Annotated in this window: 62 protein-coding genes, 2 pseudogenes and 1 other annotated feature (1 of these 65 running past the window's edge); of the genes and pseudogenes, 21 read left to right on the top strand and 43 right to left on the bottom strand. The window is 39.5% G+C overall.

All coding sequences use genetic code 11. The features are described from left to right. Nucleotides 1–266: 266 nt before the first annotated feature. The 4 genes from LQ203_RS21755 to LQ203_RS21770 all read right to left on the bottom strand — a co-directional run bounded on the left by LQ203_RS21755 (nt 267) and on the right by LQ203_RS21770 (nt 4,162). Nucleotides 267–1,559 (bottom strand): citrate:proton symporter, encoded by a 1,293-nt coding sequence (locus tag LQ203_RS21755; protein WP_230161283.1) that lies wholly within the window; start codon nt 1,557–1,559, stop codon nt 267–269. 112 nt (nt 1,560–1,671) lie between these two features. Beyond that, nucleotides 1,672–1,833 (bottom strand): hypothetical protein, encoded by a 162-nt coding sequence (locus LQ203_RS21760; RefSeq protein WP_230161285.1) that lies wholly within the window; start codon nt 1,831–1,833, stop codon nt 1,672–1,674. A gap of 47 nt (nt 1,834–1,880) precedes the next feature. Next, complete coding sequence (locus LQ203_RS21765) at nt 1,881–2,573, bottom strand: response regulator (RefSeq protein ID WP_230161287.1); 693 nt, start codon at nt 2,571–2,573, stop codon at nt 1,881–1,883. Continuing rightward, nucleotides 2,573–4,162 (bottom strand): sensor histidine kinase, encoded by a 1,590-nt coding sequence (locus LQ203_RS21770; protein ID WP_230161289.1) that lies wholly within the window; start codon nt 4,160–4,162, stop codon nt 2,573–2,575. The genes LQ203_RS21765 and LQ203_RS21770 overlap by 1 nt, the downstream gene beginning before the upstream one ends. Before the next feature lie 457 nt (nt 4,163–4,619). On the opposite strand from LQ203_RS21770, the gene LQ203_RS21775 reads away from it, so the two are divergent. Both LQ203_RS21775 and LQ203_RS21780 read left to right on the top strand, forming a co-directional pair. Then, nucleotides 4,620–5,078, top strand: a complete 459-nt coding sequence (locus LQ203_RS21775) for a XoxI protein (RefSeq protein ID WP_230161291.1) — start codon at nt 4,620–4,622, stop codon at nt 5,076–5,078. A 62-nt stretch (nt 5,079–5,140) separates the two neighbouring features. After that, the gene (locus tag LQ203_RS21780) at nt 5,141–6,085 is read left to right on the top strand and encodes a hypothetical protein (RefSeq protein WP_230161293.1); all 945 of its coding nucleotides are present in this window, start codon (nt 5,141–5,143) and stop codon (nt 6,083–6,085) included. 359 nt (nt 6,086–6,444) lie between these two features. Here LQ203_RS21780 and LQ203_RS21785 read toward each other — a convergent pair whose 3' ends face one another. Next, nucleotides 6,445–6,819, bottom strand: a complete 375-nt coding sequence (locus tag LQ203_RS21785) for a collagen-like protein (RefSeq protein ID WP_230161417.1) — start codon at nt 6,817–6,819, stop codon at nt 6,445–6,447. A 153-nt stretch (nt 6,820–6,972) separates the two neighbouring features. Further along, nucleotides 6,973–7,896 (bottom strand): DNA-3-methyladenine glycosylase, encoded by a 924-nt coding sequence (locus LQ203_RS21790; protein WP_230161295.1) that lies wholly within the window; start codon nt 7,894–7,896, stop codon nt 6,973–6,975. A gap of 253 nt (nt 7,897–8,149) precedes the next feature. Between LQ203_RS21790 and LQ203_RS21795 the strand changes: the two genes are divergently transcribed. Beyond that, nucleotides 8,150–8,746: a bifunctional transcriptional activator/DNA repair enzyme AdaA gene (locus LQ203_RS21795; RefSeq protein WP_230161419.1), complete on the top strand. Its 597-nt coding sequence runs from the start codon at nt 8,150–8,152 to the stop codon at nt 8,744–8,746. Continuing rightward, nucleotides 8,736–9,263 (top strand): methylated-DNA--[protein]-cysteine S-methyltransferase, encoded by a 528-nt coding sequence (locus LQ203_RS21800; RefSeq protein WP_230161297.1) that lies wholly within the window; start codon nt 8,736–8,738, stop codon nt 9,261–9,263. The genes LQ203_RS21795 and LQ203_RS21800 overlap by 11 nt, the downstream gene beginning before the upstream one ends. A 76-nt stretch (nt 9,264–9,339) precedes the next feature. Here LQ203_RS21800 and LQ203_RS21805 read toward each other — a convergent pair whose 3' ends face one another. The 4 genes from LQ203_RS21805 to LQ203_RS21820 all read right to left on the bottom strand — a co-directional run bounded on the left by LQ203_RS21805 (nt 9,340) and on the right by LQ203_RS21820 (nt 11,662). Then, nucleotides 9,340–9,780: a DUF2690 domain-containing protein gene (locus LQ203_RS21805; protein WP_230161421.1), complete on the bottom strand. Its 441-nt coding sequence runs from the start codon at nt 9,778–9,780 to the stop codon at nt 9,340–9,342. 81 nt (nt 9,781–9,861) lie between these two features. Further along, nucleotides 9,862–10,335 carry a DUF2690 domain-containing protein gene (locus LQ203_RS21810; protein ID WP_230161298.1) on the bottom strand — a complete coding sequence of 158 codons (474 nt, stop codon included), beginning with the start codon at nt 10,333–10,335 and terminating at the stop codon, nt 9,862–9,864. A gap of 363 nt (nt 10,336–10,698) precedes the next feature. After that, nucleotides 10,699–11,340 (bottom strand): NUDIX domain-containing protein, encoded by a 642-nt coding sequence (locus LQ203_RS21815; protein WP_230161300.1) that lies wholly within the window; start codon nt 11,338–11,340, stop codon nt 10,699–10,701. Between the two features lie 55 nt (nt 11,341–11,395). After that, nucleotides 11,396–11,662, bottom strand: a complete 267-nt coding sequence (locus tag LQ203_RS21820; RefSeq protein WP_356715085.1) for a transporter suffix domain-containing protein — start codon at nt 11,660–11,662, stop codon at nt 11,396–11,398. A gap of 251 nt (nt 11,663–11,913) precedes the next feature. Between LQ203_RS21820 and LQ203_RS21825 the strand changes: the two genes are divergently transcribed. After that, nucleotides 11,914–12,594 (top strand): copper homeostasis protein CutC, encoded by a 681-nt coding sequence (locus LQ203_RS21825; protein WP_230161302.1) that lies wholly within the window; start codon nt 11,914–11,916, stop codon nt 12,592–12,594. Between the two features lie 73 nt (nt 12,595–12,667). Here LQ203_RS21825 and LQ203_RS21830 read toward each other — a convergent pair whose 3' ends face one another. The 3 genes and pseudogenes from LQ203_RS21830 to LQ203_RS21840 all read right to left on the bottom strand — a co-directional run. After that, nucleotides 12,668–13,078: a UPF0715 family protein gene (locus LQ203_RS21830; protein ID WP_230161304.1), complete on the bottom strand. Its 411-nt coding sequence runs from the start codon at nt 13,076–13,078 to the stop codon at nt 12,668–12,670. 194 nt (nt 13,079–13,272) lie between these two features. Beyond that, entirely contained in the window at nt 13,273–14,010 is a 738-nt protein-coding gene (locus tag LQ203_RS21835; protein ID WP_230161306.1) for a MerR family transcriptional regulator, read from the bottom strand. A gap of 249 nt (nt 14,011–14,259) precedes the next feature. After that, nucleotides 14,260–14,433 (bottom strand): annotated as a pseudogene (locus LQ203_RS21840) (pentapeptide repeat-containing protein); the annotation flags it as partial. A 242-nt stretch (nt 14,434–14,675) separates the two neighbouring features. Here LQ203_RS21840 and LQ203_RS21845 point away from each other — a divergent pair. After that, a complete protein-coding gene (locus LQ203_RS21845) occupies nt 14,676–14,927 on the top strand; it encodes a DUF1256 domain-containing protein (protein WP_230161308.1) in 252 nt (83 codons plus the stop codon). 158 nt (nt 14,928–15,085) lie between these two features. Continuing rightward, complete coding sequence (locus LQ203_RS21850) at nt 15,086–15,958, top strand: DMT family transporter (protein WP_230161310.1); 873 nt, start codon at nt 15,086–15,088, stop codon at nt 15,956–15,958. Nucleotides 15,959–16,162: 204 nt separating this feature from the next. Here LQ203_RS21850 and LQ203_RS21855 read toward each other — a convergent pair whose 3' ends face one another. Then, nucleotides 16,163–16,672, bottom strand: a complete 510-nt coding sequence (locus tag LQ203_RS21855) for a GNAT family protein (protein ID WP_230161312.1) — start codon at nt 16,670–16,672, stop codon at nt 16,163–16,165. A 316-nt stretch (nt 16,673–16,988) separates the two neighbouring features. Here LQ203_RS21855 and LQ203_RS21860 point away from each other — a divergent pair, with 316 nt between their 5' ends. Next, nucleotides 16,989–18,377, top strand: coding sequence for an L-cystine transporter (locus LQ203_RS21860; RefSeq protein WP_230161314.1), 1,389 nt, complete (start codon nt 16,989–16,991; stop codon nt 18,375–18,377). Between the two features lie 372 nt (nt 18,378–18,749). On the opposite strand, the gene LQ203_RS21865 is transcribed toward LQ203_RS21860, so the two are convergent. From LQ203_RS21865 to LQ203_RS21875, 3 genes are all read right to left on the bottom strand, one after another. After that, nucleotides 18,750–19,406: a phosphatase PAP2 family protein gene (locus tag LQ203_RS21865; protein ID WP_230161315.1), complete on the bottom strand. Its 657-nt coding sequence runs from the start codon at nt 19,404–19,406 to the stop codon at nt 18,750–18,752. Nucleotides 19,407–19,695: 289 nt separating this feature from the next. Next, nucleotides 19,696–21,045, bottom strand: a complete 1,350-nt coding sequence (locus LQ203_RS21870; RefSeq protein ID WP_230161317.1) for an amino acid permease — start codon at nt 21,043–21,045, stop codon at nt 19,696–19,698. 59 nt (nt 21,046–21,104) lie between these two features. Further along, nucleotides 21,105–21,340 (bottom strand) — a binding site (T-box leader). 492 nt (nt 21,341–21,832) lie between these two features. Further along, nucleotides 21,833–22,066 carry a hypothetical protein gene (locus LQ203_RS21875; protein WP_230161319.1) on the bottom strand — a complete coding sequence of 78 codons (234 nt, stop codon included), beginning with the start codon at nt 22,064–22,066 and terminating at the stop codon, nt 21,833–21,835. Nucleotides 22,067–22,287: 221 nt separating this feature from the next. Here LQ203_RS21875 and LQ203_RS21880 point away from each other — a divergent pair, with 221 nt between their 5' ends. Beyond that, the gene (locus LQ203_RS21880) at nt 22,288–23,451 is read left to right on the top strand and encodes an MFS transporter (RefSeq protein ID WP_230161321.1); all 1,164 of its coding nucleotides are present in this window, start codon (nt 22,288–22,290) and stop codon (nt 23,449–23,451) included. 59 nt (nt 23,452–23,510) lie between these two features. Here the strand turns inward: LQ203_RS21880 and LQ203_RS21885 are convergent, their stop codons facing one another. From LQ203_RS21885 to LQ203_RS21910, 6 genes are all read right to left on the bottom strand, one after another. After that, nucleotides 23,511–23,813, bottom strand: a complete 303-nt coding sequence (locus tag LQ203_RS21885; RefSeq protein WP_230161322.1) for a hypothetical protein — start codon at nt 23,811–23,813, stop codon at nt 23,511–23,513. Nucleotides 23,814–23,945: 132 nt separating this feature from the next. Continuing rightward, entirely contained in the window at nt 23,946–24,587 is a 642-nt protein-coding gene (locus tag LQ203_RS21890; RefSeq protein WP_057276863.1) for a response regulator transcription factor, read from the bottom strand. Continuing rightward, the gene (locus LQ203_RS21895; RefSeq protein ID WP_230161324.1) at nt 24,580–25,626 is read right to left on the bottom strand and encodes a sensor histidine kinase; all 1,047 of its coding nucleotides are present in this window, start codon (nt 25,624–25,626) and stop codon (nt 24,580–24,582) included. The genes LQ203_RS21890 and LQ203_RS21895 overlap by 8 nt, the downstream gene beginning before the upstream one ends. Then, nucleotides 25,623–26,369 carry a cell wall-active antibiotics response protein LiaF gene (gene liaF, locus LQ203_RS21900; protein WP_230161326.1) on the bottom strand — a complete coding sequence of 249 codons (747 nt, stop codon included), beginning with the start codon at nt 26,367–26,369 and terminating at the stop codon, nt 25,623–25,625. Before liaF ends, LQ203_RS21895 begins: the two co-directional genes overlap by 4 nt. A gap of 148 nt (nt 26,370–26,517) precedes the next feature. Continuing rightward, nucleotides 26,518–27,153 (bottom strand): PspA/IM30 family protein, encoded by a 636-nt coding sequence (locus LQ203_RS21905; RefSeq protein WP_230161328.1) that lies wholly within the window; start codon nt 27,151–27,153, stop codon nt 26,518–26,520. Nucleotides 27,154–27,172: 19 nt separating this feature from the next. Next, the gene (locus LQ203_RS21910; RefSeq protein WP_230161330.1) at nt 27,173–27,520 is read right to left on the bottom strand and encodes a flagellar basal body rod protein; all 348 of its coding nucleotides are present in this window, start codon (nt 27,518–27,520) and stop codon (nt 27,173–27,175) included. Between the two features lie 127 nt (nt 27,521–27,647). Here LQ203_RS21910 and LQ203_RS21915 point away from each other — a divergent pair, with 127 nt between their 5' ends. The 3 genes from LQ203_RS21915 to LQ203_RS21925 are packed head-to-tail and all read left to right on the top strand — an operon-like array spanning nt 27,648 to nt 29,014. After that, on the top strand, nt 27,648–28,280 hold the full coding sequence (locus tag LQ203_RS21915; protein WP_230161332.1) for a hypothetical protein: 633 nt from the start codon (nt 27,648–27,650) through the stop codon (nt 28,278–28,280). 11 nt (nt 28,281–28,291) lie between these two features. Beyond that, nucleotides 28,292–28,666 (top strand): hypothetical protein, encoded by a 375-nt coding sequence (locus LQ203_RS21920; RefSeq protein ID WP_230161333.1) that lies wholly within the window; start codon nt 28,292–28,294, stop codon nt 28,664–28,666. An 18-nt stretch (nt 28,667–28,684) separates the two neighbouring features. Beyond that, the gene (locus LQ203_RS21925) at nt 28,685–29,014 is read left to right on the top strand and encodes a hypothetical protein (RefSeq protein WP_230161335.1); all 330 of its coding nucleotides are present in this window, start codon (nt 28,685–28,687) and stop codon (nt 29,012–29,014) included. A 98-nt stretch (nt 29,015–29,112) separates the two neighbouring features. On the opposite strand, the gene LQ203_RS21930 is transcribed toward LQ203_RS21925, so the two are convergent. Next, entirely contained in the window at nt 29,113–29,727 is a 615-nt protein-coding gene (locus LQ203_RS21930; protein ID WP_230161338.1) for a TetR/AcrR family transcriptional regulator, read from the bottom strand. 173 nt (nt 29,728–29,900) lie between these two features. On the opposite strand from LQ203_RS21930, the gene kynU reads away from it, so the two are divergent. From kynU to LQ203_RS21960, 6 genes are all read left to right on the top strand, one after another. Next, nucleotides 29,901–31,178: a kynureninase gene (kynU, locus tag LQ203_RS21935; protein ID WP_230161340.1), complete on the top strand. Its 1,278-nt coding sequence runs from the start codon at nt 29,901–29,903 to the stop codon at nt 31,176–31,178. A gap of 89 nt (nt 31,179–31,267) precedes the next feature. Then, nucleotides 31,268–32,686, top strand: a complete 1,419-nt coding sequence (locus tag LQ203_RS21940) for an amino acid permease (protein ID WP_230161343.1) — start codon at nt 31,268–31,270, stop codon at nt 32,684–32,686. Between the two features lie 50 nt (nt 32,687–32,736). Further along, a complete protein-coding gene (gene kynA / locus LQ203_RS21945) occupies nt 32,737–33,591 on the top strand; it encodes a tryptophan 2,3-dioxygenase (protein ID WP_230161345.1) in 855 nt (284 codons plus the stop codon). A 35-nt stretch (nt 33,592–33,626) separates the two neighbouring features. After that, nucleotides 33,627–34,253 (top strand): arylformamidase, encoded by a 627-nt coding sequence (gene kynB / locus LQ203_RS21950; RefSeq protein WP_230161347.1) that lies wholly within the window; start codon nt 33,627–33,629, stop codon nt 34,251–34,253. Between the two features lie 178 nt (nt 34,254–34,431). Continuing rightward, complete coding sequence (locus LQ203_RS21955) at nt 34,432–35,064, top strand: LysE family translocator (RefSeq protein ID WP_230161349.1); 633 nt, start codon at nt 34,432–34,434, stop codon at nt 35,062–35,064. A 735-nt stretch (nt 35,065–35,799) separates the two neighbouring features. Continuing rightward, nucleotides 35,800–36,477 (top strand): hypothetical protein, encoded by a 678-nt coding sequence (locus LQ203_RS21960; RefSeq protein ID WP_230161351.1) that lies wholly within the window; start codon nt 35,800–35,802, stop codon nt 36,475–36,477. Between the two features lie 774 nt (nt 36,478–37,251). Here LQ203_RS21960 and LQ203_RS21965 read toward each other — a convergent pair. Then, nucleotides 37,252–38,103, bottom strand: coding sequence for an MBL fold metallo-hydrolase (locus LQ203_RS21965; RefSeq protein WP_230161353.1), 852 nt, complete (start codon nt 38,101–38,103; stop codon nt 37,252–37,254). Between the two features lie 134 nt (nt 38,104–38,237). Then, nucleotides 38,238–39,668 carry a phospholipase D family protein gene (locus tag LQ203_RS21970; protein WP_230161355.1) on the bottom strand — a complete coding sequence of 477 codons (1,431 nt, stop codon included), beginning with the start codon at nt 39,666–39,668 and terminating at the stop codon, nt 38,238–38,240. 249 nt (nt 39,669–39,917) lie between these two features. On the opposite strand from LQ203_RS21970, the gene LQ203_RS21975 reads away from it, so the two are divergent. Next, nucleotides 39,918–40,361, top strand: a complete 444-nt coding sequence (locus LQ203_RS21975) for a hypothetical protein (RefSeq protein WP_230161357.1) — start codon at nt 39,918–39,920, stop codon at nt 40,359–40,361. 263 nt (nt 40,362–40,624) lie between these two features. Here the strand turns inward: LQ203_RS21975 and LQ203_RS27735 are convergent, their stop codons facing one another. Then, nucleotides 40,625–40,699, bottom strand: coding sequence for a putative holin-like toxin (locus LQ203_RS27735; protein ID WP_356715118.1), 75 nt, complete (start codon nt 40,697–40,699; stop codon nt 40,625–40,627). Nucleotides 40,700–40,899: 200 nt separating this feature from the next. After that, complete coding sequence (locus tag LQ203_RS21980; protein WP_230161358.1) at nt 40,900–41,457, bottom strand: peptidoglycan-binding domain-containing protein; 558 nt, start codon at nt 41,455–41,457, stop codon at nt 40,900–40,902. A gap of 426 nt (nt 41,458–41,883) precedes the next feature. Between LQ203_RS21980 and LQ203_RS21985 the strand changes: the two are divergent. Continuing rightward, a pseudogene (locus LQ203_RS21985) lies at nt 41,884–42,024 on the top strand (alpha/beta hydrolase); the annotation flags it as partial. Nucleotides 42,025–42,253: 229 nt separating this feature from the next. Then, on the top strand, nt 42,254–42,883 hold the full coding sequence (locus LQ203_RS21990; RefSeq protein ID WP_230161360.1) for a DUF2238 domain-containing protein: 630 nt from the start codon (nt 42,254–42,256) through the stop codon (nt 42,881–42,883). 172 nt (nt 42,884–43,055) lie between these two features. On the opposite strand, the gene LQ203_RS21995 is transcribed toward LQ203_RS21990, so the two are convergent. From LQ203_RS21995 to gucD, 15 genes are all read right to left on the bottom strand, one after another. Continuing rightward, nucleotides 43,056–43,205, bottom strand: a complete 150-nt coding sequence (locus LQ203_RS21995) for an FbpB family small basic protein (protein ID WP_230161363.1) — start codon at nt 43,203–43,205, stop codon at nt 43,056–43,058. Then, a complete protein-coding gene (locus LQ203_RS22000; protein WP_230161365.1) occupies nt 43,198–43,365 on the bottom strand; it encodes a Fur-regulated basic protein FbpA in 168 nt (55 codons plus the stop codon). Before LQ203_RS22000 ends, LQ203_RS21995 begins: the two co-directional genes overlap by 8 nt. Next, nucleotides 43,286–43,897 (bottom strand): flavodoxin domain-containing protein, encoded by a 612-nt coding sequence (locus LQ203_RS22005; RefSeq protein ID WP_230161367.1) that lies wholly within the window; start codon nt 43,895–43,897, stop codon nt 43,286–43,288. Before LQ203_RS22005 ends, LQ203_RS22000 begins: the two co-directional genes overlap by 80 nt. 198 nt (nt 43,898–44,095) lie before the next feature. Beyond that, the gene (locus LQ203_RS22010; protein ID WP_230161368.1) at nt 44,096–44,698 is read right to left on the bottom strand and encodes a nitroreductase family protein; all 603 of its coding nucleotides are present in this window, start codon (nt 44,696–44,698) and stop codon (nt 44,096–44,098) included. A 47-nt stretch (nt 44,699–44,745) separates the two neighbouring features. Continuing rightward, nucleotides 44,746–45,396, bottom strand: coding sequence for a DsbA family oxidoreductase (locus tag LQ203_RS22015; RefSeq protein WP_230161370.1), 651 nt, complete (start codon nt 45,394–45,396; stop codon nt 44,746–44,748). 295 nt (nt 45,397–45,691) lie between these two features. Next, entirely contained in the window at nt 45,692–48,727 is a 3,036-nt protein-coding gene (locus tag LQ203_RS22020; RefSeq protein WP_230161372.1) for an efflux RND transporter permease subunit, read from the bottom strand. Nucleotides 48,728–49,121: 394 nt separating this feature from the next. Further along, nucleotides 49,122–49,307: a hypothetical protein gene (locus tag LQ203_RS22025; RefSeq protein WP_230161374.1), complete on the bottom strand. Its 186-nt coding sequence runs from the start codon at nt 49,305–49,307 to the stop codon at nt 49,122–49,124. Nucleotides 49,308–49,518: 211 nt separating this feature from the next. Beyond that, nucleotides 49,519–50,217 carry a polysaccharide deacetylase family protein gene (locus LQ203_RS22030; protein ID WP_230161376.1) on the bottom strand — a complete coding sequence of 233 codons (699 nt, stop codon included), beginning with the start codon at nt 50,215–50,217 and terminating at the stop codon, nt 49,519–49,521. 179 nt (nt 50,218–50,396) lie between these two features. Continuing rightward, complete coding sequence (locus tag LQ203_RS22035; RefSeq protein WP_230161378.1) at nt 50,397–50,846, bottom strand: ASCH domain-containing protein; 450 nt, start codon at nt 50,844–50,846, stop codon at nt 50,397–50,399. A 49-nt stretch (nt 50,847–50,895) separates the two neighbouring features. Further along, on the bottom strand, nt 50,896–51,354 hold the full coding sequence (locus tag LQ203_RS22040; RefSeq protein WP_230161380.1) for a VOC family protein: 459 nt from the start codon (nt 51,352–51,354) through the stop codon (nt 50,896–50,898). 126 nt (nt 51,355–51,480) lie between these two features. Continuing rightward, entirely contained in the window at nt 51,481–51,933 is a 453-nt protein-coding gene (locus LQ203_RS22045; RefSeq protein WP_230161382.1) for a GNAT family N-acetyltransferase, read from the bottom strand. A gap of 208 nt (nt 51,934–52,141) precedes the next feature. After that, the gene (gene garD, locus LQ203_RS22050; protein ID WP_290370630.1) at nt 52,142–53,677 is read right to left on the bottom strand and encodes a galactarate dehydratase; all 1,536 of its coding nucleotides are present in this window, start codon (nt 53,675–53,677) and stop codon (nt 52,142–52,144) included. A 163-nt stretch (nt 53,678–53,840) separates the two neighbouring features. Beyond that, complete coding sequence (locus LQ203_RS22055) at nt 53,841–55,160, bottom strand: MFS transporter (protein ID WP_230161427.1); 1,320 nt, start codon at nt 55,158–55,160, stop codon at nt 53,841–53,843. 198 nt (nt 55,161–55,358) lie between these two features. Continuing rightward, nucleotides 55,359–56,708: a glucarate dehydratase family protein gene (locus LQ203_RS22060; protein WP_230161385.1), complete on the bottom strand. Its 1,350-nt coding sequence runs from the start codon at nt 56,706–56,708 to the stop codon at nt 55,359–55,361. An 82-nt stretch (nt 56,709–56,790) separates the two neighbouring features. Continuing rightward, nucleotides 56,791–57,671, bottom strand: the 3' portion of a protein-coding gene (gene gucD / locus LQ203_RS22065) for an alpha-ketoglutaric semialdehyde dehydrogenase GucD (protein WP_230161387.1). 583 nt of this gene lie beyond the right edge of the window; only the last 881 of its 1,464 coding nucleotides appear in the window; its start codon lies off the right edge, out of view — the gene reads right to left on this strand; it ends in the stop codon at nt 56,791–56,793.

Here is a 57,671-nt window from a genome sequence, read left to right on the forward strand (position 1 = left end):
TACCACCTTCGGCAGTAAGGACTTTGTTTTGTTTCGCAAACTCATCCAATGATACCTAGCCTTATATGAAGTTCGTGTTCCTCAGACCGGAGGTTTGCCGCTTGCTTCCTTCAGATTCCACGTCACCGTGGACACCCTTGCATTAAGCTAACCACTACTACTGCCTTCATGGTTCGGGACTTTCACCCTATAGATTGCACCCATGCCGGGCGCACGAAAAGAGTCCCGTTCGTAACGTTACGAACGGGACTCTTAAATGTACTATATTATAGTGGGATGATTCCCAATAGGACGGATACCACTATCATGACAAGCGTCGATCCACATGCCCATTTCAGGAAAGTGCGCTGCAATTCACCGAAATCTTCCCCTACCATTCCAACCAATAGATAGGTAGATGGAACAAGCGGGCTTAATAGATGGACGGGCAACCCTAATAGTGAAGCTCTACCGATCAAGGCAGGATCAATTCCATAAGCGGCTCCCGCTTTAGCAAGTAATGGGAGCACACCATAATAAAATGCGTCATTAGACATGAAGAACGTGAAAGGTGCTGAGATGATGGCTGTGATGACAGCAAAATGTGCACCCATTTGATCTGGAATGTGCTGAATCAAAGAGTTTGCCATGGCATCCACCATTTCCGTACCGGCAAGGATTCCAGTGAAGACACCTGCAGCAAAAATCATCGAAATGACAGATAAAGCATTGTCTGCATAGTTTGCCACACGCTCTTTTTGATCACTGAGTTTCGGATAATTAACCGTAATGGCAATGGCAAAACCTATCATGAACAGGACTGCTGAAGGCATTAGTTCCATAATCAGCGCAACCAGCAGTGTAAGAGTCAATGCGTAATTGAATATTATCAATTTAGGACGCTTAAGATAAGCATCTTCCGTTGCAGCCGCGTGCTGTGCCACAGCACGATAATCGACTTCTATGATCCCAATTCTCTTTCTTTCTTTTTTACCCAGGCAATATGCCATGAACAAGACGAATAGGACTCCACCAATCATCGCAGGAATGACAGGCGTGAAAACATCGGACATTTCAAGTTTTAAAGCGGTCATCACCCGTGCTGTCGGGCCTCCCCAAGGAAGTAGATTCATGACTCCAGATGACGAAACAGCAATACCGGCCAATACTAGCGGTCTCATTCCAATCCGTTTATATAGCGGAAGCATGGCTGAAATCGTTATCATATATGTAGTCGTACCATCTCCATCCAAGGAAATCAGCAAAGCCAGTACTGCCGTGCCGATGGCAATTTTGACTGGATCTCCTTTTACAACCTTAAGGATTGTATTGATGATCGGGTCAAAAACGCCAGCATCGATCAAAATGCCAAAGAAAAGGATCGCAAATAAAATCATGATGCCCGTTGGCGCCACATCTTTGATTCCTTCCAAAGCCATTTCGCCCATTTTACCGCCAAACCCACCAATAAGTGCAAAGGCACTTGGTACTGCAATCAAAGCTATCATGGCTGAAAGTCGCCCTGTCATAATTAAAATCATAAACACTACTATCATCAAGTATCCTAATAAAGCGAGCATATGATCACTCCTTAATTTCTAATTATCTAAATTGTATATGAAATCGCTTTATCTGTAAGCGTTTTCAATTTATTGTGTTTTAAAACTATTTTGTTAATTGTGTTCATTGTGTTCACGGAGGCACTTTCACTCTGATCATTACAGGGGTGAAATGCTGTTTCCAAAACGGAACTACACACTGATTATAGCCATTGATGCCGGCCAGTTGAATAAATGCTTCAAAAGGAACATAGCGGCAAAACTCCGATAACATATTCCCACCGTTATTCTCCATGAAAAAACACCTCCAGTTAGGAAGGTGTTTTACTTAAACGAGACTCTTTATGGAATTTTATAATATCTTCGCTCCGGTCTGCCCACTACCCCGTATACGACTTCCGCTTTACATTTCTTTACGGATATCAAGTATTCCAAATAGCGTCTCGCGGTTGTCCTGGAGGCACCGATTTGTACACTCACTTGCTCTGCAGACAAACCTATATCGCTTGCTTTTAGAACCTCAATCACTTTCGTTAAAGTGATTTCATCGACCCCTTTCGGTAGGATGGGACCATTGTTCTTCGTTTCCGAAGCCGAAGATCCCTTTTTTAAAATAAGATCAACAAAATCCTGATCTATTTCTTGTTTCGATTGCATCAGATGGGCTTTCTTAAGGTACTCTTCGATAACTTGGTTGAAGCGTTTCATTTCCACTGGTTTAATTAAATAATTCTCTACACCGTAGTGAAGCGACTTTTCAAGTTGTTCTTTTTCTGTGGCTGCCGTAATCATGATGATATCCACGTTCGGGAACTTTTGACGGATGTCCGGAAGGAGGTCTGTCCCAAGCTGATCTGGCATATATACATCAAGCAATAGCAAATCAGGGCTTTTTTGCTCCAAGATCCGAAGCGTCTTTTTGGCATTGACTGCTTTTCCGACCACTTCTATTTCATCAAAGTTTTTCAGGAATTTTTCATGGATATCCGCTACACGAAAATCATCCTCTGCGATAACCGCTCTTATCTTCAGCATTATTTTCCTCCTCTCTGTTCTTTAGGGAGATACACGGTGAATATCGTGCTTCCAGTCTCGCTTTGAACTTCGATGATGCCACCCAGCTCTTTTACGACCTGATCGGCATTTGAAAGTCCATATCCACTTGGACTTCCATTGTTCTTCGATGTGAAACCCCGATCAAAAACATAGGCGATATCATCCTCATGTATTCCTTTTCCGTTGTCACTCACTTCAAATACCATATCATTTCCGATATCCGTTGCGAAAAATTTCACGAGCGGCTCATCCGTGCCTGAAACCGCTTCAAGCGCATTATCGATAATATTGCCAAGAATCAATGTAAGTTGTGACAATTTTATATGATCGGGGAGTTTCTCTAAGTAACTTTGTGCGTCGATTTCAAAGATGATTTTCTTTTCCGATGCTTTACCTATCTTACCAAGTAACAGGGCTTGTACCTTTGTATCCTTTATCTGTTCGAATACGACACGGTTCAGGGAATGCAATTCAGATGTTTCACTTTGGATCATATCTATTGCTTCATCATATTCCTCTAACTGTATTAAACCTGATAATACATATAGCTTATTGGTAAATTCATGGGTTTGTGCCCTCAAATCCTCTGAATGCATCTTCACCTCGGATAGTGTGTTGACCATTTCTTCAATTTCCGTTCGATCGCGGAACGAAGCGACAACACCGCTTACCCCTTCATTGTCGAAGATTGGTGTGCAATTAACGATAATGGACTTATCTTTCCATGAAATTTCTTTATCCATTTGTGGTTCACCAGACCTTAAAACTTCGAATAAATATTTCGAAGGAAATAGACCATCCACATTCAAATGGCGAACGGACTCTTTAATATCCAGCAATTTTTTCGCTGGTTGATTCATCGATGTAATCAACCCATTTTGGTCAATGGCCAAAATTCCTTCTTTCACAGAATGCAATACTGCATTTTTTTCTTTATATAAATTAGCAATTTCAAATGGCTCAAGTCCTAAAGTATCTTTACGTATGCTCCTTGCCAGCATATAACTGCCAATGATCGATATCATGATGGCGGATAAAGATACAATCATCTCTTTCGACAGATCCTTGAAAATTTGGGCACGGACATCGTCCACTAAAAAACCGACCGAGACGATTCCAATGATTTTTCCATCCTTATTGAAAATCGGTGACTTCCCCCGAATGGAAAGACCTAGTGATCCTGCAGCTTCGGAAACATAATATTCGCCGCCAGAAAGCGCCCTGCTATTATCTCCGCCTTCCATCCGCTTCCCTATTTCTGAAGCTTGCGGATGGGAATAACGAATGCCCTCTTTATTCCCTACTACAATGAACTCAGCCCCTGTTTCCCTGCGGATCTTTTCGACAATCGGCTGAATAGTGTCAGCAGGATCTTCCGTTTCAAAAGCCTCGATAACTGTAGGCATGAAGCTAATCGTTTTTGAGAGCCCCAAAGCTAGATGGCCTTTATCCTTCGCTATTTGTCTTCCTTCCATATAGGAAAAAGAGGTCGTCAATAAGAGGATCAAAAAAAGGCTCAACGATAAGACTAACCCGAGAATCTTGGTTTCCAGCGATATTTTCCTCATATTCAACAGTCCTCTATATTCATTTTCATACACTTAATTTTATAGGAGTATAATGATTTTACCATTTCTATTAAATATTGAACATTGTGATTATACGGATACCCATTAATCACATAACTTCCTGTTGCAGTCTTTTAAAATTCTGTTTTTACCTTTCTCCTAAAATCATTTTTTCCATCCTTACATTTTTCATTCGAGCTGCAGTCTCATTTTCATAGTCTGTATGTCCTAGTAATGTGTATGAAAAAACGAAAACAAATTTCATAGTTATTAATAGATATTTTATTAGTTAAGGGTTTTGAACTCAAAAGAAGTTTAGAGAGGTAGTTAATATTTACTATTTTTAAAAGTTTTTAATTTCAGTTAATATGCATCATTTTTTTGCATTATTTTATAAACACACAGGTAAATAGTATTGTTTATGGTAACATTTATAATAGAAATGGAGGTGAACATTATGAAGTTAAAAAAATCATTAATAATAACAGTTTTAGGTTTATCAATTATAGGTTCTTCTACGGGGGCAAGTGCTGCAGATGATGATGTGCTGGTAGATTCAGAAGTAACACATTCTAACAAACAAGCAGATAATACTAATTTGATCAGCGGAAGAGCAGCCAAGCCTTCCAACACTTCAAGAATAGATGTATATAAACCACTTTTAGGGAAAACCTATGCAGTTGCTAAATCAAGTTCTACAGTAAAAGAGGATTATATCTATGCAAAAGCAAGAACATTTAACGGTGATGGAGCATTAATCAAATCAAATTCAACAAGCGCTAAAAAAACAACCTATACTAGTGTTAGAGCTGACAACGGAACAGTATACTCTGGTAATGATTGGGCCATTGGGAATCACACGTATAAGCTTAAAGGATATAAAGATATTAATCATGAAACAAAGGCATATTGGTAATAAAAAGGTAAAAAAGAGATATGCCCATAGCATATCTCTTTTAACTAGGAGAAGAATGGATTATGAAAAAATATTACAAAATGGTAGCAATATCTTTATTATCATTAATTGGAACTTACTTCTTATTTAATAGTAATTTTTATTTATCCTCAAATAAAAAATCTAACACTTCAATCACTACCGATAGTGAAAATCGTGAAGTAGGAAATACAATTGCATATGGTATAAAGAATTTGGAAGGTGAACATATAGATAATGGAAGTGCACTTAATAGTAAAAACAAGGAAGTGTCGGTGGTTGTCTCAATAGACCACAATATGGATGAAGACAGAAAATATGCATTACTTGTTTTAGATAATTATAAACAAAAAAAGTTTATAGTAGAAAACAAGAAGCAGGTAGTAAATAAACATTTCTTTAAAATGAAATCCAACAGTTCCATAAACATAAAAGTTTTCGCCTCCATTGATTCCGATTCTAGAGAATTAACTTTTTTACTCGTGAAAAAGCCAGAGTATAAATTGAAAGAAAACGATCTATATAGAGCGGCAGTTCTAGAAGAAGTTTTAAGTATGCGGTATTCAATCAACAAATCTGATATTATGGAGGAAATTAGTGAAGTAAGACCCGATGCTATTATAAGAGATGGTTTAAATGAAAATTTATTTGTCACAAATAGTCAAAAAAAGCTACAATTTATTATTACTGAAAAAGAAGGCAAGAAACTTTTACTCTCCGCTGGAAATGATTCAAATACTGAAATCAGATATGCCATTATAGCTTTCAAGGATTGGGAACAAGTTACTGTTATAGATAACAAAGAAGTATTATATACAACTGTACCTCCAGAAACGAGACACCTTTTTCATTTTAAACTACCCAAAGTTAAACATGAAAGTAACTTCCAATTCATTGCCCTCCCATTTCCTTATGAAGTAAGCCCTATTAATTATGAGAGTCAACAATCATTTGGTTCTTTCAGAGTCGTCATTCAAAATAATGAATAACAGAAAGGATTTAAACCAATTGTCCACTATAATTACTATATTAGGTTTAATAGGTATTTTTGTCATAATTGTTTTTTTAGCCATTGTAAAAACTATGAAAGATAATTTCAAAAGATAGTTGTTTTATCAAAGCAATCGGGAAGTTAGTCCATTACAACTCATGCTCTATTCTACTAGTCGGCAATCCCATGCGTTTCACTTAATAAATTATAGCGTTCAAATGAATACAAAAGATCATTCTTGTTTTTAAAGAATTATCCAATTACACAGTATAAGGGCATGTTTGAACATGCCCTATATATTCGTTCATTTATTAAAGTTTCTTGTATTAATTCGGTAAATTTGTTTTGAGCATTTTTTCAAAAACAGCTAAAAGATCTGATTTGTCTTGTATCGATTCCAAAAATCGTCCAGAACCTGCCATTCCATCTAAAACCTGCAACGGACCGCGGGCCGACAAAAATCGGGTAATACCAAAAACTCGCCCCATTATTCAGCCAGATGAACGTATTCCTGAATAAACAAAACGAAATCGCCCCTGGATCTACAGCAAATGTTGAAGCCTGTTGTTGAGGGATAAACGCTGGCGGGGGAGCTGTTGGTGCTTGCGAATAATTCGGTTGTCCCGGTTGGCCAGGAAATCCAGGTACGCCTGGTATGCCAGGAAATCCAGGTATGCCAGGAAACTGTCGTTCAAGATAAGCTTGATCCTCATAATGATACGTTGGGTACATATACATGGTCATTCACCCCTATATGATTGAATGATATAAGGTATGATATATGGACCTAAGTTGTTTGGGCTGCCAGGAATAATGAAGAATGGCAATATATCTCCGAAAATTAAAATATATCGACGAAATCAACAGTTATATCAAAGAAGCACTTCAGTATAGCAATCTCCATAAATAGAATGTTGCGTATGACTCCCAATCGGCCCACGCTTCCGATCGCTTCAGAATTTCCGCTTTTGTAGGTTTCACTTCCGTCTCCATGACCAGCTTCATTGAATTATGCAGCCCGACGTCATCGATTGGAAAAGCTGCTGGATAACGTAAACACCTCATCAGTACATAATTCGCTGTCCACGGACCAATTCCACGTATTTTGGTCAGCATTTTTTCAGCCACTTTCACATCCTTTGCATTCAACAGCTTTTCTTTCGTAAGTTCTCCTTGCACGATAAGTTGAGCCACTCCAATTAAATATTCGCACTTCTTCACGGTCATTCTCATCTCGGTAAAATCTTCTACCGTTAATTCCGCTATCACCTCAGGTGTTGGAAACAGCCAATATTGCTTTCCTTCATATTCTACAAATTCACCAAATCCCTCAACAAGCCTCCGTTTCAAGGTATAGGCGTAAGTCAAGTTAATCTGCTGTCCAAGAATTCCCCAGGCAATAGCTTCGAATAGATCTGGAATGCCCATGTTTCTTAGACCGAAGAATTGGTTTACTGGCCTTTTCAGTATAGGGTCATTTTCGGCTAGCTCATAAAAAGGCAGCAAATTTGTGTCAAGATCGAACCAGTGGCGAATGTATTGGGAAACAGCGCCTTTAATATGTTTTTCCAATGCTTCATTCCGGCCTGGAAGTCGAACGGACAGCTCCGTTTCGTTCTCAGCACTGATTTCCACTATAAGTGTCTCATTTTCTACAGCCAAGGCGCGATATATCTTTTGATCAACAATTTCGAACAGACATTCGTTGGAGGATCGGGCCAAGTATTTAAGGTTTTCCGAAAAACTAAACTCTTTGGGTGTATGAATTCTCCAATCATTACTTTCTTCTATTGATAATATCTCTTTCATCTTGCGCCTCCTTTGTCTTGCTCTTTTATTCTAATCAAGGAATAATTACGTTATCTTGCTCTTTTACTCATCTCCACTGGATATCAAAAATAAAGAGATTATCGCTTCATCCCGCGTATTTCAATTAACTCCCTAATTTTAACAGATACTTCATGCCTTCCATATGCAAAATAATTACGTTATCTTGCTTTTATATTATTGAAACGGTTGCATATCAACACTTTCTTGTATACTAAAAGGAGAGGTGAATGTGATGATTTCGAAAAAGGCAGACATTCCGAATGATTATTGGAAGGCGATTATAGATTGTGATACAGCGTATGATGATCATTTTTTATATGCAGTGAAAACAACAGGCATCTTTTGCAGGCCTTCCTGTAAATCAAGGGTGCCGAAAAAGGAAAATGTGAAGATTTTCAAAAATGCCATGATGGCTTTGGAAGAGGATTTCCGGCCGTGTAAACGGTGTAAACCCGAAGGATTGATCCTGCCGACAGAGGACTGGATTGAACAAATAACAGAATGGATTGACAAACATTTCAGCGAGCCCCTCACATTGAACAAATTGGCGGATATTTCACACGGCAGCCCCTATCATTTACAAAGATTATTTAAGCGTGTGAAGGGGATATCGCCCACTGAATACATTCAACGCCTTCGTCTTGAAAAAGCAACGAGACTTCTTGAAAGCTCCGAACAGCCTGTAGCAGAAATAGGATTGGCTGTAGGTTTCTCAAGCACACCCTATTTCATAACGTTATTCAAAAAGAAAATGGGCGAGACACCAATGGGATACCGGAAAGATTATATTCAGAACGTAAGGAAGGAGAGCGAACAAGATGAGTGTTAAAGAACAAACCATTGACTGGTCCATTTTACATTATGAGAATTGGCAATTATATATGGCCAAGACAGATAAGGGACTTTGTTACGTAGGTTCACCGGATCAATCGTATGAGGAACTGAAAGCTTGGATACAAAAACGCTTCCCTATGGCGAGACTTGTTGAAAATGAAGAGGCATTAAAACCGTATCTAAAGGAAGTGCAAGAGTATTTTGAAGGAACTCGGCAAACTTTCTCTTTTGCCAATGATGTAAATGGAACTCCCTTTCAACTAGAAATTTGGGACGCATTGAATCAAATACCCTATGGGGAAACCTGTTCATATTCCGATATTGCAAGAATCATCCAAAGGTCTACAGCTGTTCGGGCTGTCGGAACGGCCATTGGTGCCAATCCTGTTCTAATCACGGTTCCATGCCATCGGGTAATCGGAAAGAATGGATCCATAACCGGTTACCGCGGAGGAACGGAGATGAAGCAATATCTCCTTCAATTGGAAGCACAAAATGGAAGGGATAAATGAATACGATGCATTTACTATCAGACCAAAACTAAAAAAAGCATCCGATTATTCGGATGCTTGCAAAAAATCACTACTTCTAGAACCAAATGGTCACCGCTTTTTTATATGCATCACTATTAGGGATCGCATGTATCCCTTGAGCCTGTGCTTTGCGAGGATCCAAGTCATATACCATTGGTGTATAACACGAGGTCTGCCCCTTATTCACCACACCATTTCCCCCGGAACTTGCGCACGTATAAGCCTTACCATCAGTACTGCGGATGATTCTCGCATCCGCATCATGATTATATACGGCCGGACGGGTAACGGTGACTTTCGCCCAGGCTGTTTTACAGGTCGTGCTGAATTTCAATTCTACGTACGAAACGGAATCGATCCATTTTTTATCCTTCGTTACAGCCGAGCTTGCACAACTATTATAGTTAGGGCTTTTTCCATCATAAGTATGAGTTTCTGCCAATGCTTGATCATTTCCGAATACGAAAAAATCGAGAATGAATATCGACATAGTCATCAGTATGGATAAACCTATCATTTTAAGCTTATTATTCAAGTCATTCATCCTTTCTTCGAATAACATAGAGAACCTTTATCATTAATACCAGCCTGTTTCACCTGCTGTATAAGGCCAATATCCTACTGCTTGTGCTTTTCGCGGATCTAAATCATATACCATAGGTGTATAGCATGTTGTTTGTCCTTTATTTATTTCACCATTTCCACCAGGAGATGCACAACTGAATTGCTTATTATCAGTATTGCGGACAACCAATGCCGTTGCCTCCCCATCCGATTTAGCTGGCCTGCTTAAAGTGATCTTTGCCCAAGCCGTTTTGCAAGTCGTGCTGAATTTCAACTCCAAGTTGGCAGAAGCACCGTTGGCGTTAATTTTCACAGACTTCTTCGTCACTGCACTATTCGCACAATTATTATAGTAAGGACTTTTTCCATCATAAGTGTGGGTTTCTGCCGATGCTTTGCTGACAAAAGAATCCAGGGAGCCAAATAGAACTAAAAAAGCTACAAAAAATGAAATGCACAAAACCATTTTTTTCATTGTTTCACTCATCCCCTTAACAAAAATTTATACACTGTTCATATTACAATTTTGTAATATTCTTACAAGTGATAAATTCCCCAATTCATGAAGATCGGCAGAAACTCTTTTAACTTTCATCCTTCTACAACTCTTACAGTCTGGTATGTCTCGTTTTACCATCAAAATCAACAGACGGACAAAGTCATTATCCCCATGAGAAATTCAGTATAAGGAAGAGATAAATGAAGGGAATTTACGTCTCACGTGGAATCAACACGAGCCAATAGGCTCCTTTGGCTGGAATAAGCACAGGTCGATATACTTAAATGGATGAGTATCAAATAAAGAGAAAAGCCCCAACAAAACTCGTATTGTTTTGTTGGGGCTTTACGTTCACTTAGCACTTGGCGTCTTAGATAAGTTTTCTCTGATCAATCTAATGATGCTTATATAATAGGAACGATCATGCGGCACAAACTCATCTCTTCCTACATAGCGATCGATCATCATTCTTTTGTATTCTTGCTTTATTTCAAATCCCTGGATATTCACTTTTTCCAACGCTTCGGTCCAAAGCTCTTCGAAATCATTCAATACGACTTTAACCAACCCGGAAACCTCTTCTTGTTGCAGGATGAACTCATCGAAGTGATGAGTACTTACATATAGAAAGACGTTTGCTAATTCTTTGTCGATGAAATGCTCTTTTGTTTGTTGGTATTCGATAATCCCCAATGGAACCAACTCGTCAAAGGAAACATCAATGCCTATTTCTTCTTTTATCTCCCTTACTCCGTCATATACTGTTTCATGAGCCAGCAAATGACCAGCAGCCGTAATATCCAATAGGTTCGGATAATCTTTTTTCATTGCACAACGATGTTGAAGATATAGATATTCCACGCCCGCTTCCCTGCTAACGAACCAACAATGAAAAACCTCATGCCAATGTCCCAGTCTATGTACCTCTTCACGTGCAGCCACGCCGATTTGATTGCGATCATCATCGAATACTTTCAACATCTCAGTTTCCATCGCTCGTCCCTCCTTTCCTTCCTAGGCCCGGAAAATTCATTAGCTCCGTTGCACTTCATTCTTTTTCTTTTCTCCAATTTTTCGGGTTTAAATAACCTTTGTATTTTGCAGCCACTTCTTTCCCAACCAATAGCGCACCTACCCAAAACATGACTTCTGCAAATACGATCGCCCCTGTTATGACCCCAGCTTTCACCGCAGTCGAAAAAGGCGTAAAGGGAGCTATTACAGGAATGATCCAAGTGAGGAGGGAAATGATCAAGAAACCCATCCCTATTTTGTAAAACCTCGATTTCGTTACTTCCTTACCTTCTTTATCCAATTAAATAACCTCCATAATGATTAAATTGCTTTACTTACTCGCCAAACATTCACATACATGAATACCATCTTGAATATATTCTTTTTTTATACGTTTGAATGCTCATTTCGTTTCAAAATATGAGAAATAAAGAAATGCTAGTTGAGGAAAGCTAGCAAAGATCGGAACAGGCATTTGAAATGTGTCCAGGTTATAATAACTATGAAGAACATACTATTTATCATACTAGTAAACCAAGAAAGGAAAATCCCATGTACATTGAATTCATTGCCACGACCATAGAGGATGCCATTTTAATCGAAAAATCGGGTGCAGACCGAATCGAGCTCGTCAGTTCTTTAACCGAGGGCGGATTAACTCCCAGTCACGCCCTGATAGAAGCTATCGTGCGTTCAGTCAACATTCCCGTCAACGTGATGGTAAGGCCTCATAGCCAATCATTCTGTTACTCTCAGAGTGATCTGGATATTATGAAAAATGATATCGAGATGATAAGTACCCTTGGAGCAAACGGTGTCGTATTGGGTGCATTAAATGAAAAAAATGAAATCAATCGATCATACCTCGAAGTGCTATTAAAGGCATGTGAAGGTTTGGACGTTACATTCCACCGCGCCATCGATGATACGCCCGACCCAGTCCGTTCAGCTCAAATGCTAGCAAAGTATCCGGAAATAACAACGATCTTGACCTCCGGCGGCCATGGGGATTTTCCCAGCCGAATGAAAACCATTTTGCAAATGAAAAACGTCTGCGGCGACATATCGCTATTGGCGGGAAGCGGCTTGAATAAGGATAATATCCTTTCAATCTCTTCCGAACTAAATACCGGTTACTATCATTTCGGTACGGCTGTTCGAAGAAATAACAGCCTCATTGAAGGAGTTCAATTGGAAAAAGCGAAAGAAATTGTAAGCATGCTAAAGATATAAGGACATTCCGCTTAAATTTCAAACAATAGAAAGGGACCTATTCTTTGGTCCCTTTTTTGCTATAGATGGCTATTCATTTTTGTAAAAATACCGAGTCCCAAAGCCAAAAAATAATAGCTGCAGAAAGGCCTAATACATAGTAATTCATTGTAGTTAATACATCCATACTGATATCAAAATTAAGCACCCAACTAAAAATGAATACAGCCAGCAAAGAGAAAAAAATATAAAGGCAAAAATAAATGAAACTGAATTTTTTAGGATGCTTATTGAAGTGGACCTGTACCGGAACGGCAAATAATAAATAAGGGATAACCAAATAAAAAGAAAATATGATAATGCCAGGCAGCCCCCAGGAGGGATCACCGATAAAAATAACCATCACCGTTGAAAGCGATAGACAAGAAGAGACTATACATAAGAAATAGTATGGTATTACATCGCTTACCTTCGATACCTTTTCACTCAATTTCCAAAGTTCCATTTTACCCTCCACAAATGCATGATTCCCTTTTATACGGATAACGCATTAACACCATTATTCTTCATTTAAATGTACTCCGCAACAAACTAATGGAAATTTTTACATAACCTTAAGGTTCAAAAAAAAAGGCTGCCGCAGCAACCTTCCAAATATAGTGCCGATATAGCCTTTTTAGGGTCCCCAGAACATTCACATTAATTTTTGTTAGCATCAGCAAAGTGCCCCATGGCATCGCACATGAATTTGGCTAATCCATCACCATATTGGTCGATATTTTTGGTGAACCGCTGATCATCAACATACATTTGGCCTAACCCTTTGAAAGCATCTAGTGAGTATGTGCCAAAGTTCTGGTTTAAACAATCATACCATTCTTTAATTGCTGCTTGTGCTTCCTCCGATTCAGGTGAGGAATTTCGGATTGAAGCAAGTTTTGTATAGATTTCCGATACAGCTTTTTGTGCCTCTTTGGACATGCCTGCCACTTTAGCATTCGACTCATCAACCGCTTTATCCCCCCAAAGCTTGCGAGCTTCTTGTTCATATGGATTCTGACTGAAGTCAAACCCTTCAAATTTTTCTTTATTCGTCATTTGAATTTCCCCTTTCATATGCTTGAGCGATTTACCGACCGTGTTAATTAATTTATCAAGTTGATTGCGTTTCTCCAGTAACATTTTTTGATGCTGCAATAACGCCTCTTGTTTATCGAACGAAGAACAGCTTATGAAATGTTTAATTTCCTTTAAAGGCATGTCGATTTCCCTGAAAAACAAGATTTGCTGCAACATCTCAAGATTATCATTGGAATACAGACGATAACCGGAATCGCTGGTCTCCTCTGGCGATAATAACCCGATTTCATCATAATAATGCAGTGTCCGCACACTGATGCCAACTAAATCAGCAAGTTCTTTCACTCTCATCGCCACTGCTTTTACCTCCTTTCGATATAAATAACTGTAAGGTATTACGTAACGTGAAAGTCAAATGGAAAAATGAAGTTTTTTGACCCAACTTGAAAAAGACGATCCCTCCTAATGAAGAATCGTATCTGTAGAAAAAGATCACTTTGTCTAAATCACCTAACATTTCGGTTTAAAGTCTAATTGACCATCGTTTTTCCTCTAATAACTAAGTGTTCCAGAATTGTTCATATGGTATGTATTAAAATTCCGCTTTAAATAACTAACTTTACATTCGCCGGCACCAAAGCAGTCATATACCGTGCAGCCTTGAAATCCCTTTGCCCTGAGATTTTCATGGATGCCGCAACGATAATCTAATTGCAGATTTGTACATGGTGTACCACCTTCTTTATCAAAGGCAAAACCAGCGAATTTTGCCCAGTCCAATACTTACACTTTCTTCAATTAAAAAGTGGTTCTGCGTAACGATTAATTTCATATTGTCCGGACCGCAATTAATCTCGAATAAGAAAACAGCGTACATACTAGTGGATTATCTCATCTGTTTATTTGTATTTTGTTAATATACTGATTAACTGGATCTTTTGGTAAAATAGAGGAAATCAATAACATATAATAATTAGAAAAGATATCACGGAACTCTAGTAAATAAGAGAAGGGGTGTAGGCATGTATCCTTTTAACGGCAGAAAAAAAGGGGAGACAAAAAAAGAAGTGCCGTATCGCAACTACATGTTGGAAACAGAGACAGAAGGCGAAATAGACGAAATGTCTTTTCAAATCGCAAAAATTCTTCCCCCAAGTTCCAAAGAGATCATCTTTTTATGTATTGGTTCAGATCGTTCCACAGGAGATTCATTCGGACCTTTAGTAGGGACGATGCGAACAGTTATATACTACATACAACCAATTGTTGTATGATGAGTTTACTATAATAATTGCGAAAGTGAGCTGAAAACCGATGATGCATTCACCACTATTTGAAAATGATGTGCCAGTAGTTATTCTTCCTTAACGGCAGAAAACTACAACTCCGTTAAGGACAGCAATAATTGTCTAAAGAAAACGGAGGGTGCAAAGTGAAAAATACCTTAATAGGTTCTTTATATTTATCAATCGCTGCCAGCATTTGGGGCGGGATGTATGTGGTGGTAAAGGTTGTGGTGGACACAGTACCGCCACTGGAATTAGTTTGGTTCCGCTATGTCATTGCAATTGTTCCATTGCTGATCATTGGGATTGTAACAAAACAATCATGGCGTATTGAAAAACGTCACTGGCTGTTAATTTTCATGATTGGGCTCATTGGTAATACAACTTCCATTGTAACCCAGGAGATTGGTACGATGCTCTCCACTGCACAAATGGGTGCCATTATCACTTCAACGACACCGGCATTCATGGTCCTATTTGCGCGAATCATTTTAAAAGAAAAGATAACGTTACGAAAAGCACTCTCAATCATTCTAGCTTCAATTGGTGTCTGTATTATTGTTGGAAATGCGAATATCAATTCATCCAACCAACTTGGTGCGATAGCGCTGCTTATTGCTGCATTAACATGGTCGCTTATGTCTGTTCTTATCAAACGTGTACCTGGGCAATATTCACAAATTGTCGTAACCACCTATGCCATTCTGGTATCCATTGCCTTACTAACGCCTTTTACAATTAATAGATTAGCTAAACTCGACTTTGAAGCCATGGTGCATCCATCTATTTGGGGCGGGCTTTTATACTTGGGAGTCATTTCGACAGCAAGTGCCTTTTTACTATGGAACCGCGGATTGCGGATGCTCAATGCTTCAAGTGGCGGTTTATTTTTCTTTTTCCAGCCTATAGTCGGTACCTTTCTAGGCTGGCTATTGCTAGGAGAGCAAATTGGCTTGGCTTTTTGGATGGGTACTCTATTAATCTTTATTGGTGTTATCGTTGTCATTCGAGAAGGATAAGCATCTAGAAAAAGCTGATTGGTGTTATATGCCGATCAGCTTTTTCTATTCCCTTTGCTTTCATTGTAAGCTCTTAATTATCGTTCAATCCGTCAGAAAGTAATTGTACCCATTCTTCCAGTGAAAGTTTATCCTTCATATGCTTATATGCATCCGGACTTCTATCGGACACATGCGTTCTTATAATAGAACAAAACGAACGATTTATAGGTTCCTACTATAATGATAGAATGTTACCTTTTGACCGGTAACCACATTATTTTCCCCATTAGTCGAAATCCGTTCAAAACCGTTTTTCTCCAAAACCTTTTGCGAGGCAATATTGTCGCTTGTCGTTTTCGCGTGTATTTGAACCACATTCAATCCCGGCGCTAGATTAACCAATCGCTTTAAAGCTTCGTTCGCTATCCCCTTTTGCGTAAATGCTTCACCAATTCTATAACCGACATCAGCCGTACAATCGATGGGATCTATATCCACAAGGTTAATCCTGCCAACAATTGTACCTGAGCCATCCTTAATCAAGTAAAAATAGGAGAGTCCAACTTCTTGTTCATTCAATAATTCCTTATGTCTGACTTTAAAGTTTTCAAAGCTATAATAATCATCTCCGCGACTCGGTACTGTTTGTTCAAAAAAACTTCTATTATCGCATTCGAATGTAAATAAGCATTTTGCATCTTCATCATTAAGCATTTCAATGGATATTTCCATCGCTGCTTCACCCCTATCAAATATTTCGCATATCTTTTAAAATTTGATCCTTCATCATTTGATTCAAGAAACCAAAAGACTTATCCTTCCTGATACTATATATAATGGAATATTTGTACAGAGATTGATCCTTGAGCGTCGAAAGAAGCTTATACCCTTTATTATCCTTCAGTTCAGGAATATGGTTACATACATGAATATCTTCCGATGTCAAAAATATATTATTTTTATCTGGTAAAAAATCAAAGGATGATGTATCATAAGCATCAGATATTTATTAAACTTATTAGCTTAATCGGAATTAGGAGGAATATATATGATTGGTTATGTGTTTTTAAATCTTGCCATAATGCTCATTCTTTTAGGCGTTTTATTTTACATGAATAAAAAACATGTCTCCTTTACAAAAAGGGTCTTTACTGGTCTTGGTTTAGGGATTGTATTTGGACTTCTTTTGCAGTATTTCTATGAACCACAATCAGAAGCGATCGTTAAATCGGTCGATTGGTTTAACATTGTTGGTTCTGGCTATGTCAAGTTCCTGCAAATGATTGTTATGCCGCTTGTCTTCATCTCGATCTTGTCCGCATTTACACGGTTGAAACTAACTAGCAATATCGGAAAGATCAGTGTCTTGATCATCGGTATCCTGCTTGGAACGACTGCGATTGCAGCGGCTGTTGGGATTACATCCGCAACTGTATTCAATTTGGAAGCCGTTCAAATCGAGCAAGGAGAAGCAGAGTTAAGCCGTGGGGATCAAATATCGGAAACATACGGTACGATTCAGGATAAAACGATGCCTCAGCAAATCCTTGAATTGATTCCTTCAAATCCATTCCAAGATTTAACGGGGGCACGTCCGACTTCGACCATATCCGTTGTGATTTTTGCAGCTTTTCTTGGAATTGCCTATTTAGGGGTCAAAAGGAAGCAGCCTGAACATGCAGAATTTTTTGCTAAGATAGTAGATACATTGCACAGCATCATCATGCGAGTAGTAACGTTGATTCTTCGTTTAACGCCATACGGAATCTTGGCGATCATGACGAAGACGGTAGCAACGAGTGATTTGGACGCCATCCTTAAATTGGGGAAATTCGTGGGAGCCTCTTATGTCGCCCTGATAGTCATGTTCCTCATCCATTTGTTATTGCTGACGCTTGCAGGATTGAATCCAATGGTATATTTGAGAAAAGCTTTCCCAGTATTATCATTTGCCTTCACTTCAAGAACAAGTGCAGGTGCTCTGCCATTGAACATCCAAACACAGAAACAACTAGGGGTGTCCGAAGGTATTGCCAACTTTGCTGGATCTTTCGGTCTGTCAATCGGTCAAAACGGCTGTGCCGGCATCTATCCGGCCATGTTAGCGGTCATGATCGCACCAACAGTGGGAATCAATCCACTCACTCCATCCTTTATCGCGATGTTGATTGCCATCGTGGCCATTAGCTCTTTCGGGGTTGCCGGTGTAGGTGGAGGAGCAACATTTGCTGCCATTCTAGTATTATCTGCGATGAACTTGCCAATTGCCTTGGCTGGACTTTTGATTTCCGTCGAGCCATTGATCGATATGGGAAGAACGGCAGTGAATGTCAGCGGAAGCATGACTTCAGGTATCCTTACAAGTAAAATAACGGGAGACCTGGATAAGCAACAATTCAGCGAAGAATCATCTTTGAAAATAGAAGCTGAAATGTAAAAGCAAAAGCATCAAACTTTCTGTTATGGGAAGTTTGATGCTTTTTTTGTATAGGCTCTTGAACCCTTCAACTGCTTTTGGTTTCCTGATCGTATATCCACAATAAATAAGTATCCCCACCATCGTTATCAAACTGCTCAGTATCAAATTAACGTTCCCTTGATAATGGGTCTGTTTCAATAAAACTTCAGGGGCAAAAAGGAGTATCGGAATGATGATGGAAACCCAGGATTTGCTCCATAAGGATCTTTTACGTTTATCTTGTCTACTTAATCAAATTAGCTTTGACCTTCACACAAAAAGCCACTGTAAAATATCAGCCCATAGGAGCAAATATATTACTGTGGCTTTTCTTTCATTTATGGACTGTAATCACTTTTTAATTTGCCTCGCTGGATAATGATTGGCCTGATAGGCCGATAGCGCTTGGAACATATACTGTATCGAAGCAAATACCCCACAAGCAAGAAGTATTCCTGCAAGTACATCCAATACGGCATGCTGTTTCGTAAATAGGGTGGAAAGGATAATCAGCGTTCCAAATGTGGTGACACTGGCATATTCCCATTTATGCTGTTCTTTCCGTTTATGGGCAACGATCATCAGGATGAATGTAGTCAGTACATGTATACTCGGAAGACAGTTGACAGGCTGATCATGACTATAAACGAATCTCATTAAATGGGCAAAGATATCATTCCCCACCACATCTGGACGCGGGACTGTCGTTTGCCAAAGGCAATACACAAGAAAACAGAGAAGTTTCCCTGATACCAGACTTCCCATAGCAACAAAATAGTGCCTACGATCAACGAAGCAGTAGTAAATCATCAATCCATATATATATGGATACCATAGTAAATAAGGAACGACAAATTCTTTAATAAAGGGAATCTCTCTATCTATTATTGTCGTAACATTGATAGCGTGACCTGAAGATTGATTGATGATCGAGTAAATGGAACTAGTAAGAACCAAAAGGAATAAATAATATAACGGGTGAAAAGAAAAAATCGAGTTGTTTTTCATAGTTTGCTCCATCTTTCAATATATTGGTTATTTTCCAAAGATTATTATACAACATTTTTCATCGGATGAACTCTTTTTATGATTATATAATGATTCCCAGGAACTATTAAAATGGATATCACTTACTCTTTCCAACAGCAGAACAAAAGGATCAAATTTCCCATTCTTTTGTATGACAAAAGGATCTGATTTTCCATTCAAATAATGACAAAAGGAAAGCCATGGTATACAATACCACGGCTAGAAACTGAAACTCTATACAAGAGAGGAAGAGGTGTTTTTTCTTCTGCTAGATTTTGTTAAGACGTCTTTTCCATACATACGTTAAGGTAATAAAGATGTAAATGCTAAGTGTAATGATCGTAACGATTATGGAAGTCGTGAAAATGATTCCAATCAGGATCGTTATTAACGCGATAATTGCAGCCCAGGTCGTATAAGGGAACCATTTGACCGAATAGGCACTAGTTTTTCCGGACTCTTGTTTACGTGACTTCAAATGAGCGACGGCAATAATCAACCAGATGAATAATACGGTATATCCCAGCGATCCCATTAGGAAATCGAAGGTCTTGCTTCCAGCAAATAATGAAATCAGTACACCACCATATAAAGCGGAAGTACACATGAAGATTGCGTAAACAGGAACTTTCTTCTTGGATAAACGTGAAAATATTTTAGGAACACGACCGTCCACGGCTTGTGTATAAAGAACACGGGATGAACCATATAATCCAGAGTTCATTGATGAGATGATCGCAAGTAAAACAACGGCGTTCATAATATGGTCGGCACCTGGAATCCCTATCATTTGAAAGACCATTACAAACGGGCTTTCCGGCACCCCGTTCACTTCGTTCCAAGGAATTAAGCTAACGATGATGAAAAATGGGATGATATAGAAGGAAATGATCCGTACCAATGTGCTGCGAACAGCTTTTGGAACCACTTTTTCGGGATTTTTCGTTTCAGCTAATGTGACCCCGATAATTTCCGTACCACCATATGAATAGATTACCACCAACATCGCAGTGATTAATCCTGTGGGTCCGTTCGGAAAGAAACCACCGTGGTCAGTCAAGTTAGAAAAACCGACGGCTGTATGATCACCATACGTTACGAGCAGTAACAATAATCCAGCTATGATGAACACGATAATGACGGTTATTTTAACTAATGCAAGCCAGTACTCCGTTTCGGCAAAAACTTTTACCGACAGCAAGTTAATCGCTGTAACTAACACGGAAACAGCTAATGCCAGTATCCAAATTGGATATCCAGGCAGCCAATATTGAAGGAAAATAGCTGCAACGACTGATTCGGCCGCTATGTTCAATACCCACATTTTCCAATAAATCCAATCAAGGAAATAAGCTGGATACTTTCCTAAAATAGATTGAACCAAATCCCTGAATGTTCTTGCGCCGCTATTGCGGACCGCCATTTCAGCTAAGCCTTGCATGATGAATAATAGGATGATGCCTCCTATCAAGTACGCAATAATAACGGATGGGCCTGCCATATCAATGGCGGAACTGCTTCCTTTAAATAAACCTGCCCCGATGGCACCACCTAATGCCATCATCGTAATATGCCTTGAAGTCATTGTCCTCTGTAAATTTCGTTTGTCCGTTTCCATATCCTTACCTCCCAAAATTCAAAAAAGGCATATCGTCTCTTCCTTCATAATCAAATGAAGAAAGAGACGATATGCCTTATGCTTACCGCGGTACCACTCTTATTGGCTCTTTAAAGAACCCTGCTTTAAACCTTGTAACGAAGGTTAATCGTTAAATACAAAGAGAATAGATCAAATCTAATCTTTTGCTTTACCACTCCCAGGCAAGTTCAAAGTATCATTGGACTGCGTTGCACCACCCCGCAGCTCTCTTTACCGAATAATAGCTTTTACTACTCCTGATCATTGCGTTTCAAAAATTATTTCTGAATATTTTTAATAATATCAATTACTATACGGACTCGAAGTAATTTTGTCAATAATTTTTTCAGAATAATATTTACTAGAAACAACTCTTAGGGAATTGCCATACAAAATCAACAAAATTACTATTCGAAATTAAAGAAGATACATGTCTAATGGGCAACTGCTTTTTCACTAATACAGTTTAAAAAATGATTGGTCATGAACTTAAAGAGTTATTATGAAATCTTCTAAATGATTATAAAGTTGTCCTTCTCTTATATAATATCTTCCCTATTATGGCAATCATACGCAAAAAAGACTAACGAATGATATAAGATCTATTTTGCTTTTTTGTAAACAATAAACAATCTTTAATATTTATTATCTATCAATCATTAAGAAATTCCTGCTGGAAAAACCCAACAATTAACACAGCCCCTGTTTGTTTAATCAAATCAATAAATTAATAAAAGAGTTCATACTATTTTCCTATCCACAACTTTTAAAACGCCATCCCTAACCATGATGCAGCCACCATCAAAACCCCAACGACAATTACCACAACTGGCCCTACAACAATTAATCCAAATAGCAAAGAGGCTACCGCGTCCATGAAGGTTCGAACGGGACCTACTTTTTCCTTTTTATTCGCTTGCTCCGTTAATAAGTCTTCAATATGACCGACTTTTTGTTTCAATTCCTGCAACTCTTGAATCACTTTTGTGTCTTGACCCATATTTTTATACACTCCCTAAACTTAACAATAAATGTTAATTCTATCACTTACATCCATTTTCAAAAAGTGCAATATACTCTATTCCATCCTTGAAACCCACTCTATTTGTCTATTTTCAGCCATTAAATGTAAAACTATTTTTTCAAAATCTGTCATCAATGTTACAATTACAAGGTTGAAATTAAACCAATCTATAGAACACGTGAGGTATCATACTTTTTATGAAAGCATTACGATTACTAAAAAGTTTTAACTTTTTATATTTTGGACTGCTTGCCATTTTCATTCCGTTTCTCCCAGTCTATCTCGCTGATCAAGGTTTGCGTCCAGCCCAAATCGGATTCATCATCGGTACAGGAGGTTTTGTCACCCTCATCACCCAGCCTTTATGGGGAATGATAAGCGACAAAACGAGAACTATACGAAAAGTCCTGTTGTTACTCATCTTTTTCTCGAGCGTAATCGGGTATTTTCTTTATGACTCAAGCAGTTATCTTCAGCTCATCCTGTTTGCCATGCTTCTATATTTCTTTCTGATGCCGATAGATCCCCTGACGGAAAGCCTCAACTTTACGATGGCAGAGAAATCCGGGATCAGTTACGGTTCCGTCCGGACATACGGTGCATTAGGTTATGCGGTCATATCTCTGATCACCGGCTATGTGATGTCATACTTCGGAGCGAACAGCCTTGCCTTCCTTTTTGCCGGCATTGGTTTGATCAGTTTCATTGTCAGCTGGATGATGCCTGATGCACCCGTTTCAGGGAAACCTGTCACCTTAAGCACCCTTAAGCATTTTTTCAGCAATAAAGAGACACTTCTCTTCCTGTTATTGGTCTTTATCTGTGCTGTTCCAGCGCGGATGAACGATACTTTCCTCGGCGTGTATATCCGGGAACTTGGAGGAAGTGCCAAGCTTGTAGGCTTGACCTGGTTCTTAGCGGCGGGAAGTGAAATCGTCGTATTCGCCCTAAGCTTCTGGTGGCTGCGCAAAGGTAAGGAAATCATCATCATTTCGTTTGCAGCAGCGTTTTTCTTTATCCGCTATTTCGTCTCTGCCTGGATTACCGATCCACAACTATTAGCTTATTTGCAGGTCATGCAGCTATTGACTTTCCCGATTTTCTACTCGGCTGCCATCCAATATCTATACCGGATCGTTCCGGTGGAGTGGCGTGCCACAGGCCAGACCGTACTGGCGCTGCTATTCTTCGGGGTTTCGGGAATCATTGCTTCTTATATTGGCGGCGCCATATATGGGGCTTTCGGGGGCAAGACCCTTTACCTTTTCATCTCCTCCATATCCTTTATAGGAATGGTATTCGCTTTGGTACTTTATCGTATATATGGCACGAGGCTCGATACTGCCGAGGAAGCGGTATAATCCAAAAAATGCATGAAAAAGAGCATGTTTTGATCAAAACATGCTCTTTTTGCATTCCGTTAGCGAAATAAAGGGGCAACCGTTAACATTAGTACCGAGAAGCAAAGCAGGATTGTCGTTGTCCTGTTTGAGAGTTTTACTTGTCCGTCATTTTTATAGAACCCTGAAAATTGAAGGCGGTTTTTATAGAGTACATAAAGTAATGGAAAAATTGCCATACCAACACCCCATCCGCCTGCGGTGTTCTCTACGGTTATACCAAAAATCGCATAGATTGAATGAATGATGAACCCCATTATCATTCCAATAACAAAAATAATAGTGATGATCCGAAATAATTCTAAGATAACTCTTAACATCATTTCACCTGCCTTCTGCCTGCTTTCCCTTATCCGTAAAAAAAGGCTGCCGCGAAGCAACCTTGAAAGAACTTTACAGGATGGTGTAATTCCCTAAATATAACAAACATTCAACTATTAGTAAATAGACGCTTTTTACTCTTCTTCTTGAACGAGCGAATGCTTAAATGCGTAAATCACTGCTTGCGTGCGGTCCTGCACGGCCAGCTTGCTTAATATATTGCTGACATGGACTTTGGCTGTTTTCAGGGCTATGTATAGTTCATCCGCAATTTCCTGATTCGTTTTCCCTTGTGTCATCAGCAGCAAGATTTCCATTTCCCGGTTTGTCAATTGATCATGAGGCTGGGTAATCTTTGGGCGGCGCAGCTTTTCCATCATTTTCCCCGTCACTTCAGGTTCAAGTACACTTTGACCCTGGAAAGTGGAACGGACGGCTCTCGCAATCTCGCTGGCCTTTGATGTTTTCAGCATATAGCTCGTCGCTCCGGCTTCCAATGCCGGGTACACTTTTTCATCATCCAGGAAGCTTGTCACGATGATGATCTTTGCTTCAGGCCATTTTTCGATAATTCGTTTCGTCGCTTCTATGCCGTCCATTTCCGGCATGACCAAATCCATCAAAATGATATCCGGACGCAATTCCATTGCCAGCTCAACAGCCTTCAAGCCATTGTCCGCTTCCCCGATCACTTCGATATCCGACTGCGCGGATAAATAAGCCGATACTCCTATTCTTACCATTTCATGGTCATCGACAAATAATACTTTAATCATCATGATCACCTCCAGCATTTAATAATGGGATTTTCACTTCAAGTTTCGTTCCTTTATTCGGAACGCTTACAAGTTGCATCGTTCCGCCTAATTCAACAGCCCGTTCATGCATGTTTTGCAGACCATATGAGCCCGTTTTTGACTCCTCGACGTTAAAACCAACGCCGTCATCCGTTATCCGTAAAATGATCAGCCCATCACGAACGATCAATAGAACTTCAAGCGAGTTCGCTTTTGCATGTCTTAGTGTATTGGAAATCGATTCTTGTAAAATCCGAAACAAATGGTCCTCAATCCCCTTATCCAGAGTGACAGGCTCCATCTTCCAATTTATATCCATCGTCACTTTTTGGGCCAATTCCAAAAGGAGCTCCTTCATTCCTTCATGTAAAGATTTTCCCTTTAATGCAACAGGTCTCAAGTGAAGCAATAACGCCCTCATCTCAAGTTGGGATTGATGGATCATTTCTTCCACTACCTTGAATTGTTTCATTTCCGTTTTTTCCATATCGGATTGTGATTCGGTGATGGCCGACATGAACATCGAAGCGGCAAACAATTGCTGGCTCACCGAATCATGCAGTTCCCGCGCCAAGCGGTTTCGTTCCTGTGAAACGATTTCCTGGATCTGTTTCTCCTGATCAATGGCCTTTTCATTCGCCATTTTTTGCGATAATTTTGTCTGCTCATTGATTTGCTTATGGATCAGTTGCATCCGTTCCACCATTTTAGCCATCTCTTGGACTGGATACGTCTCCTGTTGCGAAGGTAAGCGGCCCTGTTCAAGTAAATACAGCCCTTCATTCACCCTTTCCAGCTGCCGCTTCCAAAACATCCCCGAAACGACTCCATAAATCAGCCCTACCGTCATGACCAGGCTTGGCAGGAATATGACGAAGGGTAATCCCATGACCACTTTCTCCCACAATAAGCTCCAGTCGGATAAAGGAAAAATGAAGAAAACCGCCGCCGGCAAGGCAAGAGAGAGAACGAAAGCAACACCAAGGGCAGTCAATATCTGACGTGTCAGTATACTCATATCCGCTTCACCTCTAAATCCCCAACTAAGATGGAAGTGATGATATGAACCTTGTGATCCGTTTCATTGAACCCTTCTGTTTGGTAGGAATAAATTTGATTAAAGACCCTGGATTCAGGCTTATTTTCGAAAATTCGCGCTCTGCCTGCCACGACAGAATGATGGACTCTGATTTCGATGCCGTACGGTACAAGCACAGTGATATTGCCAATGATATTCCTGATGGAAATGACAGCGTCGCCTTTCGGTAAAATCGTTTTGCTTAGATCGATAACCGTATCACCGACCCCGCCCTGAACATTCACGGAATTCCATTCATATACATGCTCGGCCGTTTGTTGATGACCAAACAACTTATTTTTAAAAAGGTAATCGGTTTTCAATAATCGCTCTTTATTGATCCGTTCTTCGTCCATCTCTTCATTGGTCATAATGGGGTTGATCCAATCAGGATTCTTTTTCGACTGATAATATAAAAATAATAAATAAACGAGAACGGCCACAAGGAAAAATCTAAAGACGAACATATTTAAGACCGTGATGATAAGGGAAATCGCCCCTATAAAAAATAGGACTTTCCCGATTGACCGTTTTGTGAATTTCCTGCCTAAATAGATACATCCTATTGAAAAAGCGAGGGAAAAAAGGAGACCTCCACCCGTAAATGAAATCTCTAAAAAAAGCAGGACGACTCCGATGAGAAGTATCCATCCCATATAGTCCGTCTTCATCTTGTTCAACATCGGTTCGCCTCCCCTGTATATGATCATGATATTCTTAAAAGGCACAGGAACCCGTGCCTTTTAAGAATACCATGAAATTATCACGTTCTGACAGACTGTTTTCCCCCACCCTTCATTCCAATAGGTCAGGGGATAACAGCAATGCTGTTTACGCTTCTTTCTGTTCCAATTCTTTTTCAAGCTGGACGATCCTAGCATCGATCGTATGCCTATTATAATCTGTATGGACTTGGTGCTCGATGCGATCGATATAATGCTCCATATCTTCAAACATCGCCACCGGCTTGGCTTCAGAGCGGCCGCTATCCAAAACGCGATTGATCCTATAGTTTGCCCGGGCAATATTTTCCCTGCCCATCAATTCCATTCGCTTTAGATGCATATCCTTAAGCTTATGCTTCATTTCTTCATATTTCCGCTCCAGTTCAGCCAACTGAACCTCTGCACTTTTATGCGCCTCCTTCAAACTTGACGCACGATCTTCATAGTGCAAGCTCTCTTTTAAGGCAAATTCCATTAAATCGGTTTCTCCAGACTGCTTAGCAATCTCGGCCTGATGTTTACGTTTTTCAGCTAGATTTTGCGCTTGACTAATTTCACGCGTAAACTCTTCTTTCAAAAGATATTGACGCTCAAGCAGCTTGCCGACCTTTTCTGTCTCCTGCTCACATTGACGCAAATATTGATTTAGCATGCCAATGGGATTTTTTTGCTCCTTTTTATCAAGCAAATCGTGAAAATCCGCTGAAATCGTTTGTTTCATTCTGTTAAATAAATTACCCATTCCAATTCCATCCCTTCTATTAGTTCTTATTCAACTCTTTCCACTCTCTTTCAAAATTTGAGAATGGGTCATTTTCTTTCGATGATGCACTTTCATCATTTTCATTCCATTTTTTATAGACCAGGTAAAGAACATAAGCTGCCACCAATCCTAATATTGCCGGGATATGGGAAATAGCAACGATCAGCACGATAATGGAGACTGATCCCCACGCAATCTTAGCCCCTGTCGATTCGGACTTCATGAACTGCTTGAATCCAAAATAGAGGATCGCCAAGCAAATCGCCAGGCTGATCAATGGACCAACATTCGCCAGTAACAGGAATAATGCGATCAGTCCTACAATAAATAAACCAAATTTCTTCATTGTTTTCGTCCTCCTTTCCTTGTTTATATCTTATCTACTTTTACAAGTTCGTATAATGAGCCTTAGCTATATTTTCTAGTAAGACTTAAGGCGTAGACGCTATAAGTCCCACGCTAATGAGGGAGTTATGCTCCTGAGTTTAGTGGGTTTACTCGTAAATTCTGCCTCTTTACTCGTGAATGGATGCTTCACCTCGAGTTGGTTGATTTTCACTCAAGAATTTGCGGCTATTATCCGAGATTTGATGCTGTTTCTCGTGAATTCTGCTGGTTTACTCGTGAGTTTGAGCGTTTTACTCGTGAATTTGGACACTTTACTCGTGAGTTTTGGAGTTTTACTCGTGAATTTGAGCGTTTTACTCGTGAATGGATGCTTCACTTCGAGTTGGTTGATTTTCACTCAAGATTTTGAGGCTATTATCCGAGATTTGATGCTGTTTCTCGTGAGTTCTGCTGGTTTACTCGTGAGTTTGAGCGTTTTACTCGTGAATTTGGACACTTTACTCGTGGGTTTTGGCGTTTTACTCGTGAATGGATGCTTCACCTCGAGTTGGTTGATTTTCACTCAAGATTTTGCGACTATTATACGAGATTTGATGCTGTTTCTCGTGAATTCTGCTGGTTTACTCGTGAGTTTTGGCGTTTTACTCGTGAATTTGGTCACTTTACTCGTGAGTTTTGGCGATTTACTCGTGAATGGATGCTTCACCTCGATTTGGTTGATTTTCACTCAAGATTTTGCGGCTATATACGAGATTTGATGCTGTTTCTCGTGAATTCTGCTGGTTTACTCGTGAGTTTTGGCGTTTTACTCGTGAATTTGGACACTTTACTCGTGAGTTTGAGCGATTTACTCGTGCATTTGGGCACTTTACTCGTGAATTTGAGCGTTTTACTCGTGAATGGATGCTTCATTTCGAGTTGGTTGATTTTCACTCAAGATTTTGCGATCATTATACGAGATTTGATGCTGTTTCTCGTGAGTTCTGCTGGTTTACTCGTGAGTTTGAGCGTTTTACTCGTGAATTTGGACACTTTACTCGTGAGTTTTGGAGTTTTACTCGTGAATTTGAGCGTTTTACTCGTGAATGGATGCTTCACTTCGAGTTGGTTGTTTTTCACTCAAGATTTTGCGACTATTATATGAGATTTGATGCTGTTTCTCGTGAGTTCTGCTGGTTTACTCGTGAGTTTGAGCGTTTTACTCGTGAATTTGGGCACTTTACTCGTGAATGGATGCTTCACTTCGAGTTGGTTGATTTTCACTCAAGATTTTGCGGCTATTATCCGAGATTTGATGCTGTTTCTCGTGAGTTCTGCTGGTTTACTCGTGAGTTTGAGCGTTTTACTCGTGAATTTGGGCACTTTACTCGTGAATGGATGCTTCATTTCGAGTTGGTTGATTTTCACTCAAGATTTTGCGATCATTATACGAGATTTGATGCTGTTTCTCGTGAATTCTGCTGGTTTACTCGTGAGTTTGAGCGGGTTATAAGTGGTGGGAAGATGAATTCCTGATAAGGTGAGAAAATCTTAAAAAAATTAAATCTTCCGATTGTATAAAACCGGAAGATTGTTGTATTGCTATTATCACTACAAATACAAACCTTCGACGTAAACTGAGGTAATGGTTTGAGCAATCTCTTCGACAGTACATTGATGTTCGTTTCTGACAATTTCCCACAGATACATTTCATTTGTGAAAAACCACCCTCTTGCCACAAGCTCATGGTTTAATTCAGCTCTTGCCAGCCCATTTTGCTGTGCATAGGCGACGTCCTTTGAAATTCGCTGAATGAACTTCATGCGGATCGCTTTCCATTTATCTGAAATAACGGTTGATATCCCAATGGCCTGTTCGAAAACCTGCATCATATTGCGTTCAGCTTCTGCCATTTTCAAAAAGGCATTAGCTTGTTTGTTTATGATATGTTTTGCCTCGTCTTTAGATTTTGGAAAGAAAGAGGTCTCGGCAATTTCATAAAATTGCTCCATTACATTTTCCATTAGTACAATTAACAGATCCTCTTTCCCTTTAAAATGAACATAGGCCGTTCCGTATCCGATGTTTGCCCTTTTAATCATTTGGGAAATAAGCGCGGCTTGATAACCTTCTTCAAGAAATATTTCCTTTGCAGCTTCCAATAACTTTTGACGTGTCATGATTGAGCGTAAATGCCGTTTATCCCCTACTTTGCCATTCTCCATGCCTATTCCTCCCCTTATCCTCTAGCATAAAGGATTTCCATAAAATAAAAAACATTTGTTAAAAAGATTGATTTAATATTTATAATTTTCTGAATTAACTTATTGACATCATGTCATATTCTTTGGTACGATTCTCCTAGAATTATTTAGAAAACTAATAGAGGAGGATGATTATGGTTTCTGAATACACATTGGATCACGCTAAACAAATGGATGAGAATGATGCACTTAAAGGTTTTCGAGAAGAGTTTTATTTAAAGCCGAACTCCATCTATATGGATGGAAACTCATTGGGGCTTCTTTCAAAAAGGGCTGAACGCACTCTTTTGGAATCTTTGGAAGATTGGAAAGAGCATGGGATTGATGGATGGACACAAGGGAATCACCCCTGGTTTTTCATGGCTGAGAAATTGGGCGCGAAGATGGCCCAATTGGTCGGAGCTTCTCCTGAGGAAGTTATTGTAACCGGCTCCACGACTGTAAATCTACATCAACTTGTAGCTACTTTTTATAAGCCTGAAGGAATGCGCACAAAAATTTTAGCGGATGAATTAACCTTTCCGACTGATATTTATGCTCTTCAAAGTCAGCTGCGTACACATGGATACGATCCGGAAAAAGATCTTATCCGCGTGAAAAGCCGCGATGGAAGATTTCTAGAAGAGGATGACATTATCGAAGCAATGACCGATGACATCGCTTTGATCATCTTGCCAACGGTCCTGTATCGCAGCGGTCAAATATTGGATATGAAACGATTAACTGAGGAAGCTCATAAAAGAGGGATAGTAATCGGATTTGACGGATGTCATTCTATCGGTGCCATTCCGCATTCATTCAGCGAATGGGATGTGGATTTTGCGTATTGGTGCAATTATAAACATTTAAATGGCGGCCCTGGCGGCGTTGGCGGTTTATATGTAAATCGTAAACATTTTGGAACGATGCCTGGATTGGCTGGATGGTTCGGCTCCAAAAAAGATAAACAATTCGATATGGAACATACCTTAACACCAGCTGAATCAGCAGGCGCATATCAAATTGGCACGCCGCATGTGTTAAGTTGTGCACCTTTGATTGGATCTTTAGACATTTTTATAGAAGCGGGAATTGAGAATATTCGCGAAAAATCACTGAAAATCAATCAATATTTAATGGATTTAGTCGAATTCGAATTGAAAGACATGGGATTTTTCATTGGAACTCCTAGAGATGACATACGCCGCGGAGGTCATGTAAGCCTCGAGCATAAAGAAGCTGCACGGATATGTAAGGCATTGAAAGAGAACGGTGTCATTCCAGATTTCCGAGCACCTAACATCATTCGTCTCGCTCCGGTTGCACTATATACTTCCTACGCAGAAGTTTGGGAAGTTGTACAAATACTCAAGAAAATCATGTCAGAAAAACAATATGAAAAATTCAAGAATGAGCGTGAAGTGGTCGCATAACATGGAACTTCGCCAGATGAGGCTCATCCCTCAAATGGTTAGTTAATTAGGGCAGGATTAAATTTTTATGGATAAAAAGGGGATGAACTATGGAGAACAAAAATACTCAATTGAACATGAAAGAGCCAGAGAAAGGGTTAAAACGTGAGCTGGAAACAAATCAGCTTTCCATGATCGCGATGGGCTGTGCCATCGGAACGGGGCTATTCCTTGGCAGCGGGCTTGCGATTCAAGCGGCAGGGCCAAGTGTTTTGCTCAGCTATGCACTCGGTGCTTTCATTGTTTTACTGTTGATGGGCTGCTTAGCCGAAATGACGGTTGCCCATCCTACTTCCGGATCTTTTGGGGCCATTGCTGAAAAGTACATGACTCCGATGGCTGGCTATCTTGTCCGCTATTCTTATTGGATTGCCAATGTTCTGGCTGTTGGGGTTGAAGTAAGTGCAGTCAGTGTGTATATGAAGTATTGGTTTCCGACCGTTCCGGGAATCGTATGGATTTTGCTATTTGCAGCTGTCCTGATTTATGTAAATGCCACTAGCGTGAATACTTTCGCCACATTTGAGTATTGGTTCTCCTTTATTAAAATAAGTGCCATTATTGGTTTTATCCTTCTTGGATCCTATGTACTATTCGGTTCATCCAATCAGCAACATATAGGACCTGAGAACTTTGTAAATGAAGACGGTTTTTTCCCATTTGGTGGGTGGGGAATGTGGGTTGCCGTATTTATTTCTTTATTCAGCTTTCTTGGAACCGAAATGATAGCGGTTACATCAGGGGAAGCAAAAGATCCGGATGCAGCTGTTCCAAAAGCTTTAAAAGCGACCGTGTTCCGTTTATCCACCTTCTATGTGTTGACAATCGGCATCATGTTGATGATCGTACCGTGGAAAACGGCTGGGATCGAGGAAAGTCCATTCGTAAAAGTAATGGAAATATTGAACATTCCTGGTGCATCCGGGATCATGAACTTTATTATTTTAACGGCTGCAGTATCTGCCATGAATGCCCAGCTCTATGCTTCAACACGTATGATGTTTTCATTGGCTCGCGGAAAACATGCACCTAGTTTTTTAGGAAAGTTAAACAAAAGGGGCGTTCCGGCAAAAGCACTTGCTGTCTCTACAACAGGGATTTTCATTGCTGCAGGTGTTCATGCGTTACTTCCCGGTTCCTCCTATGCATTCATGATGGGTATTTCCATGTTCGGTGCCATGTTCACATGGCTCATGATCTTCATATCCCATTTGTTTTTCAGGGTAAAATGGGAGAAGACCGGCGGACGCAAGTTACCGGTAAGGATGATCGGCTTTCCCTATTTAACGATACTAGGAGCCATTCTTCTATTTAGTTTGATGATTACAACATGGTTTACAGATTTCAAGATCATGCTTCAATTCGGGATACCTTGGTTACTATTTTTAGCTGTCGCTTATTTTGTTTCAAAAAGAAGAAATATGAACCATAATGTAATGGAGGAATCTCTGGAAAAGAAGATAGAATAGATTGACGGAATAAATAGTTTTTTGCACATGAAAAGTGAGGAGATTGCGGAATGAAGAATATCGATAACAAGGAACAAACAATAACCGGTCTAGAGAAAGAGATTCAAACCGATTTTCAAAAATCGATGTCTTACGGAGATTATCTCCACCTTGATAAGATTTTAACTAGTCAACACAGATGTTCCGATCATCATGATGAAATGCTATTCATCATTATTCATCAAGCGAGTGAGCTATGGATGAAGCTCATTTTACATGAGTTGACGGCAGCAACTGAATCTATACGCCAAAACAAGTTGGAACCCTCGTTTAAAATGCTGTCGCGCGTTTCGAGGATCCAGCAGCAATTGATTCAGTCATGGAATGTCCTATCAACTTTGACACCTGCTGAATACATGGAGTTCAGGGATAAACTGGGACAATCTTCCGGTTTCCAATCCTATCAGAATCGTTTGATTGAATTTGCATTAGGAAACAAAAATGTCCATACGCTATCAGTCTATCAGCATCAGACAGATCTATACGAGCAAATGCAGCAGGCCCTTCATGAGCCAAGCATTTATGACGCGGCGATTAATGCTTTAGTGGCACGCGGATTACCTATTGATCAAGAAGCCATCAGCAGGGATTGGTCACAAAGATATGAACCAAATGCCAGTGTAGAAGAGGCATGGCTGACCGTTTACCGCGATGTTGAGCAATATTGGGACTTATATGAGCTGGCCGAAAAGTTAGTGGACATTGGCAATCAACAGCAATTATGGCGTTTTAATCATATGAGCACAGTGGAAAGAATTATTGGCAATAAACAAGGAACTGGCGGATCATCAGGTGTAACGTATTTAAAAAGAGCACTGGATCAACACTTTTTCCCAGAACTATGGAGTCTAAGAACGAAGCTATGATGAAAAGAAACAGACAGAAGAGATGGAGGTAAATGATGGGGACATGGATTGATATTTCACAACGTCTGGATGAAAACGTTGCAGTTTGGCCTGGAGATACACCTTTCTCATACAAAGTCAATTGGAGTAAAGAAGAAAGTGGATCTGTCAATGTAGGTCAAATCAATATGAGTATCCACACCGGTACCCATATTGATGCCCCTTTTCATTTTGATGACGATGGAAAAAGAGTGATTGATTTGGATCTCGATTTATATATGGGAAGTGCCCGAGTTATCCATTTACCTAACAAGACAAGCATCGGTGTCAATGAATTATCCCGTATAGATCTACAAGGTGTTACCCGTCTGTTAATTCGGACGGATGCATGGAATGACCGAAGTGTTTTTCCACAAACTATTCCTCATATCCAACCAGAATTAGCGGCATACCTTTCAGAACACGGCGTTCGTCTTATTGGTCTTGATTTACCATCAGTGGATCCACTGGATAGTAAAGAACTTTCTGCCCATCATGAACTTGCCGGTCAGGGAATTCACATTTTGGAAGGACTTGTATTAGACGCTATCGAACCGGGTAATTATGAGTTGGCAGCCCTCCCTCTTCCTTTAGTTGAAGCAGATGGAAGTCCGGTACGTGCTGTGTTGAAAAAGTCGCCCTAACCTAACTCTTTATAACATTCAGAATTGAAATTTTTTCAAAGAAACGAGCCGGATCACAAAAATGATTGGGCTTGTTTTTTTGTGCCTTTAGATTGCCTCCTTTTTAATTTATCTCCCTAAACCAAGTACATCTATGTTATAATTTTCAGAATTCATCACCAAGAGTGGAGGTCCAAATATGGAAAACTTTTATTTGTTCATCATCATGTGCATTCTTCTCATCATTTTACCTGGTCCTGATACAGCAATAGCCACAAGGAACACCGTTACCGTGGGGACGTCGGGAGGTTTTAAAACGATGTTCGGCACGTGCTGTGCCCTGCTTATTCATACATCAGCCGCCGTGTTCGGACTTTCAGCAATCATTGTGAAATCGGCTTTACTATTTTCCATCTTCAAATATGTCGGTGCCGTTTACTTGGTTTACCTAGGCTTCAAGACCTTATGGGGATTAAAAAATAAGCAAGTGGCCGCAGCGGCGGAAACGTCCGTCAAAAGTAAGTACGAAAACCAGTCTTGCTTTAAACAAGGGTTCCTTACCAATCTGCTGAACCCTAAAGTGGCCGTCTTCTTTTTAACGTTTCTGCCTCAGTTCGTGAATCCAGGAAATGATACGTTTTTACCGTTCCTGATCATGGGCATGACCTATACCGTTTTAACTGCGATGTGGTTTGTATTTTATATCTATCTGCTGAACCAGATCAGTGCCTTTATGAAAAAGCCAAGAACTCAGGCGATTTTTGAGGGATTAACCGGGACGGTCTTGATTGGATTCGGGATAAAGCTAGCTTTGGAAAAAGCTCATAATTAATAATTTGAACTGCACCCTAATTGTTAGACACCAACTAACAATTGGAGGTGCAGTTTTTATAGTAGTATATTTGGGTTTGATACAGGTGTAGGGATTTAAGTACTTGCTGAGTTATGCCACAATACAAAAAACATAATTTAGTGTTTTTATGCTCACGAGCGAATTTCGGGACTTTGACGAAAGTTGGGAGAAGCAATCTAAATCGAGGAAAAGCGAAATTAGCCGAAAGGGATAAGCTCCTTTTGGCTATTTGTCGTGGAGAACCTAAAAAAGAGATTCATAAGTTCACTTCATCCCCTAAGGGAGTCTTACCGAAGCATAATCCAATTTTTCCTAATCCACGTTTTCCTTCCATCTTCAAATCTTACTATGTATACCGATCATTACCGATACCAACAATTCGACCAGGTTGATAACTGTTCCATTTGTTCTTTGCCTTTCCTACAAATACGTGTTTATTAATAAAACCAAAATCCATTATAAATTCCCCCCTTATTTATAAAGGTGGAATTTATTCTATTAAACTAAAACGTTTTAAGGGTCTAGCCTATAAAAATTTATTTCCCTCAATTTTATTGCTATCCGCTTCTGAAATAAACAAATAAAAAAAGCTGCTTTGGGAGCTTTTTAAATCCTTCCTTCATTCAATTTTTTGTTTAGGTTGTCCAAACATATTGAGGAATTTATGCATTTATTAATCATGTGGCAATTTTATAAACAAAAAGGATGAATGCTGTGTCAAAGAATAAAAATAAGAAAACCAGTAAGAATAAAAGGAAAAAATCTAGTAAGAATAATAGTCTGAACGCCAACGGTCAGAGTACTCGGTATAAAACCAATGTTTGTGTTTTCATTTTAGGTAACGCTGCTGGAGTAAGAGAAAAAGATATAAAAACACAATTTGAATACGCCAGTGACATATGGGGAATTGATTTCCGGCCGAATATTTGTGATTTAAGAACTAGAGAAGGAGCACGGAAGTGTGGTTTGGACGTTGACGCCACTTTAGCAAGGATTTCCGTGCCTTTGCAGGCGGCGCAACTAGAGAAAGTTTTTAGAGCATTAAGAAAAGGTAATTGTCGCCGTCAAACTGGACTTGCTGTGTTTTACATTCATGCACAAGACCTTCAAGATGGAAAGGCTATTGGTAACGTCAGATGGAATGGTAACGGAACTCTTGGTAATATTGTCATGACATATAGTACATTCCAACAAGAAAATATGGATATCTTAGCTCATGAATTTGGGCATGCCTTGTTAGTTAATGCACGTCATTTAGATGACAAAAACAACATTATGTATCCCTCAGGAACAGTAATTGTACCTCCAATCTCACAAACTCAACTAAGGGCTATGACTACCTCCAAACAAAGAGCAAAAGCCTATAAAAGACCTTTTGTTTATAGAATTTAAAAAGAAGCCCTTTAGAAGTGATCCATATGGTTGGACTCCTCACGCGTGATACATGTGCAAGCAATAAAAAACTCCCCTAAGGGAGCTTTTTCATTTTAGTTATAGTAAACGGTTTCAGAATTAAGGCTTAGGGATGCACGGTTAGTGTCGGCATTCGTATATTACTTTTTGGTTATGATCATACGCAGGCAGTGTACTTTCTTTTCCTGTCTAACTAGTAGATTAACATGATCCCGTAAAACGTTTGGATGCTAATTACCTCTGTTGACGTTACCACCATAAAATGAATAATAGCTAAAACATCTGCAATAAAACCAATTCCCCCTATTTTTTAGCCCCACATTAACTATACCGCCGAACTTACAACTTTCGGACGCATCCACACTGTATGACGCACGAATATACTGTTTGCGCGCACCTATTAGATGATAGGCACGACTTACCGTTTTCGGACAAAAAAAGAAGCCTTCATTGTCCGGCTCCTGCTTAAATAAACCGCGTTAACGACCACATTGCGTTGCTCCTCGCGCTCTTTTTATAATTCATAAGGGTGTGTTGGTGGCTGAAAAGGTTTTGTTGGTTTTTCTTCTTTCCCAATAAGTTTTGTTCTATTACTATATTTTTTGCAAGACTTATCAATGAGCAGCTTATTGAGGACTGTTGCGGAGGAAGGTCAACATTAAAGGGTATGAGCCCAGTTAAAACCGAACTCATACCCCACCCACACTTTAAAGTGTTCATTTCACGAAGCGGCTTTTCATTTCGGTTTACATTTCACTCAACATACCCATTCACAAAAAATCCAAGCGTTTCAAGCTCATCTTCCGTTAAATTCCGGTTTAACACTTTAGCCAAATCCTGCTCCATTAAAGCTCGATTTCCCCGATGCTCGACCACGGCTCTTACACATTCTTTCATTAGCTTAAGTTCTGCCTCCATTTTCAGTCTCGTGCAAGGCTGATCATGATGGGAAAGAATATATGTATCGGCATCATAGTCCTCAATTTTTTGAACGAGCAGCGAAGCCTGTTTGGCCGTATAATTCCATTTTTCAGCATAAAGATTGGCATAAAGGCAGTCTCCGAGAAATAATGTTTTTTCCTCTGGAACATATATGATGCAGGAATCCTTTGCATGATCGCCGCCAACGTGTTCAATGACACAGGTTACATTCCCTAGATCAATTGTCATCTTTTTTTCAAAGATCATATCTGGCAGTGGCAGGTAAATCTCTCGATTGGTCTCAAGTTCCAATTTGATTGCATCCGCACAAAATGGAATCTCCGCCCCTTCTTTGACCCGTTGATTAAGAGCCTCATCTTCCCATGAAAGCTGCTGCATATCTTTAATATTGTTGTATGTTTTTTCCTGAGAAATGACCGAAATTCCGATATTCTCCAGTCCGAATACATGGTCCCAGTGGGAATGGGTCAGAACAAGGAAATCCCCGCTTAGATCATTCCGAAGTAATTCGTCCTGAAAGAGCTGTGCATGCCGGACAGAGTTACCGGCATCGATGATGAGCGTTTTCTTGTTTCCAGTAACGGCGGCAAGAATCGGCCGATCCGTTTCCTGAACTGGCGGCAGGTAGACGATATGTTTCGATAGGCGCTGTAATGTTTGCATGTTTTTGTTCTCCTTCGGATAGTTATGTAGATTAGCTTGCTCAAGTATAGCAAATTATACATTCATTCATTAGATAATCTCCGCAAAAGGCTAAAAAGACAACAATCCCTGATTGCTGTCCTTTTTGTCATTATTCAAATGAATCTGTTGAGATATACCGTGATTTTCGAGAGGGCATTTAAAAAGGTGGCTTTAAAAAAAGACTTCTCCTTTTTCTGATCTTCAGGTGGTTGTATATATCGTTTCTTGTCCGCAACAAGTGTACTATCAGCGATTTTCGACTCGATAGCTCCTATCAATTGCTCTGCAAATGCTTCACTATCAATGACCACCATCGATTCTGTATTTAAAAAAGCTGATCGTGAATCCAAATTGAAGGAACCAACTGCACTTAATCGTTGATCATATACAACCGATTTACCATGTAATGAATAAAGCTTCGAATATTCATAAAGCCTTGCCCCTGTCTCGACGATATCATCCCTAAGTGCCAAGTAACCGGAAAAAGCGATCACATTCGGGGTTGAAGTCACCGAGTTGGTGAGTATGGTCCAATCAGCCGTTGAATGCATTTCCTTCGGCACGTTCTCCTTCAACATACTGGCAGGAACAATATAGGGACTCTGGATGAATACTGACTTATTGGCTTCCGCTGCAATATCCACTAGAGATCGCCACACAAAAGGGTGTTTATAGAAACGTTCGATTGGATTATGAATGAAGGACACCTTTTTAGTAGCGGTTGTTGACGTGTTCCAATCGACGACTGGATTAACGAAATCGGCTTTCGTTTGCATCGCCTTGCTGTATTGACTGGATAATACATCTCTTTCACGTTTTCCTTTTTCAGTTTGCCTTTTCGAAAGGTCCGAAAAAACATCGCTCGTATACGGATGAGTCCATAATTCATTCAAATAGTCCTTCATTTCATTGATTACACTATCTCTCTCCTGTTTAGCATTAAAAATGAGTACATCCCGGTCGTAGACAAAATCCTTAGGCGGTTGGTTTGCTAAATACTTGTCGGCGATATTTCTGCCTCCGATGATGCCTAACTTCCCATCTACGGTAATGATTTTGTCATGAAGTCGATTGTGCCAGGTCCAAGGCTTAAAAGGTTTAAAGGTTTCATAATACCTTAATTCAATATTTTCATGCGAGGCCAGTGCATAACGGACACTGCTTAGTTCTCCCCTCAGGCCATGGCAAATTCCGTCTAGAAGGATTCGGATCTTGACACCGCGGTCAGCAGCTTCGAGCAGTGCTCCCAGAAGAAGCTCGCTTGTTTCGCCCTTTGAAATAGAGTAGTAGGCAATGTCGATTGAATGCTGGGCATCCTGAATCATTTGCATTCGGGCTAGTCCCGACTCGTATCCGTCTTCGAGAAGCAGTACACGATCCACGGTGGAGTCCTTCTCTCCAAAATATGAACGAATATGTTTAGTCATCCTATCTTCTTCTTTTTCTTTAGGGAAGTAAAAAAGAACCACTGCCGTCGCCACTACATAAAGGAGATATAATAGAAGAACGATCAGGATTCCTTTCATCGCCATTTTTACAGTCACTGCATAATTCCCCCTTTTACCGATATTTTAATACTATTCGTAATAAGTGAGGACTCTATCCATTAAATCTCCATAAGGATTGACCCTTTGACTAGTTAGTCAGCGGGGCATATTTATGATATTTTCTTGGTCACCTATTGGAAAACGCCAATCCTGGGGGCAGCTTGGAATATTTATTTTTTCTTTTAAATGTGACAAAGTGGTGAACATGAAAGCAGTTGCATACTATGATATAGAAGGAGGGATTTCATGCTTAAACAACCGAATCGTATAAGTATCTTCAATTATTGTTTTCCATTAGGTGTTTCAGAGGTGTTCTTTTTATCCAGCTTTTATCTGTCCATTCTAGACGTTTCCTTATTTGCTTTAGCTTTACCATTTTCCGCTTTATTTCTAATGTTCTCCTTGTACCTATTCCTTCGAACTCACAAAACCGCAAAGTCTTTACCCAATCAAGAAGAACGAAGAAGGGAGATTCATGCTTTCTATCATCAGTCATTCGGGATTTTCACGATCATTTTTTTCGTTTTACTTTTTGCCGCTTTAGCTTATATTCCCTTGTTGGAAAATGGAGGACATTTCTATCTTCTATATTGTTTCCCGATGGCGTTATTATGTTTGATTCCTTCGATAGTCTCTTATAAAGGAATGAAATCATACAAACTGGAAACTGACAGTTCACTCAACGTTTGAGATTACATCTGATATGAATGGATTTCACATCAGTTAATTCGAACTTCATTTACATTCTTCTTCGTTTTTTAGTTGAATGGATGGGGAAAATGAGGATATAATGAAAATAACTAACATATAAAAAAAAAGACACTGGTTAATCCAGCGTCTTAATGAACAGCAAATGCATAAAGAGCAGCGGCTTTCTGTGGTAAGTCAGTAGCTACTCGATCATGAAAGTAACCCTTTTCCTACATACATCTGGCCGGATGGTATGGAGGGGGTTACTTTTTTAATGCAACCGCGATTACTGCGACGATTAATGAGGCGAATGATATCATCAGCATCAAACCGTCCATTATAGAACTCACCAGCGACACCCCCTTTCTTTAAAGGAGTGACCGCTGCCCACTATACCAAATTGCTGTCCATTTACTATTATATCTGTATTCACTTGTTATTTATCTACAAAAATAGATGTATTTAGTCTTCTATATCATGCTTTACATGTAAAAAAAACCCCACATAAAGTGAGAATATTTTTTACATGTATATCCTTTTATTGTTCCACTACACGGCCATCTTTATAAATGTGGAACCACCCAATCGTTCCGGTGCCGCCTTGGTCAATCCAATCTTTATTAGCGGCTTTATAATTGTAATAGGATTTTCCTTTGCCATCTTTCAGCAATCTGCCATCACCGCTGAATATGATCTTGTTACCTAGCTTCTTCTTCCCTAACGCAATCGCGTCTTTCTCCGTGAACTGTTTTCTTTCTACCTTATTTTCATCTAAAGCAGCCCATGTCAGCGATCCGACGATACCATCTGAAGCCAAGTTATGATCCACTTGAAACTCTCTTACGACATTTTGTGTTTGGGTACCGAAAATTCCATCAACGCCTACATCATATTTAACATCTTTAAGGCTTTGTTGTAAGTCTCTTACATAACTCGAACGTGAGCCTTTCCTGAGGGTTGGGCGCGTTTCCGCCTTCGTTTCGATTTTCTGGGTTTGACTGCCCTTTGCTGCTGCGTGAGTAATTGATGTCCCCGTTCCTAGTGGTGCCAATATCAGGGAAACTGTTGGAATAATGACCAATAATTTTTTCTTCAACGCATATAACCTCCAATCATATGATCACTCCTGCAGGTTTCTGACACTTCCTTGGAGCCCATTCATTATAACGTATGAAATTAAATAATTGGTGTTTTATTACTTTAATTATAAAAAATGGTAAATAATATCCATGGTGTGCATTTCAAAAAGTCAGTATTTTGGAAACGCCGTTTCATTATATTTTTGAACTATAATAATTGGTTCAAAACATGCAAGATATTTGTTACCAAAATGATTAGTAATAAAAACATGTTTTAAAGGGAAAAGTCTTTCAGGAGGGATATTATACAAGCACTCTTCGAATGGGAATTTTACTTTTATGTCGCTAAAACCCAAACGCTTATCAAGTTATTCAATAGTATAGCCATTCAAATTGACCTTTCTGAATAAAGAATGATTGAAAAATTATTGAGGTGATTATTCATGCCAATGTTAGATGTGGACGGTATTAGCTTGTATTATTCTGTTAAGGGAAAAGGGATTCCTATTGTTTTTATTCATCCTCCTGTACTAACTAGTGTGAATTTCCAATACCAAATGGAGGAATTATCCGAAGAATTCAAAGATTGCATGAAAGATTGCCGTGTACGGAATTAAAATTCATTGATCATGCAAAGCATCAGATTCCTACAAAAGCGGCCAATGATTTAAATGAAAGTATTAAGCATTTTATCCATACACAAACTGTTTGATTCTTTCGATTGCAAAAAAGAATAAACCAATCCATCAAGTACTATGTAGAAAATTTCAATCTTTTTATTGTTCCTATTATAAATTTAATGGAGTGAAAAAATTGGGAAGAGATAAAAGTAAAACGATTCATTTATTATTACTATTGCTAGTTACTGCAGTTTTGATTTGGTCAGTTATTAAGCCTGAAGGATACTTGATATGGACAATGGAAGTACTTCCTGCCGTTGTGTTTCTGATTTTTGTAATTGCCACATATAATAAATTCCGCCTCACTACATTATCCTATTTCATTATTGCCGTTCTTTCAATTACCATGTTTATCGGTGCCCATTATACGTACTCAAAAGTTCCTCTATTTAATTGGATAAAAGATCATTACGATCTAAACCGAAACCACTATGATCGGTTTGGACATTTCCTAAAAGGTTTATTTGCGATTGTGATTAGAGAAATATTAATACGTAAAACATCTCTAACAAAAGGACCCTGGTTATTTGCTGTCACATTAAGTTTTGCACTTGCCATTGGAGCCTTATATGAAATCATCGAATGGATAGCTGCCATCATTTCAAAAGGCGGAAAAACTTCAAAAGAGTTTTTAGGAACACAAGGTGATATTTGGGACGCACAATGGGATATGTCGTTAACATTAATCGGCTCTATTCTTGTATTGTTTACCTTGTCTAAACTTCATGACAAGCTGTTGCGAAAAGTGAAAAATGCCAGTTGATTGGAACGGAGGGTACGAGACTCCTACGGGAATACGCGTCCAAGGGAGACCCCACAGGCGCAAAGAGCGCCGAGAAGGCTCCCGGACCGCCCGCGGAAAACGAAGTGCCTGGAGTGGAAATCAACGTTCTTAAATCTTACAAACATGGATTTCGGTTTTCATATTTAACCAATCATGATTGTACTTGCTTCTTCTTTTTTATATCAACAATTGCTTTTTGATCAATTTTTGTATAGATCCGTTCCAACTCCATTTTGTCATGCAAGAGAAGTTCACGGTTTTCATTGAGCAGTACATTATAAGATTTCCTTTTCCTAGACATTTTTCAATCCACCTCTCAAGTGATTGAACTCCTTCTGCAGGACGACAATCGGTAGCTCGTATAGCTGTTTATTATATTTTTTAAATATCCCGAATTTCAGAAGTTCTTGTATAAGTTCCTCTTTTTTTGCTTCTGCCTTTGTACTTAATTGGGTAATCATCAAGAGCCCTCCTTAACAAATATGCAGACTTTTGGTATTTGGGGTTGCCCAGCATCCGATTCCATAAGAAAAATCGCCATTTCTTCCTTTTGCTTCCCCATATAAGCGCCTGATCCGCAAAGACTTCACATTTCCTTATTTCGTCGTGTGTTGTGCTTTCCTGGTGAGTTTTCCAAACTCGACCATAGACATCAAACCCATATTCCTTCATTTTATCGGAAAGAATATGTATAGCAGCACAAGGTTTCGGATGGTTCAAGTCGCCGGCACCAAAGAATGCGACTTTCACTCCATGAAAATCCACTTGGCTAATTTCTTCATAAAATTCGTTTGCTTCATATGGCAAATCCTCATGATTCCATGTATATAGACCAATAAAGGCTAAATCAAACTCCTTCAAGGTATCTACTTCTACTGTATCCAATCTTTCCATATATACATCACAGCCAACAGCCTTCATTCTATTCTTAATGTTTATCGCCATTTTCTCGGTATTACCGGATAAACTGACGTAGCCAATGAATACCTTCATCTATATCACCCCTATAATTGAGAATCACTTTCAATATATCTCCACTATAAATGAAAATGATTATCATTGTCAATTATAAAACACCACAATCACGAACAATAAAGTTTCTTTTCACAAAAAAAAGAGCCAGTTTTACTCGGTTAAAAGTAAAAAGGCTCTGATTTTTATAGACTCACAGTTTATACTTCATAGTTTTGATTAATAAAATTTCACAACATCATCAAAAGATAAGAACGTTTTTTCACCAGGTTGTTCATTCGGCTCACCAAATGGCATTTGCGCGATTAAACTCCATTCCCCTGGGATATCCCAAGTTTTCTTCACTGCTTCATCAATAATTGGATTATAGTGTTGTAAAGATGCCCCAATGCCCTCTGCTGATAACGTCATCCAAATGGCATACTGCAACATGGCATTTCCTTGATGGGACCAATATGGAAATTGTTCTTTATAGGATGGTGCTTTTTCCTGCATTTTCTCTATTGTTTCTTGGTTTTCAAAGAAAAGAATGGTACCTACTCCATCACGAAAACCTTGTAATCGTTCTATTGTTGCAGCAAAGTTCTCTTCTGGAACGCGAGAGCGAAGGGTTTCTTTTACTATATCCCAAAATTTTTCATGCTCGTTATCCATCACTACCACCACTCGTCCACTTTGCATATTAAATGAAGTTGGTGCATGTAAAGCGGTTTTTAAAACTTCATTCATTCTTTCTTTCGTAATATTTTCGTTCTTTTTCAACTTACGAATGGAACGGCGATTTATGATTGCATCTTTTATTGTTGTTGTAGTTGCTGTCATTTTGATTCCTCCAAATTATGTTTAATAAAATGATATTCAAACCGATATTAGCAATTCCCCTTAACCTCACATTGCAAGCCTTCCAATTCATTCTGTTTATTTTTTGCTTCTTCGTTTTCAATGACTTGTGCTAATCTTTCTTTACTAGCTAGTCCTTGAATCACTTCATCACCAATGATAAACGTTGGGACAGCCCTGATGTTTGCTTCTTCGTAAGCATGTTTAAGAGCTTGTTGGTGCACTTCCCGATACTTTCTTGACACTAACGCTTCTCTAAAAGCATCCTCAGGAAGTTCAACTTCACCCGCTAATTTTGTCAATACATCAATAGCTTCAATATTTTGCTCCTCTTGAAAAAATGCCGTAAACACTCTGTGGTGGAACTCATTCCCTTTTCCATGCTCCTTGGCAAAATGAACCCCTTCAAAAGCCAAATGTGTATATGGATGTGGTGAAACACGTGGTAAACGCATATCTACCCCAAGCTTTTTCGCTGTAGGAAGGATATATGCATCCCATGAATTCAACTTATCTGTTTCTTTCCATGGATCAATTTTGGAATATGGACTTGGACGCAGTTCAAATGGCATCCATTCTACTTCCACATCTTTTTCCTTTACGATTTCGTCTAAAGGACCTTTACCTAAAAAACAAAATGGACATATAAAATCAGAATAAGCTTTAATTTTTACAGTCATAATATATTCCCCTCACTTTATGTCATTAGCTCCCACTTGTAACCAAATAAGTTACAAGTGAGGGTAAAAAAAATATGCTTTCTCTACAATCTAGATTGCATTTGAACCTCATATTCACTGTGCTGATTTTTGAGATGATATGGGTATGTGAAATCATCTCTGCTGTAATCATTTTAGTTACAGGCCAGAAGGAAGTCAACCATTTTTTAAAAAAACTTTAAAAAGTTTGCCTGCCAATAAAAAAAGTTTGTAGAGAAAGCGTTGCTTTCTCTACAAACTTTTTGATTAAGCTCCCTTACATCTCGACGTTCTCACTTACAGGTGCTCTCTTTTTCTTTCTCTGTTTTTTCGATTTTTTAAAATATAGTAATTCATATATACACGGAATGACGATAAGGGTGAGCAATGTAGAAACTGCCAGCCCTCCGATGACAACGATGGCTAAGCTTTGTGATACCAGGCTTCCTGTTTCCGCCTTTTTATATAAAAGAGGCAGCATGGCACAAATGGTTGCGACAGCCGTCATAATGATCGGACGGAATCTTGTAGCTGTCGCTTCAATGATCGCATCTCGGATAATCATTTTTTCTTCGTTTTGCTTAACCCGATCGAGAAGCACAATTGCGTTTGTCACCACAATCCCAATTAACATGAGCGCACCCAACAGCGCGGTAATATCCACTGGAATTCGACTGATAACCAAGCCTAACACGGCTCCGATAGCGGCGAACGGCAATGAAAAAAGAATCGCGATCGGTGCTTTCATTGATTTAAATGTTATAACCATGATCAGAAAGACAATGCCTATGGAAATTAACATCGTCAGGAACAAGTCTGTAAAATCATCAGTCTGCTGAGCGCTGGCTCCACCCACATAAATATCCACATCTTTCGGAATATCAAGGCCTTTGTTATCCTTGTCTCCAAATATCTCAAGATTTACTTTGCTTGCAATATCGGAAAGTTTAGTCGGATCGACTGTTGCCGTTACTTGAAGATACGTGTCTCCGTCTTTATGGAACTGGGTTGTTGCACTCTCTTCGCTCTTTATAGAAGCAACTTTTGACACCGGAACTAAACCGCCATCTGTCATGATGGGAATATTTTTTAAATCATTCGGTTGTTTAGGGTCCAAGACAGGTTCAAGGACAACAGGTGTCTGCTTATCCTCCAATGTAATATTGCCGATAGGGGTTTTATTAAGCATGATGCCTAATTGTTGGCCTATTTGTTCTGTATTGCCTTTGGAAGGATCCACCTTGAATGAATAAATGGTTTTCTTTTCGTCTTGGTTCGTTGTAACATCTTCAATTCCTTTAATATCTTGAATATTTTCTTTGATCTTATTGGCTGTCAGTTCCAAATCTTCAACATTGCTGCCAATCACATCAATCGTAATGTTCGTCTTGGATGCCCCCATCATAAATGAAGAAGCGGTGGTCGTTAGCTTCGCATCAGGATAGCTATCTTTTTGCTTTTCGACTTCCCCCAAGATTTCATCTATGTTTTCCTTATCCTTCACCAAGATACCGAATGTCGCCTCTGTAGGTGATGTGACAGCACCATATTGAGCCGCTTCGGCTGAATTTCCTAATTGCATGAAAACATTATCCGTTTCACGCATATCTTGTATGGTTTCCTCAAGTTCTATCGCTTTTTCTTTTACTTCATCAAAGGGTTTATCATTTGGATATGTTAACGTCACGGAGACATAGTCAGCTGAGGAATTATCAATCGCCCCTTTTGGCATGGCAAAATATGTACCAATGGAACCGACAAACAACAGCAACGCAACAATCAAGACAACCCATTTATGGTTTAATGACCAAGTAACGAGCTTCGTAAAACGCTTGGCTGGCCGATGTTTTGGCAGCTTCGCTCTTTTCAGCAATCCCGCACTCATTAACGGAACAACGGTTAATGCGACAATTAAAGAAGCCAGCAAAGAATAAGTGACCGTTAAAGCGAAGGGAAGCAGGAATTCTTGAAGCCCTCCGTTCAATAATGCTACAGGCAAGAAAACGGCTACAGTAGTAAGGGTGGAAGCTGTTATCGCCACTCCTACCTCCTTTGTTGCGTCCATTACCAATTGAATTGACATCTTCTCCTGCTGCAATTTCCGGAAAATATTTTCAATAACGACAATACTATCATCCACCAAGCGACCGATCGCTACAGCAACTCCGCCTAGCGTCAGGATATTCAGCGTAACTCCCGACAATGACAGCAAAAATAACGTAAAGCCAAGAGATAACGGGATGGATATGATCGTAATGAAAGTAGACCGTACATTTCGTAAAAAGACCATAATCACTATGGTAGCAAATAGTGCACCAAGCAGCACTTCTTTAACCATCGTCTGAACAGAAGTCTCCACCATATCAGCTGTGGACAAATAAATGGTTGAATTCTGTTCACCATACTTTTTGTTAATTTCTTTTGTTACTTTTTCTACTTCTTTACTGATTGTGACAGCATTTGATTGACTGTCCTTGATAATGCTAATATCGATGCTTTCTTTTCCGTTAAAACGGCTGATGAGATTACCATCCTTCACTTCATCAACTTTTGCTATCTCTCCAAGTTTGACATTTGAAGTGACCTTCAGCGCTTTTAATTTATCAATACTCGTTAAATCGCCGATGACCTTAATATTACTTGCCTTCCCATCAATCACCTTTTCACCAACGGCGAGAGCTGTATTCTGACCGTTAAGGACGCTCATGACATCTTGAATGGAGACTTTCTTTTTAGCCAGTTGTTCATTATCCACTTTGACGGAAAGAACAGGTTGAGAAACTCCAAATGTCTGCACATCTGAAACTCCTTTAATATCTTTATATAGAGGCTCTAATTCCTTCTTCGTAAAGTCTATATTTTTTGCTGTTAAACCATCCTTAAAAGTCACAGCTATAAATGATATCGGAATCATTGAGGTATTAAGCTGTGTAACAGTAGGCTTTGCAATGCTTTGTGGCAACGCTACATTGGCTAAGGCCTCTTGAACATCAAGTTTTGCTTGTTTCATATCCGATCCCGATTCAAAGAATAGATCGACCTTTGAAAATCCATCCCCAGTGGTGGAGTAGATTGAACTCTTTCCTTTTACTCCTGTAACAGCATTTTCAATCGGATCTGTAACTTGCGTTTCCATCGTTTTCGAATCAGTACCCTGCCCCATTGTGACAATCGTAACCTGTGGATTATCCGCGGATGGTAAAAATTCCATCGGCAGTTTAAAATAACTAACAACTCCTATCAACAAAATAAAGATTGTTACCAATGAAACGGCAGCCTTGTTCTTAAATGACCACTTAGTAAAAAATTCCACGTGCACATCACCCCTGTTTTTAAATTAAAGAAAATAATTCCATTTTAAATATTACCATATATTACTAACATGAGTGTATAGAAATTATAACTTTTAACCTAGATTTATTGAGCAGTTAACGTATGTAGTTACAGACAAAAGTATGTATGATATTAAGTTGCATCAGACTAAAGTCTTGAGAGTTTCAACTCCCCCTTCTAATTCGAAAAGGCTGAACGGTCCGATATCAAAATGGGCCCTCCTGCAAACATACTGAAAAACCGTACATCGAGAGAGCAATTAACAAAGAAGGCATTTTGATAAATAGAAAGCATTTGGCTTGGCAGAACCACGCCTTTTGCCTTTCGCTCCACATAAAAAGGCTGCCGAAGCAGCCTCAAGTTTCAAAACTTTGTTACTTGTAACCTTTTAAAAAAAGCATAATGATCGCCAATATGATCAGACCGATAAATAATAAAGGTCCGATTCCGGAACTATACACGAAGTATACAGTGATATTGCGGAAAGCCATCACAACAAGGAATAGGAGTAAAAGGATACTTAAAATAATGATCAGAGCGGTATTTTTATTCCGATACAACGTAACCAGCCCCATTATTAAAACTTTATTTACTCGAAGGAATATCACAAAAACATGCCCCACCACATCATTCCGTTAAGAAACAATATGCCACCCACATTTTGTACTATTCAGTATATCGTTAAATATTTCCCCTTCACAAAGCGGGATAATAAAAAAGGGTCGCCGAAGCAACCCGATTTTCCAAAAAGGTTCATAAGGAAAATGAAACCTACATCTCTTCAAGTTCATTGACCGTTACAAACGTATATCCTTCGTTCGTTAACTCTTGTAAAATCCCTTCAATCGCCTGGAGTTCTTTACCCGTATCATCATACATCGGATGCATCAGGATGATCGACCCGGGTTTTATTTGTTCCTTCACATACTTCACTTTGTCAGATGCGGAAGTGTAATAGCTATCTGGTTCCAGATTCCAGGTAATCGTCTCTCTATCATTTTTGTTTAAATAATAAGGCAAGCCTACGATTTTTTTCCCGTTTGGTGGCCGAACGTCAATTTCACCCTTATATCCCGCGTTTCGAATTAATTTATCCGTTTTCTCGATTTCCGTTTTGATATAGGCGGGCGATTTAAAAACCATTCGCCTGTGGGAATACGTATGATTTCCAATCTGATGTCCTGTTTCCGCTATTTTTCCTGCTTCGTCTGGGTACTTTTCGATTTCGTTACCAATCAGGAAGAACGTAGCCTTCACATCGTATTTATCCAATAACGGAAGGATCTGATTTACATTCTTCGAAGGGCCATCATCAAATGTCAAAGCGACCACTTTTTCTTTCGTCTCGACTTTATCCGTTAATCCGCCGAATACCTGATATGTCCTCGAATTCATTAATTTATACGTACCCAGTAATAGAAGGAAAACAACCAGGATTCCCAATCCAATGAATGTCAGTTTCTTTTTCATGACTAGAACCTATCTTTCTATCAGTTTTTTAATCCAATGACTTATGATAGCCAATCATTGAACGTTTCAACTTTATATTAACTCCATTTTAAGCTAAACTCTCACAATCTGGGAAGGATATTCTACAGTTCAACAGGTGATTATCCTTTATGGTGCTCTACCAAACGAACCACCTGCATTCACTTCACATGAATCAATTCAAAACGCTCACAAACGAGCAGCATATCATCCGTATAGGTGTGGCCAATTTTGTTCAGTTCTTCTTTGAACCATTTTTCATGAGTATCCCACCAGTATGTATATGTTCCGTCGCCTTCTCCTTCAGCAATGGCAAACTCTTCACTTACTTCATTCATGGGCAATACTTCGACATTCATTGTTTGTATGATGGCCAAGGGCACATCCTCACTGCTTAAAATAATGCTATAATCACCCACGGATGGTAATGGTTCATTTTCCGTTTCATAAAAAACATACCCAGAGCACGTAGCCGTTTTTATCCCATTCCTCACTAATTGAGCCAAATGATCGGGATCAGCTCCAAATTGCCACGCACTGACTGACTGGGGCTTTTCTTCCTCTTTCCCTTGCCAAAATTCATTCCAATATAGTTCCGCTTTCCGATTCATTTAATGATCTTCCTCCTTGTTCTCCATAGAAGTTAGATGCAAATGCATTTTATCCTTCCTGTATTTGTTCCCATTCACTTAGATACATCCGTGTCATGATCTTTTTACGATTTTCCAGTTTGCAAATAAACTCCAAACTATTGCCATCCGGGTCATTGAAGTGAATTTTCGCATGTGCATATTCCCCGTGAGGCATCACAAAAGGCTCAACTGGTTCAAATCCAAAAGCTTCTCTTGGCTTATACCCCCTGCCTTCAAGCCACGCGACAGAGCTCTTCAAATCTTCCAAGGATACTTGAAAAGCTATATGCCGCAATGAAGGATGATACTCAACCTCCACTTTCTCGGTTTCCCATAGACCCAGCCAACTTTTATCCTTTTCAATCCATAGAAAGGCCAAATTGTCTTCAACCTTATGATCCAACTGCAAGCCCAGCCCTTCATAAAATGCTATGGAACGATCCAAATCACACACTGGTAAATGTGCTTCATATAAACCTCTTATCATGGAATTCCCCCTATTAGTCAAACCTATCCGCATGATTCGATTACCTATTAGAACTACGGGCTTCACCCGATCTTAACAAAAATATTAACAGTAGATTAAAAGGATGCCAGATAAAAAACGATTGTATTAAAGCTTCATTTTCAGCCCTTCATGAGTTGCCGTGAACCCTAAATGTTCATAAAAACGCAGCGATTCCTCCCGCTTTTTATCAGTCGTCAGCTGAATGATATGGCAGCCCCGCTTCTTTGCACGCTCTATTGCAAATTGAATCAACTTGCTTCCTATACCTTTCCCGCGTTCTGAAGATGCCGTTCGAACCCCTTCAACCGTCGCTCTCCAACCACCTTGATGTGTAAGATAAGGAGTGAAAGTGATCTGTTGCACCCCAACGATTTCCTCCCCACGGCATGCAACAATCAATTCATTATTCTGATCTGAATCAATGGCTTCAAATGCCTTTAGATAGCTTTTTGGAAGAGGATTTTCATAGCGCTCCCTATCTCTGCCCAATACATCGTCCGCAAGCATTTGTACTATCTCACTTAAGTCTTTTACTGTCGCATTCCTGAATGTGATCATACTATCCCTCCTGATATGCACTTTTAGTATCTCCCTTTTTTCGTCAGATGAAAACCTATCGTTCATTAATAACTTCTGCCAATAGTTCGGCTGTCCTCTTTTCTCCCCTAATAATTTTTTCACCAAAATGATGACGGCTGTAAAAATGGGACAAACAAAAAAGGACAAACTTCCTCTTTTATAAGGAAATCCGTCCAGAATATGATTATTAAGTAATTGGCGCAGGATTAAACAATGCCAAATCATTATGCAGGCCCCAATGCTCTGCCCAGGTTTTCTTTTTACCGCTGGCCACTTCCAAAATAAAGTGAAATATTTCCCACCCAACTTCCTCTATGGTCGCTTCACCAGTAGCGATGGTTCCAGCATTTATATCAATCAGATCTTTCCATTGCTCGGCCAATGTATTTCTTGTAGAAACTTTGATGACGGAAGCCATTGATAGATTATAGGGTGTCCCTCTTCCAGTCGAAAAAACTTGAAGGTGCATACCGGAAGCCAATTGTAACGTTCCGCAAACAAAGTCACTAGCTGGTGTTGCCGCAAAAATCAGCCCTTTTTCCACAGCTTTTTCACCTGGAGCCAGTACGCCTGATATAGGGCTGCTTCCTGATTTGGCAACGGAGCCTAATGATTTTTCCACTACATTGGCCAAACCGCCTTTTTTATTTCCGGGCGACGGATTGGCACTTCGATCAGCATCACCCAAAGCTAGGTAGTTATCATACCAATCCATTTCCTTTATTAAGGCCTTTCCTACATCTTCATTCACTGCACGGGGCGTCAATAAATGAATCGCATCCCGTACTTCCGTGACTTCAGAAAATAGAACGGTTGCTCCTGCTCTAACTAACAAATCTGTAGCATATCCAACTGCAGGGTTAGCAGTCACACCAGAGAATGCATCACTTCCTCCGCACTGCGTCCCGATGATTAATTCGGAAACCGGAAACGTCTCCCGCTGCCTGCGGTTCAACTTCATTAATCGTTCCTCCGCCATTTCCATGATGGATTGAACCATTCCCGCAAACCCCTGCTGATCCTGAAGTGAAATGATATCTGAATCGTCCCCGCTTGGATTTATTCTCATCGGAGACAATTTTTCGCACCCCAAACCGACTACCAAGGCTTCCCCGCCGAAACTTGGGTGCTTCGCAAGGTTCTGTATGGTGCGGATGGGAATAACTGCTTCCGGTGCATTGATTGCGACTCCGCAGCCATAGTTGTGATTTAAAGCGACAACATCTTCAACATTCGGATACATCGGGAGAATCTCTTTTTTTATCCGGTTCACCACGAAGTCCAAAACGCCTACTACACATTGAACACTTGTTGTAATACCTAATATATTCTTAGTTCCAACACTGCCATCTTCATTGCGGAATCCTTGAAATGTATATCCTTCCAATGGGGGCAAAGTTTTGGGTATATCATTTGCTATCGGTAATTCCCTTAAATCTGGAGATGCCGGCAATATCACCAATGACTCGTCAATCCAACTACCCTTACTGATTGATTTTGCCGCATAACCGATAACTTCTCCATAGCGGATGATGGTTTCATTCTCGACAATATCCATTAAAGCAACTTTATGACCTTGTGGTATTCTTTCTTTCAATTCAAGCCCACAAGGGAATACAGTTCCTTGATCCAAGCCCCCGGTATTAACTACAATGGCGACATTGTCCATACTATGTACCTTAATATAAAGCGGTACCTCCGTTAGTTGCGTTTTCGTATCCACTTTACCAACCCTTTCAATATAATATGCTAGCAAACTTATCTGATATAGTTATGAAGGTTGCTTTTTAAATGGCTTCATTTTATTCCTTATGCTTTTAGGGATCTTCATTACAACTTTAAACTTACGTATTTTATTTTCAAAAAGTTTGTTTTCTTTTCTTATGTTAATTTTTATCTATTAATACGATTCTTTCAGGTTTATTTACTATGAAAATGTAGGATAGAGCTCCTACGAACAATACACTTGCAACAAAGATTAGGGCACCACTAAAGGAATTTGTTTTAGCTAAAATAAATCCAATGACAAGTGGTGTTACAATACCTGCGATATTCCCAATGGTATTAAAAATACCGCCAGTTAAACCAATAAGTTCTTTTGGTGCCATATCACCGACAAGAGACCATGTAAGTCCTGCCAAACCTTTTGCGAAAAAGGCAATGGACATGATTAGGATAAGAAGAAAAATATTTGAAGTAAAGTTAGCTAATACGATTGTACTGGATAAAAGAAACCCTGTGATAATCGGTGTTTTACGTGCAACAGCGAGCGATTTTCCTTTATTTAATAATTTGTCAGAAATGAACCCACCAGCGATACCTCCAAAAAATGCTCCTATATATGGTACCGATGCTGCAAACCCTGTTTGAATCAGAGATAAACCCTTCTCTGTTACGAGATAAGTAGGGAACCAAGTTAAGAAAAACCAAACAATTGTATTTAACGCATACTGACCAATATAAATTCCGACCATTTGTCTGTTTGTCAACAAAAGACGGATATCAGACCAATTCACTTTTCTTTTTTCTTCTTTATTTGCTAACCCTCCACCTGAATTAATATAATCGATTTCTGCTTGATTTACACGTGGATGGTTGTATGGTTCACGTACAAATACAAACCATAAAATTGCTACAATGATACCTGCTCCTCCTGCAACAAAGAAAACATCGTGCCAGCCAAACTCTTGTAAAATCCATGCCATGACTGGTGTGAAAAGTGCTAATCCAAAATATTGTGCAGAGTTATAAATCGATACTGCTCGTCCACGTTCATGTTGTGGAAACCACATCGTTGTCAATCTGCTATTTCCAGGAAAAGATGGAGCTTCAGTAATACCAACCAAGAATCTTAAAATGAATAACCCAAGTAAGGTGCTAATAAACCCTTGAAAAAAAGTAAATATGGACCACAATAATAAAGCAACACCATAAACTTTACGTGCTCCGAATCGATCTAGTAACCAACCACCTGGAATGTTAAATGCGGTATAAGCCCAGTTAAAGGCTGAAAAAGCAACTCCCAATTTCACTGCATCGAAAGCAAGATCTTCTTTCATTACTGGAGCAGCTATACCCAGAGCAGAGCGGTCAATATAATTAATAACGGTCACGATAAATAACATTGCAAGTATGATAAAACGCACATTGGTTTTTTTAGGATATTCATTTTCATGACTGAGGGGTTGAGCACCGCTACTGTTCATCAAGCTTCCTCCTATTTTTGTTTTTTCTAGTAACACGCTATTTTTTCTCATTGAATTTGAATTTAATAAAGTAAGGGCTTACAATTATTGTTCTTTTAGCAACTACCATGAGTAGAATGTTAATATTTTCATCTTTATTAGATAGAGATATTCATTCTTTTACTCATGGTAATTACCCATTCATTTAATTCAAAAAGTTTATCTCACCAAACATGGTTTTTTAGAGTTATATTCCCACTCTTTAATTAGATATTGCATAGATGTTGAATCATCACGGTCATGATAAGGCAGACTACGATATAATTCATTTGCTTTCATAACTTTATCTATATTTATTTCTACACCTAAACCCGGTTTATCAGGCAGTTTAATTACTCCATCTATAATTTGTAATGGATCATCACATAATTCTTGGCCATCTTGCCATATATAGTGTGTATCAATTGGTGAAATATTTCCTGGTGCAGCAGCCGCTACTTGTGTAAATGCCGCCAATGTAATATCAAAGTGGTTATTGGAATGCGACCCCCATGTCAGACCCCAATCATTTAATACATGTGCCATACGAATACTACCATTCAATGTCCAGAAATGAGGGTCAGCTAACACAATATCGACTGCCCTAAGTGTTGATGAATGATGGAATTGACGCCAATTTGTAGCAATCATATTTGTAGCAACAGGTAGCCCAGTCGCAATCTTAAATTCAGCCATTATTTCACGGCTAGAGAATCCCGCTTCAGGACCACAAGGATCTTCAATATAAGCAAGTATATCTCCTTTACCTTTGCAAAGCTTAATGGCTTCTTCCAATGACCATGCACCATTTGGATCAAGATTAATTCTTGAATCAGGGAATGCTTCATGTAAAGCTTGAATCGCTTCCATTTCTTCTTCTCCACGAAGTACTCCACCTTTTAATTTGAAACTCTTAAATCCATAACGATCTTCAGCTGCTTTTGCTTGAGCTACAATTCCTTCAGCTGTTAACGTTTTAATTCGTCTAACACGATCCCAATCATCCTTAAATTGTGTTTCACGTAAATAATGAAGATCGAGTTTTTCCATATCTGCGATATAGAATAAATAGCCTAAGAACGGAACTTCTGTCCGTTGAATACCTCCATCGCCAAGTAATGCTGCAATTGGTTTATTAACAAATTTACCAAGTAAGTCCATCATGGCGCATTCAACAGCAGCTTCTGCTTGCACAACAAATTTTAAATTGGCTAAATTTAATCCTTGTAATCCTTCACCAGAGTCACCTTTTATACTCAAACCACCTTTACGTATAGCAGTTATACAACCTCTATAATTGGCAATCTCTTGTCCTACCACAAATGGACGATAACTCTCTATCATTCTAGTAATATCATCGCCGCCATGAATCTCACCGATACCTGTATTCCCCGTTTCATCTTCTAAAATAACAATATTACGAGTAAAATAAGGAGCATGACAGCCACTTAGTGTGAGTAGCGCACTATCATAGCCTGCTACTGGAATAACCTTCATATCTGTAATAATTGGCGATCCCTGCGATTTCATCTTATAACTTCCTTTCATAAGTACTCTAATCATTCATTCGAAAGCGTTATCTATGATCGCATTCACGTTATATGGAATTTTATTATTTTACAAACACCGTTTTAATGGATGTAAAAAACTCTTTTGCTGCTTCTCCCTGTTCCCTGGAGTGGGAGCTGGAGTTTTTCATGCCGCCAAATGGTGCCTGCAATTCAACGCCTGCACTCTCAGCATTAACCCTGATCAATCCCGCTTCCATATCGTTAACAAATGAAAGCACATGTTGGATATTGCCTGTAAAAATCGAAGCACTAAGTCCGTATTCCACGCTGTTCGCAAGCTGCAGGGCTTCTTCAACTGAATCGGCTTTCAATAAAGCAATCACCGGACCAAAAATTTCTTCCTGTACAATTGTCATACCTGAGGTGCAGTTATCAAAGATCGTAGGCTCTACATAGAAGCCATTTGCCTGAGAGCCTTCTTCAGCACGCTTACCGCCAATAAGAAGGGTAGCGCCTTCTTCCACTCCTTTTTCGATATAGGAAAGAACCGTATTTAATTGATTTTCGCTAGCACATGGTCCCATCCATGTTCCGCTGTCCAATCCATCCCCGATGGAAATTCCTTTCGTTTCTTTCACCAGCAACTGCTTGAACTCTTCATAAACTTCAGCTGCAACAATGACACGGCTTGTCGCTGTACATTTTTGCCCAGTTGAACGAAACGCACCTGTAATGACTGCTTCTACAGCCAGATTAAGATCCGCATCCGCTGCAACGATTACCGGGTTTTTCCCGCCCATTTCAAGCTGATATTTCGCTCCACGTGCTAACGCCGCTTGTCCAATCCTTTTTCCAACGCCGTTTGAGCCAGTAAAGGTAATGCCGTTTACATCCTCGTGATCGGCGATGCCCTGCCCAATGACACTGCCCGGCCCCGTGACCATATTGACAACACCCGCTGGTAAACCGGCTTCTTCAAAAC

It is taken from the genome of Peribacillus sp. Bi96, from assembly GCF_918698115.1.
In the GTDB taxonomy this organism is placed as follows: domain Bacteria; phylum Bacillota; class Bacilli; order Bacillales; family DSM-1321; genus Peribacillus.

What these genes read in the sequence shown, in the direction of transcription:
- LQ203_RS21755 (WP_230161283.1), bottom strand. Translation starts at nt 1,559, where the DNA reads ATGCTCGCTTTATTAGGATACTTGATGATAGTAGTGTTTATGATTTTA.
- LQ203_RS21760 (WP_230161285.1), bottom strand. Translation starts at nt 1,833, where the DNA reads ATGGAGAATAACGGTGGGAATATGTTATCGGAGTTTTGCCGCTATGTT.
- LQ203_RS21765 (WP_230161287.1), bottom strand. Translation starts at nt 2,573, where the DNA reads ATGCTGAAGATAAGAGCGGTTATCGCAGAGGATGATTTTCGTGTAGCG.
- LQ203_RS21770 (WP_230161289.1), bottom strand. Translation starts at nt 4,162, where the DNA reads ATGAGGAAAATATCGCTGGAAACCAAGATTCTCGGGTTAGTCTTATCG.
- LQ203_RS21775 (WP_230161291.1), top strand. Translation starts at nt 4,620, where the DNA reads ATGAAGTTAAAAAAATCATTAATAATAACAGTTTTAGGTTTATCAATT.
- LQ203_RS21780 (WP_230161293.1), top strand. Translation starts at nt 5,141, where the DNA reads ATGAAAAAATATTACAAAATGGTAGCAATATCTTTATTATCATTAATT.
- LQ203_RS21785 (WP_230161417.1), bottom strand. Translation starts at nt 6,819, where the DNA reads ATGTACCCAACGTATCATTATGAGGATCAAGCTTATCTTGAACGACAG.
- LQ203_RS21790 (WP_230161295.1), bottom strand. Translation starts at nt 7,896, where the DNA reads ATGAAAGAGATATTATCAATAGAAGAAAGTAATGATTGGAGAATTCAT.
- LQ203_RS21795 (WP_230161419.1), top strand. Translation starts at nt 8,150, where the DNA reads ATGATTTCGAAAAAGGCAGACATTCCGAATGATTATTGGAAGGCGATT.
- LQ203_RS21800 (WP_230161297.1), top strand. Translation starts at nt 8,736, where the DNA reads ATGAGTGTTAAAGAACAAACCATTGACTGGTCCATTTTACATTATGAG.
- LQ203_RS21805 (WP_230161421.1), bottom strand. Translation starts at nt 9,780, where the DNA reads ATGACTATGTCGATATTCATTCTCGATTTTTTCGTATTCGGAAATGAT.
- LQ203_RS21810 (WP_230161298.1), bottom strand. Translation starts at nt 10,335, where the DNA reads ATGAGTGAAACAATGAAAAAAATGGTTTTGTGCATTTCATTTTTTGTA.
- LQ203_RS21815 (WP_230161300.1), bottom strand. Translation starts at nt 11,340, where the DNA reads ATGGAAACTGAGATGTTGAAAGTATTCGATGATGATCGCAATCAAATC.
- LQ203_RS21825 (WP_230161302.1), top strand. Translation starts at nt 11,914, where the DNA reads ATGTACATTGAATTCATTGCCACGACCATAGAGGATGCCATTTTAATC.
- LQ203_RS21830 (WP_230161304.1), bottom strand. Translation starts at nt 13,078, where the DNA reads ATGGAACTTTGGAAATTGAGTGAAAAGGTATCGAAGGTAAGCGATGTA.
- LQ203_RS21845 (WP_230161308.1), top strand. Translation starts at nt 14,676, where the DNA reads ATGTATCCTTTTAACGGCAGAAAAAAAGGGGAGACAAAAAAAGAAGTG.
- LQ203_RS21855 (WP_230161312.1), bottom strand. Translation starts at nt 16,672, where the DNA reads ATGGAAATATCCATTGAAATGCTTAATGATGAAGATGCAAAATGCTTA.
- LQ203_RS21860 (WP_230161314.1), top strand. Translation starts at nt 16,989, where the DNA reads ATGATTGGTTATGTGTTTTTAAATCTTGCCATAATGCTCATTCTTTTA.
- LQ203_RS21865 (WP_230161315.1), bottom strand. Translation starts at nt 19,406, where the DNA reads ATGAAAAACAACTCGATTTTTTCTTTTCACCCGTTATATTATTTATTC.
- LQ203_RS21870 (WP_230161317.1), bottom strand. Translation starts at nt 21,045, where the DNA reads ATGGAAACGGACAAACGAAATTTACAGAGGACAATGACTTCAAGGCAT.
- LQ203_RS21875 (WP_230161319.1), bottom strand. Translation starts at nt 22,066, where the DNA reads ATGGGTCAAGACACAAAAGTGATTCAAGAGTTGCAGGAATTGAAACAA.
- LQ203_RS21880 (WP_230161321.1), top strand. Translation starts at nt 22,288, where the DNA reads ATGAAAGCATTACGATTACTAAAAAGTTTTAACTTTTTATATTTTGGA.
- LQ203_RS21885 (WP_230161322.1), bottom strand. Translation starts at nt 23,813, where the DNA reads ATGATGTTAAGAGTTATCTTAGAATTATTTCGGATCATCACTATTATT.
- LQ203_RS21890 (WP_057276863.1), bottom strand. Translation starts at nt 24,587, where the DNA reads ATGATTAAAGTATTATTTGTCGATGACCATGAAATGGTAAGAATAGGA.
- LQ203_RS21895 (WP_230161324.1), bottom strand. Translation starts at nt 25,626, where the DNA reads ATGAGTATACTGACACGTCAGATATTGACTGCCCTTGGTGTTGCTTTC.
- liaF (WP_230161326.1), bottom strand. Translation starts at nt 26,369, where the DNA reads ATGTTGAACAAGATGAAGACGGACTATATGGGATGGATACTTCTCATC.
- LQ203_RS21905 (WP_230161328.1), bottom strand. Translation starts at nt 27,153, where the DNA reads ATGGGTAATTTATTTAACAGAATGAAACAAACGATTTCAGCGGATTTT.
- LQ203_RS21910 (WP_230161330.1), bottom strand. Translation starts at nt 27,520, where the DNA reads ATGAAGAAATTTGGTTTATTTATTGTAGGACTGATCGCATTATTCCTG.
- LQ203_RS21915 (WP_230161332.1), top strand. Translation starts at nt 27,648, where the DNA reads ATGCTCCTGAGTTTAGTGGGTTTACTCGTAAATTCTGCCTCTTTACTC.
- LQ203_RS21930 (WP_230161338.1), bottom strand. Translation starts at nt 29,727, where the DNA reads ATGGAGAATGGCAAAGTAGGGGATAAACGGCATTTACGCTCAATCATG.
- kynU (WP_230161340.1), top strand. Translation starts at nt 29,901, where the DNA reads ATGGTTTCTGAATACACATTGGATCACGCTAAACAAATGGATGAGAAT.
- LQ203_RS21940 (WP_230161343.1), top strand. Translation starts at nt 31,268, where the DNA reads ATGGAGAACAAAAATACTCAATTGAACATGAAAGAGCCAGAGAAAGGG.
- kynA (WP_230161345.1), top strand. Translation starts at nt 32,737, where the DNA reads ATGAAGAATATCGATAACAAGGAACAAACAATAACCGGTCTAGAGAAA.
- kynB (WP_230161347.1), top strand. Translation starts at nt 33,627, where the DNA reads ATGGGGACATGGATTGATATTTCACAACGTCTGGATGAAAACGTTGCA.
- LQ203_RS21955 (WP_230161349.1), top strand. Translation starts at nt 34,432, where the DNA reads ATGGAAAACTTTTATTTGTTCATCATCATGTGCATTCTTCTCATCATT.
- LQ203_RS21965 (WP_230161353.1), bottom strand. Translation starts at nt 38,103, where the DNA reads ATGCAAACATTACAGCGCCTATCGAAACATATCGTCTACCTGCCGCCA.
- LQ203_RS21975 (WP_230161357.1), top strand. Translation starts at nt 39,918, where the DNA reads ATGCTTAAACAACCGAATCGTATAAGTATCTTCAATTATTGTTTTCCA.
- LQ203_RS21995 (WP_230161363.1), bottom strand. Translation starts at nt 43,205, where the DNA reads ATGTCTAGGAAAAGGAAATCTTATAATGTACTGCTCAATGAAAACCGT.
- LQ203_RS22000 (WP_230161365.1), bottom strand. Translation starts at nt 43,365, where the DNA reads ATGATTACCCAATTAAGTACAAAGGCAGAAGCAAAAAAAGAGGAACTT.
- LQ203_RS22005 (WP_230161367.1), bottom strand. Translation starts at nt 43,897, where the DNA reads ATGAAGGTATTCATTGGCTACGTCAGTTTATCCGGTAATACCGAGAAA.
- LQ203_RS22010 (WP_230161368.1), bottom strand. Translation starts at nt 44,698, where the DNA reads ATGACAGCAACTACAACAACAATAAAAGATGCAATCATAAATCGCCGT.
- LQ203_RS22015 (WP_230161370.1), bottom strand. Translation starts at nt 45,396, where the DNA reads ATGACTGTAAAAATTAAAGCTTATTCTGATTTTATATGTCCATTTTGT.
- LQ203_RS22030 (WP_230161376.1), bottom strand. Translation starts at nt 50,217, where the DNA reads ATGAAAAAGAAACTGACATTCATTGGATTGGGAATCCTGGTTGTTTTC.
- LQ203_RS22035 (WP_230161378.1), bottom strand. Translation starts at nt 50,846, where the DNA reads ATGAATCGGAAAGCGGAACTATATTGGAATGAATTTTGGCAAGGGAAA.
- LQ203_RS22040 (WP_230161380.1), bottom strand. Translation starts at nt 51,354, where the DNA reads ATGATAAGAGGTTTATATGAAGCACATTTACCAGTGTGTGATTTGGAT.
- LQ203_RS22045 (WP_230161382.1), bottom strand. Translation starts at nt 51,933, where the DNA reads ATGATCACATTCAGGAATGCGACAGTAAAAGACTTAAGTGAGATAGTA.
- LQ203_RS22055 (WP_230161427.1), bottom strand. Translation starts at nt 55,160, where the DNA reads ATGAACAGTAGCGGTGCTCAACCCCTCAGTCATGAAAATGAATATCCT.
- LQ203_RS22060 (WP_230161385.1), bottom strand. Translation starts at nt 56,708, where the DNA reads ATGAAATCGCAGGGATCGCCAATTATTACAGATATGAAGGTTATTCCA.